This is a genomic window from Reyranella sp. GW821-FHT12G01, from assembly GCF_058806575.1.
This window is the reverse complement of sequence record NZ_JBXAPV010000002.1, coordinates 616,984-672,014: the sequence shown is the minus strand read 5'-3', so window position 1 is coordinate 672,014 and position 55,031 is coordinate 616,984. Positions and strand designations below refer to the sequence as shown.

The window sequence follows — 55,031 nt, the reverse complement described above, 5'->3', positions numbered from 1 at the left end:
TGCCGACTACGGCGCTGATCGCGCCCCACAGCCGCTCCTCCTGGAACTGCTGCATCTGGTAGACGAAGCCCATGCCTTCCTGGCCAATCAGGTTGGCGACCGGCACTTTCACTTCGTCGAGGAAAATCTGCGCGGTATCGGACGAGCGCATGCCGAGCTTGTCGAGCTGCTTCACGACCTCGACGCCCCTGGTCTTCATCGGCAGGCAGATCAGCGACTTGTTCTTGTGGATCGGGCCCTCGCCGGTGCTGGCCAGCAGGCACATCCAGTCGGCCTGCGTGCCGTTGGTCGTCCACATCTTGCCGCCGTTGATCACCCAGTCGCCGCCGACCTTGCGGGCCGTCGTCTTGATCGAGGCGACGTCCGAGCCCGCGCCGACCTCGGAGACGCCGAGGCAGGCGACATAGTCGCCGGCAATCGAAGGCGCGAGGAACTCCTTGCGCAGTTCGTCGCTGCCGTGACGGGCGAGCGCCGGCGTCGCCATGTCGGTCTGCACGCCGATCGCCATCGGCACCGAGCCGCAATTGATGTGGCCCAGCTCCTCGGCCATCACCATGGCGTAGGAATAGTCGAGCCCCATGCCGCCGAACTCGGCGGGCTTGTTGATGCCGAGCAGGCCGGCATCGCCCAGCTTCTTGAAGACCTCGTGGGCCGGAAAAATGCCGTCCTCTTCCCACTGGTCGACATGCGGATTGATGTCCCGCTCGATGATCGCTCGCAGGGTACGGCGGATCTCGTCATGCTCTTGAGTGAACTGCACAGGCGTCTCCTAAGTCTTCGGACCGCGGGCCTCCAGGCCCGCATCATGAGCGGGTCTGGAGACCCGCGATCCGCTTTGAGTCTTCATCGATTGCCCAGCCGCGGCAGCGTGCCCATCAGCTTGGAGATGATCTGCAGCATGACCTCGTCGGCGCCGCCGCCGATCGAGCCGAGGCGGCCATCGCGATAGCCGCGGGCCACGGGATTGTCCCAGAGATAGCCGGCACCGCCCCAGTATTGCAGGCAGGAGTCGGAGACCTCGCGGCGCAGGCGGCCGGCCTTCAGCTTGCCCATCGAGGCCAGCATGGTGACGTCCTTGCCGGCGAGATAATCCTCGCAGGCGCGATAGACGATGGAGCGCAGCGCCTCGACCTCGCTCTTGAGCTCGGCCAGGCGGAAGTGGATCACCTGGTTGTCGAGCAGCGGCTTGCCGAAGACCCTGCGCTCGCGCGTGTACTCGATGGTGGCATTGATCAGCCGCTCACAGGTGTTGAGCGAGCCGGCGCCGGCCCACAGCCGCTCCTCCTGGAACTGCTGCATCTGATAGGTGAAGCCCATGCCCGGCTGGCCGATCGTGTAGCGCACCGGCACCTTCACCTCGTCGAAGAAGGTCTGCACCGTGTCCGAGGCGCGCATGCCGAGCTTGTCGAGCTTCTTCACGATCTCGATGCCCTTGGTCTGCATCGGCACGACGATCAGCGACTTGTTCTTGTGCGCGGGCCCGTCGTCGGTGCTGGCGAGCAAGCACATCCAGTCGGCCTGCGCGCCGTTGGTCGTCCACATCTTGCCGCCGTTGATCACCCAGTCGCCGCCGACGCGGCGTGCCGTGGTCTTGATCGAGGCGACGTCGGACCCGGCGCCGGTCTCGGAGACACCAAGGCAGGCCACGTAGTCGCCGGTGATCGACGGGGTGAGGAACTCCTTGCGCAACTCGTCGCTGCCGTAGCGGGCGAGGGCAGGCGTCGCCATGGATATCTGCACGCCGGTCGCCATCGGGATCGAGCCACCGTTCACCCAGCCCAGCGATTCGGCGCAGACCATGGCGTAGGAGAAGTCGAGGCCGGAGCCGCCATACTCGACGGGCTTGTCGACGCCGAGAAGTCCTGCATTGCCCATCTTCTTGAACAGCTCGTGCGCCGGGAACTGTCCCTCTTTTTCCCACTGGTCGACATACGGATTGATCTCGCGATCGATCAGCGTCTTCCAGGTCTGGCGCAGCGCCTCGTGCTCGGGGGTGAACTTCATTGCCTTACATCCTCGCCACGCCGAAGGAGATGGGGTTGAGCGGCCGCACGATCGATTCGCGGGCGATCGACAAGGTGAAGGCAAGGACCCGGCGCGTGTCGCGCGGGTCGATGATGCCGTCGTCCCACAGGTGCGCGGTGCCGTAGAGCGCGGTCGATTCGCGCTCGAACTGGTCGACGATGCCCTTGAACATCTTCTCGATCTGTTCGTGCGGCGGCTCCTTGCCTTCGCGCAGGAATTTCTGCTCGGTCACGGTCTTCATGACACCGGCCGCCTGCTCACCGCCCATCACCGCCGTACGTGTGTTGGGCCAGGCAAAAATGAAGCGCGGGTCGAAAGCGCGGCCGCACATGCCGTAATTGCCGGCGCCGAAGCTGCCGCCGATCACGATGGTGATCTGCGGCACCGTCGCGTTGGCCACCGCCTGGATCATCTTGGAGCCGTGCTTGACGATGCCGCCGCGCTCGCTCTCGGTGCCGACCATGTAGCCGGTCGTGTTCTGCAGGTAGACGATGGGCGTGCCCTGCTGGCAGCAGAGCTGGATGAACTGCGCGGCCTTGACCGCACCCTTGGTGGTGATTGGACCGTTGTTGCCGATCAGCGCGACGGGCTCGCCCTCGATCGCGGCCCAACCGCAGATCGTCTGCTGGTCGAACAGCGCCTTGAACTCGAGGAAGTCCGAACCGTCGACCAGTCGCGCGATAACCTCGCGCACGTCGTAAGGCTCCTTGTGCGAGGGCGGAACGACGCCGCACAGTTCCTCGACGTCGTGGAGGGGGTCCTTGAACGGCCGCTCGGCGCGCGGCGGCAACCGGTCGTTCCAGTGCCACTTGGCGATCACGTCGCGCGCCATGCGGATGCCGTCGGCATCGTTCTCGGCCATCCATTCGGCGACACCCGACACGGTGGCGTGCATCTCGGCGCCACCCAACTCCTCGTCGGTGGCGATCTCGCCGGTCGCGGCCTTGAGCAGCGGCGGACCGGCCAGGAACACCTTGGCCTGGTTGCGCACCATGATGACGTAGTCGGAGAGGCCCGGCAGATACGCGCCGCCCGCAGTGGAGGAGCCATGCACCACCGTGACCTGCGGGATGCCGCGCGCCGACATGCGCGCCTGGTTGGCGAAGCCGCGGCCGCCAGGCACGAAGATCTCGGCCTGGTAGAGGAGGTTGGCGCCGCCGGACTCGACCAGGTTCACGACGGGAAGCTTGTTCTCCATGACGATTTGCTGGACCCGCTGGCCCTTGCGCTGGCCGGAAGGCGCGACGGTGCCGCCCTTGATGGCGCTGTTCGACGCCGTCACGACGCAGCGCACGCCCTCGACATAGCCGATGCCCGCGACCGAGCCACCGCCGGCGCTCGATCCGTCCTTGTCGTCGTGCATGCGGTAGCCGGCGAGCGGCATCAGTTCGAGGAAGGGCGCGCCGCGGTCGAGCAGCAGCGCGATGCGTTCGCGCGGCATGAGCTGCTTGCGCTTTACGAAGCGGGCGCGCGACTTCTCGGTCGCGGCCTGCACGCTCGCCTCGGCGTCACGGAACTCCGCGATGGCTGAGAGCATGCGCTCGCGGTTCTGCTTGAACTCGTCGCTGTTGCGATCGACCTGGCTTTCGAGGATTGGCATGTCTGTCTCAGCCGCCCAGGACCTTGGGCGTCTTGGCGAGATGGAAGCCGTTGAAGGGCTTCGACTTGTCGGTGGCTGGCAGGTCGACCGAGCGGTTGGCGAGCGGCACGCCGCCGTCGATGCGAAGCTCCGTGCCGGTCATGTAGGCCGAGGCGTCGCTCAGCAGGAAGCAGACCGCGGCGGAGATCTCGCTCTCGGTGCCGAGGCGGCCGAGCGGGCAGTAGCCCTTGAGCTTGGGGATCTGTTCCTTGAAGTCGCCGGTGTAGGTGTCCATGCCGGAGGAGGCGATCCAGCCCGGCGCCACCGAATTCACGCGCACGCCCGCGGCCGCCCATTCGTAGGCGAGCGTCATGGTGAGGTTCGCCATGCCGGCGCGCGCGGCGCCGGTGTGCACCATGTTGGGGAAGCCGTTGCGATAGTCGGCGGTCATGTTGACGATCGAGCCGCCGTGGTTCTGCATCGATTGCGTGAACACCTCGCGGCTCACGATGAAGCCGCCCGTCAGGTTGTTGCGCACCACGACGTCGAAGCCCTTGGCGCTGAGATTGGCGGCGGGCGAGGGGAACTGGCCGCCGGCATTGTTGAACAGGCCGTGGATGCGGCCGTTCTTTGCGACGATCGCGGCGACCGCTTCCTTGACCTGGGCTTCCTCGCGAATGTCGAAGATGTGCGTCTCGCAGGTGCCGCCGGCTGCCTCGATCTCGGCCTTCACCGTGTCGAGCTTCTCCTGCTTGCGGCCGGTGATGACCACGTGGGCGCCAAGCGCTGCGATCTCATGCGCAGTGCAGCGGCCGATGCCGCTACCGCCACCGGTCACGACGATGGTCTGGCCTTCAAACAATCCCGGTTTGAAGACCGAGCGATACGTCATGTTTCCTCCGGATTGAACGGCTGTTTACCGGCCTGTATTTGACGTTTACGTAAAGGTCAAGTAAGCCCCCAGACCATTGGCCGACTGGAGGAACTCGCCCATGACCTTGCAGGAAATCACCGCGAAAATGAAGGAAGGCGCTTCGAAGAAGTCGGCCTTTGGAAACAGCGTCAAGTTCGCCACGGATCAGGGCGTCGTCCACATTGACGGCAACCAGACCCCGCCGGCCGTCACCAACGACGACACCGCCGCCGACTGCACCATCAAGATGGACTTCAACGACTTCGCCGACCTGATCGGCGGCAAGCTCGACGGCATGACCGCGTTCATGACCGGCAAGCTGAAGATCGAAGGCGACATGGGCGTCGCCATGAAGCTTCAATCCATTCTCCGCTAAGGCGCGTTCTCACACGCCAGCGACAAGGGCCCCTTCGCGGGGCCCTTTCCATGTCTGCGATCAGTCCGCGCTTTCGATCATGCTGCGGATGCGGTTCGCCAGCTCCTCCATGACGAACGGCTTGGTCAGCAACTGCATGCGCGGCGCGAGCTGCGCGTTGCCGATGATGGCGTTCTCGGCATAGCCGGTGATGAACAGGACCTTCAGGTCCGGCCGGCTGATGCGGGCGATGTCGGCGAGCTGACGGCCGTTCATGCCGCCGGGCAGGCCGACGTCGGTGATCAGCAGATCGATGCGCGCATCGGACTGCAGGATGCGGAGTGCCTCCGGCCCGTCGACGGCCTCGATGGCGGTGTAGCCCTGATCGTGCAGCACGTCGGTCACCAGCATGCGCACGGTGGGTTCGTCGTCGACGATCATCACGGTTTCGCCGACCTGGGCGCGCATCGCCTCGACCGGCTGCAGGGCTTCGGCCCGGTCGGCTTCGCTGGCGTAGTGGCGCGGCAGGTAGAGGCACATCGTCGTGCCCTGGCCGACCTCGGAATAGACGCGGACCTGGCCGCCGGACTGACGCACGAAGCCGTAGATCATCGACAGGCCGAGGCCGGTACCCTGTCCCATCGGCTTGGTGGTGAAGAACGGATCGAAGGCCTTGGCGATGATCTCGGGCGGCATGCCGGTGCCGGTGTCGGTGACGCAGACCGAGAGATACTGCCCCGGCGGCAGGTCCCGCTCGCCGGCCGCACGGTCGTCGAGCCATTTGTTGGCGGTCTCGATCGTGATGCGGCCGCCGTTGGGCATGGCGTCGCGTGCGTTGATGCAGAGGTTCAGCAACGCGTTCTCTAGCTGCGGCGCGTCGATCAGGGCGGGCCAAAGGCCGCCCGCGGTGACGACGTCGACCGCGATCTGCGGACCGACGGTGCGCCGGATCAGCTCCTCCATTCCGACTACCAGGCGATTGACGTCGGTCGGCTTGGGATCGAGCGCCTGGCGGCGCGAGAAGGCGAGGAGCCGGTGGATGAGCGAGGCGGCACGGCGCGAGGAAGCATGGGCCGCCATGATGTAGCGATCGGCATCGTTCAGCCGGCCCTGGCTGACGCGCGTTCGCAGCAGCTCCAGCGAGCCCATGATGCCGGTGAGAAGATTGTTGAAGTCGTGGGCGATGCCGCCAGTGAGCTGGCCGACGGCTTCCATCTTCTGGGACTGGCGCAACGCCTCCTCGGCGGCCTGCAGGCGCTCCTGCTCCTTCAGCCGGTCGGCGATCGCCTCGTTCACCCTCTGCTCGAGTGTCTCGTTGAGGCGACGCAGGGCTTCTTCGGCCCGACGGCGCGGCGTCACGTCCTGGAACAGCACGGCGACCTGGCGGCGGGCGGGCGGTTCGATGCGGAAGGCCGCCAGCTCGAGGTGGCGGCCGGTCGCCACCAGTTCCTGCTCGAAGCGGATCGGCTTGCCGGTGCGCAGCACACCGCCGTAGCGCTCGACCCAGGCATCGGCTTCCGCGCCGACCATTTCGCGCAGTTTCTGGCCGACGACGTTGGGGATGCCGGCATGCTGGGCGTAGGCCGCATTGGCCTCGATGTGAATGTAGTCGCTCAACGGCCCGTGGGGGCCGTCGAAGAACTCGATGATGCAGAAGCCTTCGTCGATCGAGTCGAACAGGGTGCGGTAGCGGTCCTCGCTTTCGGCGAGGGCTTCCTCGGCTTCGCGGAGGCGAGTGTTGTCGCTGTCTCTCGTCCTGAGGCGCGCATTCTCGGCTTCGAGGGTCTGCAGACGGCTCCGGAGCCGTTCGATCTCGTCTGGTGTCACGAACTTCCGCCTAAAGAAACCGCCCGTCGACCGGACCTCTAGCACCGCCGGGAACGACGCAACACAACGACGATGGCCTGCCGGATGTTCCCGCGGCTAGGCCTGTTTGCTCTTGTGATAGTGGCGCTTTGCTTTGGCGCGATTGCCGCAGGACGACATCATGCACCAGCGCCGCTTGCCGGCCCGGCTCTCGTCGAGGAACAGGTAGAGGCACTCCGGATTGGCGCAGCGCCGGACCTTGGCGAGCTTGGCACTGGCCAGCAAGTCGCCCGCCGACCACAGGGCCGGGGCGAGCAGGGCGAGCGCGGTGCCAGACCTCATGTCGAGATCCCAGTCGAAGCCGTCCTTGCCGCGCTTCAGCACGGTGCGGGCCGGCGCGGCCGCGAGGGCCGCGTTCAGGGCGTCGAAATCCCGGGGCGCCGGCGTCTTGCCCTGGGCCACGGCATCGAACAGGCGATGGACGGTCTCGCGCAGTTCCAGCGCCCGCTCGAATTCCTTCTGCCCGGGCGGCTTCGGCGCCTTTGCCCAGCTCGCCAGATCCTCCGGCGCGTTCAGGGTCTCCGTCGGCGTGTCCTGGCCGCGCCAATACCGCGTATTGGCGAACTCCAGACAGAGATCGGGGGAAATCATCGACGGGACTTACTAACCGGTTGTCGGGTTGACAAGGCGGGCTCTGCGTCTTAACCACATAACCAGTTATATAGTTATGAAGGAGGGAATTGCCATGTTCGACCACGTTTCCATCGGTGTTGCCGACGTCGCCCGCTCGAAGAAGTTCTACGACGCTGCCCTGACACCGCTTGGCTACACGCTGCTGAGCGAGGGTGAGACTTCACTGGGATATGGCGAGAAAGGCGTCGGCCTGTGGGTCGGCAAGGCCGCACGGCCGGTGAAGGCGGACAAGGAGTCCTATCTGCACTTCTGTTTCGTGGCGAAGGACCGCAAGGCGGTCGACGCCTTCCATGCCGGCGCCCTCAAGGCCGGCGGCACGGACAACGGCAAGCCGGGCGTGCGCGCCGACTACGACCCAAAATACTATGCAGCCTTCGTGATCGATCCCGACGGCTATCGTCTCGAGGCCTATTGCGGGAAGTGACGCAACGCCTTCAGGATCGCCGCCGTTCCCGATGGCAGCGATCCTGAGAGGCTGCGATGACGACGAACATGGTCCGGGCCGCAACCGCGGCGGACGAGACGGCGGCGATCGCCACGCTGACCTTGGCGTTCGGCGCCGATCCGGCGACGCGCTGGACCTGGCCGGAGCCGCGAGCCTACCTCGATGCCTTCCCGGACTTCGCCAAGGCATTCGGCGGTGTGGGTTTCGGGATCGGCAGCGCCCATATCGTCGGCGATCATGCCGGCACGGCGCTGTGGTTGCCGCCCGGCGTCGAGCCCGACGGCGCGGCGCTCGGGGCGTTGATGCGGGCGACAGCGTCGCCGCAGTCGATGGTCGACGGCGTGCAGCTCATGCAGCAGATGGCGAGTTACCATCCGCGCGAGCCGCACTGGTATCTGCCGCTGATCGGCATCGATCCGAAGCATCAGGGGAGAGGCCTCGGCAGCGCGCTGCTCGCTCATGCGCTCGACATCTGCGACCGCGACGGCACGCCCGCCTATCTCGAATCGTCGAACCCGCGCAACGTGCCGCTCTACCAGCGCCATGGCTTCGAGATCATGGGAAGCCTCCAGTTCGGCAGTTCGCCGACCCTGGTGCCGATGCTGCGCAAGCCGCGGCCGCGCGGCTGAAAGCTCAGGCGGCTTTCTTGCCGTGATGGCTGTGCAGCTTGGCGCTCATCACGCGGCGGATGTCGTTGAACTCGGGGCTGGCCACGTCGCGCGGCCGCGGGAGGTCGAGCGTGTTGTCGCTCTCGATGCGGCCGGGACCGGGCGTCATCACGACGACGCGGTTGGCCAGCAGGATCGCTTCCTCGACCGCGTGGGTCACGAACACGACGGTGAGCTTGGTGCGCTCCCAGATCTCCAGCAGCTCGTCCTGGAGGCGTTCGCGCGTCATGGCGTCGAGCGCGCCGAACGGCTCGTCCATCAGCACCAGTTCGGCGTCGTTCGCGAGCACACGGGCGATCGCCACGCGCTGCTTCATGCCGCCGGAGAGCTGGTGCGGATAGGCGTTGGCGAATTTGCCGAGGCCCACGAGGTCGATGAACTTGTCGACGATCTGCTTCACCTCGGCGCCGCCCAGGCCGCGCGAGGCGGGGCCGAAGCCGATATTGTCGCGCACGCTCAGCCACGGAAACAGCGCGTAGTCCTGGAAGACCATGCCGCGCGACGGATCGGGACCGGCGATCGGGCGCCCCCACATCAGCGCGTCGCCGGACGAGGGCTGGTCGAAGCCCGCCATGATGCGCAGCAGGGTGGACTTGCCGCAGCCCGACGCGCCGATCAGGCAGATGAACTCGCCCTTGGCGATGGTGAGGTTGGCGTCGGAAAGGGCGTTGATCGTCTGGTCCTGCAGCCGGAAGACCTTGGACACGCCCTTGATCTCGATGATCGGTGTCGCGGTGTCAGGCATGGTGGTTGGGGCTCCAGCGCAGCAGGCGGTTGCCGATGATCACGACGACACGGTCGGAGAGATAGCCCGCGAGGCCGATCACGATCATGCCGCAGATCACCAGCTCGGTACGCGACAGGGTGCGGCCGTCCATGATCACGGCGCCCAGTCCCTGCGGCACACCGGTCATCTCGCCGACCACGATGACGAACCAGGCGAGGCCGAGGCCGAGCCGCAGGCCGGTGAAGATCGACGGCGTCGCCGCCGGCAGCACCACCTTGTAGAACTGCGCGTTGCCGCGGCAGCCCAGCATCGAGGCCGCTTCAAAGAGTTTGGGATCGACCGAGCGCACGCCGAAGATCGTGTTGAGCAGGATCGGATAGAAGGCGCCGAGGCAGACCAGCGCGAAGGCCGACTTGGCGCCGAGGCCGAACAGGATCATCGACAGCGGCAGCCAGGCGGTCACCGGGATCGGCCGCATCACCTGCAGGAACGGATCGAGCAGCATGCGCGCGGTCGGCACGCGGCCGATCAGGATGCCGATCGGCAGCGCGAACAGGGCGGCCAGCGCGAAGCCGCCATAGACGCGGCTCATCGAGGCCAGCAGATGAGTGGTCAGCGTCGCGGAGTAGGCGTCGTCGTAGATGCCGCCCACCGCGAAATCGATCATGTATTCGCCGACCTGATAAGGCGTCGGGATCAGGCGGGTCCATTGCTGCGTCGTCGCGACCTGCCAGAAGGCCAGAAGGATCAGCGGCACGATCAGCGCCAGCACTGTCGGCCTGAAGCGCGCCCAGGCCGAGCGTGACGCTTTGCGGGAAGCGACGGCAGGAACTGCCGCCACCGGAGCCGAACCCGTTTCGACGATCGCCATGTCGCGCTCCGCCGTTGTTCGCCGCCGCCTAGCTGGCGATCTCGTTGGAGAACTTCGGATTGAGGAAGGTCTCGTACTTCGGCAGCGCACGGATCTGCTTCAGTTCGAGCATGTGCTGGGCGTAGGTCTTCACCTGACCCTGCACCTTGTCATCGAGCTTCCAGACATATTCGACGTTGTCGGCGCCGAGTGCCTGCTCGACCGCGGCGCGGTTGGCGCCGAGCTTCTGCACCGTCATGTCGACCACGGCCGGCTTGTTGGCCGACATGAACTCGACGGCCTGGCGATGCGTCTTCAGCATCGCGCGGATCATGTCGGGGTTCTTGGTGACCGTCTCTTCGTTGGTGCCGATGATCATGTTGAGGCCGCCCATAGCCGTGCCATAGGGATATTCGACGAGCTGGCCGACGCCGGACGTGATCGAGAGGCCGGGGCCCGGCTCGGCGCCGACATAGGCGTCGATGTCGCCGCGCGACAGCATCGCCGGCATCTCGCCGAACGGCACACGGACCGACGTGATGTCCTTCAGGGCGAGGCCTTCCATGCGCATGCGCTCAAGGATGAAGACCTCCTGCGTGGAGCCCGGCCAGATGCCGACCTTCTTGCCCTTCAGGTCCTTGATCGTCTTCACGTCGGAGCCGGCTTTGGAGATCACCCCCATGCCCTTGTTCGACATCGCGCCCACGACGGCGACCGGCTCACCGGCGGCGCCGCCCAGGATGCCGGCGGCGATGCCGAATGTGCCGAGGTCGACCGACTTGGTGACGACGGCGTTCTTGCAGTCGGTCGGGCTGTCGAAGGTGATGATCTCGATCTTGAGACCGGCCGGCGCAAACTTCTCGTAGAAGTGCGGCGGCATGGAATGGACGAGCCGCAGCGCGCCCATCTTGACCGTCTGACCGCCCTGCGCCCGCAGGATCGACGGAGCCGCGAGCGTGCCGGCAGCGGCGAAGCCTGCCCCGGCGAGAAGACGACGACGATTGATCATGAAAATGCCTCCCAAGCAGTTTCCTTGGGAGGCAACAAGCGTGCCAATCTTCATCCACAGTGAGGTGAAGTCGGCGTCATGTTCCTCTCCGCCCGCGTAGCGGGGGAGAGGACATATGAGAGCAGTCGAACCTTAGAAGCCGACCGCCGCGCCGTCGCGGCGGCTTTCGGAGGCGCCGAGATAGGGGACGCCGTCGGGAAAGCGCCAGATGATCTGGCTCGATCCGAAGGCGAAGCTTGGCCAGCCCGTGCGGGTGATCTTGTGGCCGCGCGATTCGAGGCCGGTCGCGGTGGCCTCGGGGAAGTGATCCTCGGTCCAGACCGTGCCGTCGGTCTCGTGCACGCGCCAGCGGGCGGCGTCGATGGCGGCCTGCGGATTCTGGCCGTAGTCGACGATGCGCGAGAAGACCTGCATGTGGCCCTGGGGCTGCATGGCGCCGCCCATAAGGCCGAAGGTCGCGACCGGCTGGCCGTCCTTGGTGATGAAGGCCGGAATGATCGTGTGGAACGGCCGCTTCTTGGGGCCGACCTCGTTGGGATGGCCCTTCGTGGTGACGAAGCCGGTGGCGCGGTTCTGGAGCGCGATGCCGGTGCCGGGAACCACGACGCCCGAGCCGAAACCCGTGTAGTTCGACTGGATCAGCGAGATCATCATGCCCGACTCGTCGGCGGCACCGAGATAGATCGTGCCGCTCTCCTTGGGCGTGCCGGGACCGAAATCCTGCGCCTTCTTCGGATCGATCAGCTTGGCGCGGCTCTTCAGGTAGCCCTTGTCGAGCATCTGCGCCGGCGTCACTTCCATGAAGCGCGGGTCGGCGACGTAGCGATAGATGTCGGCGAAGGCGAGCTTCATCGCCTCGATGCGCAGATGCGCCACTTCGGGACCGTCCGGATCGCGGCCGGCCAGCTCGAAGTTCTCGAGGATGCCCAGCGCCATGCAGGCGGCGATGCCCTGGCCCGACGGCGGGATCTCGTGCAGCGTCGTGCCGCGATAGGTGAGGCCGATCGGATCGACCCAGTCGGGCTTGTGTTCGGCCAGGTCGGACTTGCGCAGCGCGCCGCCGGTTTCCTTAGCGTACTTCTCCATCATCTCGGCGAGTTCGCCGTGATAGAAGGCCTCGCCCTTGCTCTCGGCGATCTTGGTCAGCGTCTTGGCCTGGTCGGGGAACTTCCAGAGCTCGCCCGGCTTGGGCGCGCGGCCGTTCGGCAGGAACGACTTCACCCAGCTCTCCTGGCCCTTCAGCCGGTCGATGGCGCTCTCCCATTGGCGCGACACCATGTAGGAGACGCGGAAGCCGTCGTGGGCGTACTTGATGCCTGGCTCGAACAGGTCGGCGAAGGGCAGCTTGCCGTAGCGCTTGTGCAACTCCATCCAGAGCGACACCGCGCCCGGGGTGGTGACGCTGCCCCAGCCGACATGGGGCATGTTGGCCTGGCCCTCGTATTGGTCGGGCGTCATCAGCGCCGGCGAATGGCCCGAGGCGTTGAGGCCGACCAGCTTCTTGCCGTCCCACAGGATGCAGAAAGCGTCCGCGCCGATGCCGTTCATCGTCGGCTCGACGATCGTGATGGCGATGGCGGCCGCGATCGCGGCGTCGACGGCATTGCCGCCCTTGGCCAGCATGCGCAGGCCCGCGGTGGACGCGAGGTGCTGCGAGGAAGCCACCATGTTCGAGGCGAAGACCGGCAGCTTCTTGGACGCGTAGGGAAACTCATAAGAAAAAGACGGCACCTCGAAATCCTTTCTACTTCTTCGAAGCCTGGAGGGCCTCGATGCGCGCCACGAAGCGCGGCGTCTGCAGGAACTGGCGATGCTCCGCGGCGCTCTTGCCGAACAGGCGGGAGAGATCGAACACGCCGGAGCCCGCGATCTCGCCCATCCGCCCGGAGAGCGTCACGCGTTCGCCAAGCCGCAGGGTTTTTAGCGCCGCAACGGCCGGTTCGGAAAGGCCCGGCGGGGGCGTGGCACGCGATCGTGTGGAGAAAAAGTCAGTCACCGTGCCTGCAAAAGCGAGCGCCCAGTCGTTGAACGCGTACAGCGAAACCTGCCGGCCAATATCAATCGTGACCGCCACGGTCTGGGCATTGCCCTCGATCTTGGTCAGCGTGCCGCACCAGTCGTTGAAGGCGCCGACCTTGTCGGCAAGGGCCACGCTCTGGCGGGCGGCTTCCTCGACCCGGAGCGGGTTGTTGGAGGCGAGCGCCGGCTTGGCCAGTTCCTGCAGCCCGTCGAGGAACGCCTTCTGCGCCGGATTGCGCTCGTGGCACGGCCGGTCGAAGCAGCCGGTCAGCGCGAGGCCTGCACCGCCCAGCAGGACGGAGCGGCGAAAGGTGAGGGGAGACATCCTCTGCATCATCCCCTCACCTTACCTCAATATGAGGATCAAGCCGCCTTCGACTGCGCCTTGGCTCGCTCTTCTTCCTTGAGTTCCTTCTTGGAGAGCTTGCCGACCGGGGTCTTGGGCAGCTCGGGGCGGATCTCCAGGGCGACCGGCATCTCGTGTTTGCCGATCTTGCCCTCGAGATGCTTCTTCAGCTCCTCGAAGGTGAGTGAGGCGCCGGGCTTCAGCTTGGCGAACACCTTGGGCGCTTCCTGACGATAGGGATCGGGGATGCCGATCACGATCACTTCGTCGACCGCGGGATGCTCGTAGACGGCTTCCTCGATCATGCGCGGATAGACGTTGTAGCCCGACGAGATGATGAGGTCCTTCGAGCGGTCGACCAGGTAGAGCCAGCCGTCCTCGTCCATGTAGCCCATGTCGCCAGTGCGCAGGCCCATCCAGTTGCTCGACGGATGGCGGAACAGGACCTTGTCGGTCTCCTCCTGCTTCTTCCAGTAACCCTTCATGACCTGCGGGCCGATGATGCAGACCTCGCCGACATGCTCCTTGCCGGGCGGCAGCACCTTGTCGCCGTTCTCCATGTCGCGGATCTCGATCACGGTGCCCGGCATCGGCACGCCGCACGAGCCGACGCGGCGCACGCTCTTGTCGACCGGGCAGATCGCGCCGGTGGGAGAGGTTTCCGTGAGGCCATAGCCCTCGATCAGGGTGGCGCCCGTCAGCTTCTCGAAGCTCTGCTGCACTTCGACCGGCAGCGGCGCGCCGCCCGACATGCAGATCTTGAGCGAGCTGAGGTCGAGACCCTGCGCCTTGGGATGCTTGTTGATCGCGGTGTAGAGCGTCGGCACGCCGGGCAGGAAGGTCGGCTTCTTCTTCGCCAGATCCGTGACGATCATGTCGATGTCGGGCCGCGGGTAGAGGATGAGCTGGTTGCCGTTGCGCACCGCGCCCAGCATGATTCCCGACAGCGCGTAGATGTGGAACAGCGGCAGCACGCACACGACCTTCTCGGTGCCGGGGTTCGTGTAGGGCGTCGTCCAGGCCTGGCCCTGGCTCATCGCCGCCATCACGCAGCCATGCGTCAGCATCGCGGCTTTCGGCAGGCCCGTGGTGCCGCCTGTGTATTGCAGCAGCGCCACCTCGTCCCACAGGTTCTCGCTCGAGGGCGAGTAGGCCATGTACCTGCCGTCGTTGGACAGCAGGTCCTTGAACGACATGTGCCAGTCGTCGCGCGGCCAGGCCGACAGCTCCTTCTTCTTGGCGATCGGGTAGAGCCAGCTCTTGGGCCACGGCAGGTAGTCGGCGATCGATCCGACGATCAGCTTCTTCAGCCGCGTCTTGCCGCGCATCGCGGCCATCTTCGGATAGAGCGCGGCGACGTCGAGCGTCACCAGTATGTCGGTCTCGGAATCGCCGATCTTGAATTCGAGTTCGCGCGCGGCGTCGAGCGGCGAGTAGTTCACCACCCGGCCGCCGGCCTTCAGCACGCCGAAGAAGGCGATGATGTAGTGCGGCGTGTTGGGCAGATAGAGGCCGACATTGACGCCGGGCTTCACGCCCAGCTTCTGGAAGCCGGCGGCGGCCCGGTCGGAGGCCTCCTTGTAGTCCCGGAACGTCATCACCTTGTCGAGGAAGTCGGTGAAGGGCCGGTCGCCGTACTTGGCGCAGCTCTCCTCGAAGCTCTGGTGAATCGTCATCTGCGGGACGTCGAGTTCCCACTTCACGCCCGGCGGATAGCTCTTCTCCCACGCATGGTTCGACATTTTTGTGTTCCTCCCTGCATCGACTATGCGAGGGCGGACGCACGAGGGTCAAGAAGTCGGCGGGATCCAGTACTCGTAGGCGTAGACCGTGCGGAAACCCTGCGCCTCGTAAAGCGGCATCGCCGCGGCGTTGGACGCCACCACCTGCAGATAGGCAAAGCGCGCGCCCTGCTGCCACGCCCAGGCATAGAGGCTTTCGGTGACTCGCCGCGCGAGGCCCTGCCGTCTCGCCTCGGGCATTACCAGCACGTCGAACAGCCCCATGTGATCGCCTTCGACCGCGCCGATCGCCATGGCCATCGGCCGCCCCGCGTGCTCGACGAACGCGAAGCCCACCGGCTGGGCGATCCTGTGCAGCATTTGCTGCATGGTCTCGCGATGCTCGGGGCGCACCGGGCTGTACTGGACGAAGGCTTCGATCCAGGCGGCGCTGGGCGTCGGGGAAATGACGACGGCGGGATCGGCGTGGAAGCGGTCATGCAGGGGGCAGACCTGGATGAAGCTGCGCTCGATCGCCTTGTAGCCCCGGTCTGCCAGCAGGCCCGGGATCGCAGGCGGAGCGAGTGGCGTCAGGCGCCAGACCGGCGGCCTACCACGCTTCCGATAGGGCGCTTCGACAGCTTCCGTATCGGTTGAGGGTTCTGCCCCTATCGCATTGATAGAATTGGCTCTTTTTGTGTAGCCGCCGGAGAAGCGCAGGCGCCAACCCTGGACGTCCTCGCTCTCCAGCGCGGGCCATCCGCGATAGGTGAGGCATTCAAGCCGGCGAACTTCATCCAGAATCTGAGGTGATGACATTGGTCGTTGTCCGTGATAATTTATACTCAATTATAACAATCGTTTATTTTAAAGACTGCAAGTTACACATGAAGTCCGACCCCCTCGATGTCGACTTTCGTGTTTGCTGGCAGCCGCCCCATATCCCGGTTTCCTCCTTGATCGGTGTGCGGCTGCCAGCAACCCTTCTGCTTGTCTTCGTGCTGGCGCTCGCCCTGGCGGCTTGTGGCGGCTCCAGCTCGGGGCCCTCCGACAATCCGCCCAGCGACAAGGTCGCTTACACGGCCTGGAAGGAGTGGTCCAAGTTCGGCCGTGCCACCGTCGTCTATGGCGGCCAGGCCAACGGCTACACCAATCGCGCCGGCATGACTGAGCGCAGCGAACCGCTGAACAGCCGGGTCGGTGACTACTGGGGTTCCTGCGGCCGGCCGCAATGGAACGGCAGCTCGGACAAGCCCTGGTCGGGCGCCTTCGTCACGTGGGTGATGGTCCAGTCGGGCTACAGCGCCTTGCAGTTCCCGCGCGACGGCCGCCACGGCAGCTATCTCTCGGCGCTCTACGACCGCGAGCGCGCCTCGCGCAGCGCCCCGTTCCTGCTGCATGCGCCGAGCGAGTATTCGCCCAAGCCCGGCGACCTGGTCTGCTCCGGCACCGCCGGGCCGACCTGGCGCTACGCCGACCCGCGCACCGCGCACCGACGGATCGACAATACGGCCGCCCATTGCGACATCGTCACCGACGTTCGTGGTGGCTACGTCCACGCGATCGGCGGCAACGTGAAGGACAGCGTGGCGATGAGCCTCTTCCCCGTCGATTCACGGGGCCGCCTGATGAACGTCTCGGGCCGGCCCTGGCTGCTCGTCGTGGAGAAGCGCGGCTAGGGCCGGCGAGGCCGACTCAGTTCGTCATTCCCGCCGCGTGCATGATCGCGGCGGTGCGCTCGGCCAGCATCATGCTGGGCGCGTTGGTGTTGCCGCCGATCAGCGTCGGCATCACCGAGGCGTCGACCACGCGCAGGCCCTCGACGCCGTGCACCAGCAGCTTGTCGTCGACCACCGCCATCGGATCGCTGGCCGGGCCCATCTTGCAGGTGCCGACCGGGTGATAGATCGTCTCGCACTTGGCGCGGATCCACTGCTCGAGCTCGGCATCGGTCTTGGCCGCCGGCCCCGGCGCCAGCTCGTCGGCGCGATAGGGATCGAGGCCCGACTGGGCAAGGATGTCGCGACCCATCTTCACGCCGGCGATCAGCGTCTCGAGATCCTGCCGCTCGCTGAGATAGTTCGGGTCGATCAGCGGATGTTCCTTGGGGTCCTTGCTGCGCAGGCGGATCGTGCCCTTGCTCTCGGGACGCAGCGCGCAGACGTGCAGGCTGTAGCCGTCCTTGTTCAGGCGCGTGCGGCCATGGTCGATGACCAGGGCCGGCAGGAAGTGGAGCTGGACGTCGGGCGCGGTGAGGCCCGGCCGCGTACGCAGGAAGCCGCCGGACTCGGCGATCGGCGAGGTGCCGGGGCCCTTCTTGTTCACGACGTACTGGTAGAGCGACAGCAGCTTGTTGGCGCGATCGTAGGTGTCCCGCGTCTTGCAGAACTGCAGCAGCGACGCGTCGAGATGGTCCTGCAGGTTGCCGCCGACGCCGGGCAGGTCGTGGATCGGGCGGATGCCCATCGAGCTCAGGTGATCGGCGGGGCCGACACCCGACAGCATCATGAGCTGCGGCGTGTTCACGGCGCCGCCGCACAGGATGATCTCGCGGGTGACGCGGGCGACCTCGTCGCGGCCGTTCAGCGTGTAGCGCACGCCCATGGCGCGGTTCTCGTCGAAGATGATGCGCTCGACCAGCGCGCCGGTGACGACGATGAGATGGGCGCCGCTGTTGGCGACCGCCGGACGTAGATAGGCGCTCGCTGCGCTCCAGCGTTCCTTGTTCTTCTGCGTCACCTGGTAGAGGCCGACGCCTTCCTGTTCGGCGCCGTTGAAATCCTTGATGCGCTTGTGGCCGGCCTGCTCGGCGGCCTTGAGGAAAGCCTCGTTGATCTTGAGGGGATCGACCTGGTCGGCGACGTTCAGCGGACCGCCGGTGCCGTGGAAAGCGTCGGCGCCGCGCTCGTTGTTCTCGGCCTTCTTGAAGTAGGGGAGCACGTCCTCGTAGGACCAGCCCTCGTTGCCGAGCTGGCGCCAGTGGTCGTAGTCCGAGGCATGACCGCGGATGTAGAGCATCGCGTTGATCGCCGAGGAGCCGCCCAGCGTCTTGCCGCGCGGCCAATACATGGCGCGGTCGTTGCAATGCTTCTGCGGCGTCGTCTGGTAGTTCCAGTTATAGGGCGAGTTCTCACCCAGGGCTGCGAAGCCGGCGGGCATCTTCAGCATGAACGACTTGTCGGGACCGCCGGCCTCGAGGACCAGGATGCGCAGCTTCGGCCGCTCCCAGGCGAGGCGCGCGGCGAGCGCGCAACCGGCCGAGCCGGCACCGACGATGATGTAGTCGTAAAGCGAAGACATGGTCCTTCCTTCAGGGCAGCCTGTTCTCGATGACGGCGAAGAATGGTCGGCCGGATAAGGGCGACAAAATCCCGTTCGCGTCCAGTGGAAAGACGCTCCGGGTGACAGAGTCGCCCACATTGCCGCCGATGGCAAAAACCTGACCGGGGCGCACTTCGACCACGATGTCGCAATGTCCCGCTCCGCGATTCAGGTTTTGCAGCGTCGTGCCGCTGCCCTCACGCGACGCGCAGATCAGGTCGCCGACCTGCGGGGCGCGTTCGAACGGCGGGTGCGGGATGAAGACGGCGCCGGGACTCTTCGCGCGCTCGACCATCCTTTCCACATAGATCGTGTGGGTAGGGTTCGGACAGAACAGGTCGCGCGGCACGCCGGCGCTCGCGATGTCCCACGAGATGAAGGCTGCCGACCAGGGGATGTCGTTGAGGCCGGTGCGGCCCGGCACGTCGACCGCCTTCCAGTAGTCGCCGATGCGCTGCGGCGCCTCGCGTTCCTTGATGCCGAGTTGCTCGGTCCGGGCAGGCGCATTGTCGGAGTAGATGATGACCTGCTTGCCGAAGCGGCCCCATTCGCCGACCGCCAGCAGCACCATCGAGGTCTTCGGGCTCGACGACGGCGGCGCCTCGGGCTTCCAGAAGGTAACGGGGCAGGGACCGAGCGGCTGCAGATCCTTGGCCTGCACGACCGGCTTCGACGTTGGGGCCTGCGTGCAGGCGGCGGCGAGGACGAGGAGCAGGAGAGCGAGAAGGATGCGCATGTCTTAGCCTACCTGTTGCTCCTCACCAGCGTCCGACTCCGCCGATCAGGATCGTCGGCACGCCTGCGGTGCCATTCTTCACGGAGCAGACCTGACTGCCGGGACGGCGGCCGTCACGCGGCTCGGTGACATCGAGCCCGGCCGCTTTCAATCGCGCGGTGGCGGCGGCGATGTCCGGTACGCGCCACGAAAGCCCCCAGAGATGGTCGGGTTCGTCGGACACGCCCTTCTTCAGGTCGTGCGCGATCTCGACCACGAGGTCGCCGCAGCGGAAGAAGAGCAGTCGCGCGCCCCATTTGGGATTGCTGCGGTCGAGCCGGAGGTCGAGGCCGAGCCGGCCGGCATAGAAGGCGATGGCGCGCTCAGGGTTGGGCGTGCGCACCACGACGTGGTCGAGGTTGGTAACGGCAGCGGCCTCATCGACCGTGAGCGGAGAGGGGGCGTCGTTCGCTTGCGCGCAGAGTCCGATCTCGACGCCGTGACCGACGAGCGTCAGTTCACCGTCCTTGCGCGTCGTCGCGACGGCGCGTCGTTCGAGCAGAGTCGCGGCCTTGTCGAGGTCGGCCGTCGCAAACGCCATCGAATGGAGTCCGGGTACGCCGTCCTCGAAGCGCAGCCCGACATTGCCGGTGCGCAGGCGACCGTCCTGCGCACGGCGTCCCAGCAAGGTCTCGTAGACGGCGACCGAGCCGCCGACGACGAGATGGTCGAGGGCCGCGATCATCGTGCTAGCCGATGCGCTTCAGGTTCGCCTTGTAGTTCTGGCCGCGCTTCACGTAGCTCTCCGCGCTCATGGCGAGTCGCGCGGCGTTCTCCTCGCTCAGCTCGCGCACGACCTTGGCCGGCGAGCCCAGGATCATCGAGCGGTCGGGGAAGGTCTTGCCCTCGGTCACGACCGAGCCGGCGCCGACCAGGCAGTCCTTGCCGATCACCGAGCGGTTGAGCACGACCGACTGGATGCCGATCAGCGAGCCGTCGCCGATCGTGCAGCCGTGCAGCATCACCTGATGGCCGACCGTCACGTTCTTGCCGATGGTCAGTGGCGCGCCGGGATCGGTGTGCAGGACGCTCAACTCCTGGATGTTGCTGTCGTCGCCGATCACGATCGGCTCGTTGTCGCCACGCAGCACGGCGCCGAACCAGATGTTCACCCGCTCGCCCAGGACGACGGACCCGATGATCGTGACGCCCTCCGCGATGTAGCAGGAGGCCGGAATCACCGGCACGCGGTCGTTGAGCTGATAGATCGCCATCTTGGTTCCTTCTGATTGCGCGGAGCGTTGGCTTTATGCCATCCGGCATGCCACCTTGACCGGGCCAATTCAATAGCCCGCCAGAACGGCGACGGCAGACACGGGGCAGCGAATTTTCATGAGCAACAAAGACAAGAGCAAGGGCAAGGCCGGCGCGACGGTGACCGACGTCGAAGCAACGACCTCACCGGCTCCGCCTTCTGCGACTGCGCCCGCGGAATCCGCCGAAAAGGAAAAGCCCGCCTTCGTGATCACCTCGTCGCGGCAGTTCCCGAGCTGGCTGGCCGAGACCGGCAGCAGCCTCGCGATCTCGACCTACCAGAGCAGCAAGGTCATCCTGATCGGCACCAACAAGGAAGCAGGCCGGCTCTCGGTGTTCGAGCGTACGCTGGAGCGGCCGATGGGCATGACGTTCCACAATTCGCAGCTGTCCGTCGCGTCGATGATCCAGATCACGAACTTCGTCGATGCCGCCCGCGGCACGCCGGGTGCTGCTGGCTACGATGCGCTGTTCGTGCCGCAGTCGGCATCCTACACGGCCGATCTCGATATCCATGACATCGCCGTCGGCGCCGACGGCGAACTGGTCTTCGTCAACACGCTGTTCTCCTGCCTGGCGACGACAAGTGCCACGCACAGCTTCAAGCCAATCTGGAAGCCATCCTTCGTGTCGCGTCTCGCGCCGGAGGATCGCTGTCACCTGAACGGCATGGCGATGCGCGACGGCAAGCCGGCCTATGTGACCTGCGTGTCGGAGACCGATGTCGCCGATGGATGGCGCGAGCATCGCAGCGGCGGTGGCGTCGTGATCGATGTTGCGTCCGGCGAGGTCGTCTGCCGCGGCCTGTCGATGCCGCACTCGCCGCGCCTGCACGAGGGCAAGCTGTGGGTGCTGAACTCGGGCGCCGGCGAAGTGGGGACGGTCGACCTCGCCACCGGCCGCTTCGAGCCACTGGCCTTCTGCCCCGGCTATCTCCGGGGCCTCGACTTCGTCGGCCCCTATGCCCTGGTGGGCCTCTCGGAGCCGCGCGAGAACCGTACCTTCGCAGGGCTCCCGCTGCAGGAGCGGCTGGCCGCCGCCAAGGTCGGCCCGCGCTGCGGCGTCTTCGTGATCGACACGCGCACCGGCGACGTCGCGCACTGGCTGCGCCTCGAAGGCATCGTCAACGAGCTCTATGACGTGATCTCGCTGCCCGGCCTCAAGCGGCCGATGATGATCGGCTTCAAGAACGAGGAAATCCGCCGGACGGTTTCGATCGAGTAGCCAGGAGGAGGCGGTCTTTACGTAAGGCGAATTCTACGTAAAGGTGGTTTGACGTTTACGTAAACGTCAACTACACCGTCTCCCATCATGCCCGTTGCCGCCACCCCTTCGGCCAGCACGCTCTCCTCGCGCGATGCCCAGCGCATCTACAGCATCGCCGAATTGTCGCGCGAGTTCGCGATCACGCCGCGCACGATTCGCTTCTACGAGGACGAGGGGCTGATCAAGCCGCGGCGGCAGGGCACGACGCGTCTCTACACGGCGGGCGACCGCACGCGGCTGAGCTGGATCCTGCGCGGCAAGCGGCTGGGCTTCTCGCTCGCCGAGATCCGCGAGCTGCTCGATCTCTACCAGGTCGACCGCACCGGCGTTCAGCAACTGCGCGAGCTGCTGCGCCGCAGCCAGCTCCACATCGCCGATCTCGAGCGCAAGCGCGCCGACCTCGACCAGCACATCGGCGAGTTCAGGGAAGTGGAATCACAGGTCAGTGCCGAGCTAAAGCAGCGCGGCGTCGATCCCGAAAGCGACTAAAGAAACTTCGACGGAGGAGGCAGCCATGGCCGTCTACAAGGCCCCGATCAAGGACATCCAGTTCGTTCTCAACGAAGTGCTCGACGTGTCGAGCCTGGCCAAGCTGCCGGGCTACGATGACGCGACGCCGGACACGATCCACGCCATCGTCGAGGAAGCCGCCAAGCTCTGCGAGAACGTGCTGTTCCCGCTGAACCGCACCGGCGACGAGGAAGGCTGCCACTACGAGAACGGCGTCGTGCGTACGCCCAAGGGCTTCAAGGAAGCCTACAAGCAGTTCGCCGAGGGCGGCTGGACGGCCGTGACCTGCGATCCCGAGTTCGGCGGTCAGGGCCTGCCGGCGACGGTGGGCTTCGCGCTGCAGGAGATGTTCACCGCGTCGAACCAGGCCTTCGCGATGTATCCGGGCCTCAGCCATGGCGCCTACGAGGCGCTGTCGCGCCACGGCTCGGACGAGCTCAAGAAGAAGTACCTGCCCAAGCTCACCGACGGGACGTGGACCGGCACGATGTGCCTGACCGAGCCCCATTGCGGCACCGACCTCGGCATGCTGCGCACCAAGGCCGAGCCGCAGGCCGACGGCAGCTACTCGATCACCGGCACCAAGATCTTCATCTCGGCCGGCGAGCACGATCTCGCCGAGAACATCCTGCACCTCGTGCTGGCGCGCCTGCCGGACGCGCCCGGCGGCACCAAGGGCATCTCGCTCTTCCTCGTGCCGAAGTTCCTGCCCAAGGAAGACAACAGCATCGGCGAGCGCAACGGCATCCGCTGCGGCGCGGTCGAGCACAAGATGGGCATCAAGGCCAACGCGACCTGCGTCATGAACCTCGACGGCGCCAAGGGCTGGCTGGTCGGCGAGTTGAACCGCGGCATGCCCGCGATGTTCGTGATGATGAACGCGGCCCGCCTTGGCGTCGGCATGCAGGGCCTCGGCATCGCCGAGACTTCGTTCCAGAGCGCCGTCGCCTATGCGCGCGACCGCCTGCAGGGCCGCTCGCTGACGGGGCCGAAGAACGCCAATGGCCCGGCCGATCCGATCATCGTGCACCCCGACGTGCGGCGCATGCTGATGATCCAGAAGTCGTTCACGGAGGGCGCCCGCGCGCTGTCGCTGTGGGTCGGCATGCTGATCGACGAGGCCCATTCGCACCCCGACGCCGACACGCGCGCGGCGGCCGACGACCTCATCCAGATGCTGACGCCGATCATCAAGGCCTACTTCACCGACATGGGCAGCGAATGCGCCAACCTTGCGGTGCAGACCTATGGCGGTCACGGCTACATTCGCGAGAACGGCGTCGAGCAGCTCGTGCGCGACGCGCGCATCACCCAGCTCTACGAAGGCACCAACGGCATCCAGGCGCTCGACCTGGTCGGCCGCAAGCTGCCGATGAAGGGCGGCGCGGCCGCGCAGCGCCTGCTGGGCGAGATCTCCTCGTTCGTCGCCAAGAACAAGGGCGACGAGAAGATGAAGGAGTTCGTCGAGCCGCTCGAGAAGGCGCTGGGCCGCGTGCAGGACTCCGCACTGTTCCTGCTGCAGAACGCGATGAAGAACCCGGACGAGGCGGGCGGTGCGGCCAGCGACCTGCTGCGCCTGATGGCGCTCACCGCCATGGCCTTCATGTGGAACCGCATCGTCGTCGCCGCGCACAAGGGACTGGCGGCCGGCAACGACAACGCCTTCTATGAAACCAAGCTCGCGACCGCGCGCTTCTTCATGGCGCGGGTGCTGCCGCAGACCGTGTCGCTCAACCATCAGATCAAGGCCGGCGCCTCGACCCTGATGGCGCTGCCGGCCGACGCCTTCTGAAGTCGGTCCTCGCCTACACCGCAGCGGCGTTCCTCGAGATCGCCGGCTGCTTCGCCTTCTGGGCGTGGCTGCGGCTCGGGGCTTCGGTCTGGTGGACCGTGCCCGGAGCCGTGGCGCTTCTGCTCTTTGCCTGGGCGCTGACCTTCATCGACTCCGATGCCGCGGGCCGCGCCTATGCCGCCTACGGCGGCGTCTACATCGCCGCGACTCTCGTATGGCTGTGGGCGGTCGAAGGCACGCGTCCCGATCGCTGGGACATCACCGGCGTTATCGTCTGCCTGATCGGCGCGGGCATCATTCTTTTCGCGCCGCATCGCGCGGCGGGTTAACAATAGGCATCATTCAATAAACGCCTGAGGAAACCGCCCATGTCCGCACCGCACGTTCTCGCCGAGGTCAAAGACGGCATCGGCTGGATGACGCTCAATCGGCCTGAGTCGCTGAACGCGCTGTCGATGGAGATGCGCGACCTGCTGATCGAGCACAGCGCGAAATTCGAGAAGGATCCCGCGGTGCGCTGCGTCGTGATCCGCGGCGCCGGCACGCATTTCATGGCGGGCGGCGACATCCGCGGCTTCCACAAGTCGCTGACCGAGGACAAGGAGGCCCATCTCGCGGGCTTTGAGATGAGGGTCGTGAAGGCGCACCAGGCGATCTACCAGATCCGCCGTATGAACAAGCCAGTGCTGGCCTCGGTGCAGGGAGCCGCCGCCGGGTTCGGCCTGTCGCTGATCCTGAACTGCGACCTGGCCATTGCCTCCGACGATTCGTTCTTCACCCTGGCCTATCGCCATATCGGCCTCAGCGCCGACGGCGGCGCGACCTATTTTCTGCCGAGGGTCGTGGGCGAGCGAAAGGCGCTGGAGATCGCGCTGCTGGGCGAACGCTTCACCGCGCAGGAAGCCAAGGACAACAACATCCTCAATTGGGTCGTGCCGAAGGACAGCCTTGCGGCCGAGACCGAGAAGATGGCGCGCAAGCTGGCCGACGGTCCCACCTATGCGCTGGGCGTCGCCAAGAAGCTGATCCGCAACTCATTCGACAACAGCTGGGACGAGCACTCGCACCGCGAGGCCGAGGGCCTGGCCGCCTGCGCCGCGACCGAGGACCATTTCGAGGGCCTGAGCGCCTTCCTCGAAAAGCGGAAGGCGAAGTTCAAGGGCCAGTAGGGGAGAATTGAAGAAGGCGGGTGAGGGGCGTCCGATCGAGGACGCCCCGTCGAATCGCCTTAGCGGCCCTTCCAGTTGGGCTTGCGCTTCTCGGCGAAGGCCTTCGGACCCTCGACCGTGTCCTCGCTGGTCGCCATGGCGACGAAGGCGGGATAGGTCTGGTTGCGCATGCCGATCTCGAGCGACGGCTGGTCGAGCGAGCGCATCACGACCTGCTTGGTCGCGCGCACCGACATCGGCGAGCATTCGAGGATCTGGGCGGCCCACTTCTTGGCCGACGCCATCAGCTCGGCGTGCGGCACCACCTCGGTGATGAAGCCCAGCTCGTAGCCTTCCTTGGCCGGCACGTGACGGCCGGTCAGCATCATGCCCATTGCCCTCTTGAGAGGGATCATGCGGCTGAGGCGCTGCATGCCGCCGGCGCCGGCGGCGAGGCCGACGCGCGGCTCGGGGAGGGCGAACTTGGCCTGCTCCGAGGCAATGATGATGTCGCAGGCCAGCGCGATCTCGAAACCGCCGCCCATGGCGATGCCGTTCACCGCGGCGATCACCGGCTTGTCGAGGTCGAAGCGGTTGGCGAGGCCGCCGAAGCCCTTGGCCGGATGGACCGGGCGCTTGCCGGTCTTGGCCTGGATCTCGGCGTGATACTTGAGGTCGTTGCCGGCGCAGAAGGCCTTGTCACCGGCGCCGGTGATGATGGCGACCCACAGTTCCGGGTTGGTCTGGAACTCGTCGAAGGCGTCGACCAGCTCCTGGTTCGCCATGGGGTGGCAGGCGTTGTAGACCTCCGGCCGGTTGATCGTGACGATCATCAGGCGGCCGTCTGTCTCGACTTTGCTGTACTGGCCCATGGCAATTCCCTCCAAACTTTCGTGAAGGGCGATTTACCTTCCAAAATGCCGCGGTGAAAAGCCGGACGATGCTGACTATCTGCATCGTGAAATGACAAATTCAGTCTTCCGATACGCAGCCGGCGGGTTCGCCGGGGCGCTGGCCGTGCTGTTGGCCGGTTCCGCTTATGCCGCGACCTTAAACCAGAATCTCCAGATCGCACCGGCGGCGCCACAATTGCTGGTGGCTGCTCCGGAGGCGGTTTTGCCGGCTCCCCAGCCGCGCCCCGTGCTGCTTGCCGAAGCCCGGAAGCCGCTACCAGGAGTGAAGGCCGCCGAGCCGGCGCCCACCGCGGCCGAGATCGTGGGCAAGCTGCTGGCGCCCGGAGCGTCCAATCCGGACGTGCCTTTGCCGCATCCCGACCTGTCGGAGAAGTTCGCGGACAAGTCCGAAGTCCCCACGCCCCTGACGGGACCGACCCCCTACGGCCGGAGCGAGACCGGTGGCGGGGTGCTGGGCTTCCGGATGCCGATCCCGGTGGAGCGCAGCCGGGGAGGTGCTACTACTACATCTAGTTCCGGTAACCCCCTGCCGGAAGCGCCCCTCGGAGGCGTCTCGAGGTCCCGATAGGCCTCACTGTTGCGTCCGTGTCACAGGTCTCGGACGAGTCGGCTGAGGACCGGGGCGGCTGGTTGCACCGCACCAGTGGTGGTGTGTATATTCCGCGCGGTTGGCGATCTGACAAAGCCCCGCCGACAAGACTATTCAGTTTCAGTCCGACAAGTATCAAGAACGAGGGGAAGATCTCATGAAGAAGGCTCTTCTGGCGGCCGCCGCCATCGTAGCGCTGCCGCTGGCCGCGCAGGCGCAGTCGCCGCAGCCGGGTCTGTACATTGGTGCCGAAGGCGGCATCAACTGGCTGACGAACTTCACGGCGAACACGAACATCCCGGCGTTCCCGACGGTGAGCGTGACCCCGCAGCTCGGCTGGATGGCCGGCGGCGTGATCGGCTACGACTTTGTCGGTCCGCGCGTTGAGTTGGAAGGCATCTATCGCTGGAACCCGACGAACGTCGGCGTCCCGGGCACCGCGGTGAACAACCAGGTCGGTCAGCTCGGCATCATGGCGAACCTGCTGTATGACTTCATGCCGGGTTCTGTGATCACCCCGTACATCGGCGCTGGCGCCGGTCTGGGCCTGGTCGACGGCAACTCGTCGCTGTCGAGCACGGTGTTCGCCTATCAGGGCATCATCGGTCTCGGCTGGAACGCGGACACGAACTTCCGCGTGAACCTGGACGGCCGTTACTACGGCACGTCGAACCCGACCGTGAACGGCGTGGGTTGGACGAACAACAACTTCAGCGTGATGCTGGGCCTGCAGTTCAAGTTCGGCTCGTCGCCGGCTGCTCCGCCGCCGCCGGCTCCGATGGTTGCCCCGCCGTCGTTCATGGTGTTCTTCGACTGGGATCGCTCGAACCTGTCGGCTCAGGCTCTGAACACGATCAAGCAGGCTGCCGCCGCCTTCAAGGCGAAGGGCAATGCCCGCGTGACGGCGACCGGCCACACGGACACCTCGGGCACCGAGGCCTACAACATGGCGCTGTCGCTGCGTCGTGCGAACGCGGTCAAGGATGCGCTGGTGCGTGAAGGCGTGCCGGCGACGGCGATCGCGGTGGTTGGCCGTGGCGAGCAGGGTCTGCTGGTGCAGACCGGCCCGAACGTCCGCGAGCCGCAGAACCGCCGCGTCGAGATCGTCATCCAGTAAGACGACTCGAAGCTCTGGCTTCAGGAACGGCCGGGGGCGACCCCGGCCGTTTCCATTTTCAGATATGCGCTTTTCAGGTTGGCGAGGCCGGGGCCGGGCTCTATATCCGGGCGCAGGAGAGTGAATTCATGTCGCAAGTGTTGATGCCCAAGGCGACCGCCGTCTGGCTGGTCGAAAACACGACCCTGACTTTCGACCAGATTTCCGCCTTCACCGGCCTGCATCCGCTCGAGATCCAGGCGATCGCCGATGGCGAAGTCGCAGGCGGCATGACGGGATACGACCCCACGACCAACGGCCAGCTCACCAAGGAAGAGATCAAGCGCGCCGAGGCCGACACCAACGCCCGGTTGAAGCTCAGCCCGCGCGACGTGCCGATGCCGCAGGCCCGCTCCAAGGGCCCGCGCTATACGCCGGTGGCCAAGCGCCAGGACCGTCCCGACGCTATTGCCTGGCTGCTCAAGACCCATCCCGAGCTGCAGGACAGCCAGGTCGCCAAGCTCGTCGGCTCGACCAAGAGCACCGTGCAGTCGGTCAAGGATCGCTCGCACTGGAACATGCAGAACGTCCGCCAGCGCGATCCGGTGACGCTCGGCCTGTGCTCGCTGAAGGACCTGAACGACGCCGTCGATCGCGCCCGCCGCAAGGCCGCGCGTGAGGACGCCGCCCGCAAGAAGGACTCGGCGAAGTCGGGCGTGGTTGAAGAAGTCGTCGAGGCTGACGTCGATCTGGCCGAAGCCGACCAGCCCGACGTCAACGAGGAATAGACCTCAGACGGTCATCATCACCTTGCCGACATGGTCGGCGCGCTCCAGTTCGGCATGCGCGCCGGCGGCGTCCCGCAGCGGGAACGTCTTGTAGATGATCGGCTTGATCGTGCCCGCTTCGAGCAGCGGCCAGACCTTCTCCTTCAGACCGCGCGCCATGCGCCCCTTGCTCTCGATGCTCTGAGGCCGGAGCGTCGAGCCGGTGAGCGTGAGTCGATTGACCATCACGATGCCGGCGCTGATCGTCGCCGTCGCGCCGCCCTGAACGGCAATCACCACGCAGCGTCCATCGAGCTTCAGCAGCGACAGGTTCTTCGGCAGGTAATCGCCGGCCACCATGTCGAGCACGACATCGACGCCGCCCGACAGCTTCTTGGCTTCGGCCGCCCAGTCGTTGTCCTTGTAGAGGATCGCGTGGTCGGCCCCGAGTTCCTTAACCGCCTTGGCCTTTTCTGGCGTGCGCACGGTGGTGAGCACGGTCGCGCCGAACGACTTGGCGAGCTGGATCGCCGTCGTGCCGATGCCGCTCGCGCCGCCATGGATCAGCACCGTCTCGCCGGCCTTGAGCTGGCCGCGCTCGAACAGGTTGTGCCACACGGTGAAGTAGTTCTCGGGCAGCGCCGCGGCGTGCAGCAGGTCGAAGCCCTTGGGCAGCGGCAGGCATTGCGGCGCCGGCACGATGCAATACTCCGCATAGGAGCCACCCGGCGTCAGCGCGCAGATCTCGTCGCCCAGCTTCCAGCCGGTCACGCCGTCGCCCAGGGCGGCCACGGTACCGGCGGCTTCGAGGCCCGGCAGGTCCGAGGCGCCCGGCGGCGGAGCGTAATTGCCCATGCGCTGGGCGATGTCGGGGCGGTTCACCGCGGTGGCGGCGACCTTGATCAGGATCTCGCCGGCCCGCGGCTGCGGCACCGGCCGCGTCGCGGGCACCAGAACTTCCGGTCCGCCATACTTCGTGATTTCGATGCAGGTCATCGTGGCGGGAATCGCGCTCATGGTCGGCCTTTCGAAGCTGGGAGAGCAGTGCTAGTCCTGCCTTAGCCGCTTCCGTGGAGCCGCGCCATGGCCTTTGACCTCGACGATCTCGACCCCAAGCAGAAGAAGTCGCAACCCAGGAATCTCGATGTCATGAACATCGACGACCTGAAGGAATACGTCGTCGTGCTCAAGGCCGAGCTCGAAAGGGTCGAGGCCAAGATCAAGGCGAAGCAAAGCCACGCCTCGGCCGCGGCCTCCCTTTTCAAGAAATAGGATCCCATGTCTCTGAAGGGCAAAGTCGCGCTGGTCACCGGGTCGACCAGCGGCATCGGTCTCGCCATCGCGCAGGCCTTCGCGGCCGAAGGCTGCCACCTCATGCTGAACGGGTTCGGCGATGCTGGCGCAATCGAGAATATCCGCAGCGGCATCGAAGCGACTCATGGCGTGAAGGCGGCCTATCATCCCGCCGACATGAGCAAGCCCGCCGAGATCGCCGATCTCGTGGCCACTGCCGCCAAGACGTTCGGCAGCGTCGACATCCTGGTGAACAATGCCGGCATCCAGCATGTCGCGCCGGTCGAGGATTTTCCGCCGGAGAAGTGGGACGCCATCATCGCGATCAATCTCAGCTCGTCGTTCCACACGATCCACGCCGCGCTGCCGCTCATGAAGAAGGCGGGGTGGGGCCGCATCATCAACATCGCCAGCACGCACGGCCTCGTCGCCTCGAGCCAGAAGATCGCCTATGTCGCGGCCAAGCACGGCATCATCGGCCTCACCAAGGTGATGGGCATCGAATGCGCCGACACCGGCGTCACCTGCAACGCGATCTGCCCAGGCTGGGTGCTGACGCCGCTGGTGCAGATGCAGATCGATGCGCGCGCGAAGGAGCAGGGCATTCCGCCCGAGCAGGCGGCGAAGAACCTGATCTCCGAGAAGCAGCCGCAGCTCCAGTTCACCAAGCCCGAGCAGATCGCGGCGCTTGCCCTGTTCCTGGCGTCCGACGCCGCCTCCAACATGCAGGGCACGCAGCTCGTGTCCGACGGCGGCTGGACCGCCCAATAAGGGGAAACCAAACGTGGTCGAAGCTAAGTTCCTGAAGCCCGACACGCTGGCACTGCATGCGGGCCAGCATCCCGATCCGGTGACCGGCGCGCGCGCCGTGCCGATCTACCAGACGACGTCGTTCGTGTTCCGCGACGTCGATCATGCGGCGAGCCTGTTCAACCTCGAGGTCGGCGGCCACATCTACAGCCGTATCTCCAACCCGACTGTGTCGGTGTTCGAGGAGAGGGTCGCCGCGCTCGAAGAGGGCTCGGGCGCGCTGGCGGTGTCGAGCGGCCAGGCCGCGTTGCACATCGCCATCGCGACGCTGATGGGCGCGGGCAGCCACATCGTTGCCTCGACCTCGCTCTACGGCGGCACGCGCAACATGCTGGCGCTGACGATGCCGCGTTTCGGCATCGAGACGACTTTCGTCAATCCGCGCGACCATGAGGGTTTCCGCAAGGCCATCCGATCCAATACGCGGCTGGTGCTGGGCGAGACGATCGGCAATCCGGGCGGCGAGGTGCTCGACATCCCGGCCATCGCCGCGATCGCCCATGAGGCGAAGATCCCGCTGATGATCGACAACACCTTCGCCTCGCCGATCCTGTGCAAGCCCCTGACCCTGGGCGCGGACATCGTCTTCCATTCGGCGACCAAATTCATCGGTGGCCACGGCGTGGCGATCGGCGGCGTGATCGTCGAGTCCGGTCGCTTCGACTGGGAAGCATCCGGCAAGTTCCCGACGCTCACCGAACCCTATGCCGGCTATCACGGCATCGACTTCGCGGAGGAGTTCGGCCCGCATGCCTTCGTGATGCGTGCCCGCACCGAGGGCGTGCGCGACTTCGGGTGCTGCCTGTCGCCTCAGAATGCCTTCTATCTGATCCAGGGCCTGGAAACCTTGCCGCTGCGGGTCGCGCGCCATGTCGAGAATGCCCGCAAGGTGATGGCGTTCCTGAAGGCCAATCCGGCGGTCGAGCGCATTGCGTCGCCCGACATGCCGGAGCATCCCGACCATGCACTGGCGCAGAAGCTGCTGCCCAAGGGCACGGGCTCGATCTTCAGCTTCGACATCAAGGGCGGCCGCGAGGCCGGTCGCCGCTTCATCGAGCGGCTGAAGCTCTTCTCGCATCTCGCCAATGTTGGCGATGCGAAGTCGCTGGTGATCCATCCGGCCTCGACGACGCATGCGCAGCTCGATGCGGCGGCGCTCAAGGAGGCGGGGATCGGCGAAGGCATGATCCGTCTCTCGGTCGGCCTGGAAGATCCGGAGGACCTGATCGACGATCTTGGACCGGCGCTGCGCGCCGCGCAGAAGGGCTGACCATGAAGCTCACCGTCGATGGCCGGACCGTCTTCGCGACGACCGGCGGCGCCGAGTTTGACGCGGCCAAGCCTACGATCATCTTCCTCCATGGCGCGGGTTTCGACCGCACGGCCTGGCGCCTGCAGACGCGCTGGTTCGCTCATCATGGCCGCAGCGTGCTGGCCGTGGATTTTCCCGCGCATGGCTGGTCCGACGGGCCGGCGCTCGACAGTATCGGCGCGATGGCCGACTGGACGGCGCGCCTGATCGAGGCGGCCGGTCTCAAGCAGGCAGCCCTCGTCGGCCATTCGATGGGTGCGCTGGTTGCCCTCGATTGCGCGGCACGCCACGGCGACAGGGTGAGGGCGCTCGGCCTCTGCGGCGTCGCCTCCGAGATGCCGGTGCATCCCGAGATGCTCGAATCGGCCAAGGCCAACACGACCAAGGTGCAGGAGCTCATGACCTTCTGGGGCATGGGCAATGCGCTGCACAAGGGCGGCATGGTCTCGCCTGGCTTGTGGCTGCGGCGCGAATCGCTGGCGGTGCTGGCGAGCAACCAGGCGGATGTGATCCACACCGATCTCGCCGCCTGCAATGCCTACAAGGATGCGCCGGCACGGGCTTCGGCCGTGACGTGTCCCACCGTGTTCGTGCTGGGCGACGGCGATCTCATGACGCCGGCCGCCAAGGCGAAAGCTCTCGTCGCCGCCATCTCTGGTTCCAAGTCGGTGACCATCGCGAACTGCGGGCACTTCATGATGGTCGAGCGTCCCGATGAAACGCTGGAGGCGTTGAAGTCCTGTGTCTGATCGCGTCGCTCTCGTCACCGGCTCGACCTCGGGCATCGGTGCCGCCATCGCCCGCCGCCTGTCACGCGACGGCTATGTCGTGGCTTTGCATTCGCGCAGCTCGGCCGATGTCGGCCGCGAGATGGCCAAGGAGCTCGGCAAGGCCAGCTATCATCAGGCCGATCTCGGCGACGAGACGGCGGCGCGCGGCCTCGTCGCCTCTGTGCTCGAGGCGCATGGCCGTCTCGACGTGCTGGTGAACAATGCCGGCCTGTCGATCCGCATCCCGCACACCGACCTCAAGGCCGCGACGCCGGCGCTGTGGCGGCAGATGCTCGACGTGAATCTGATCGGGCCGTTCGTGCTGGTCGCCGAGACCGAAGCCGCGTTGCGCAAATCGGCCGAGAGCGGCCGCTCGGCCAGCATCGTCAACATCGGCACCCATGCCGGCTCGCGGCCCAAGGGCTCGTCGATTCCCTATGCGGCGTCGAAGGCGGCGCTGCATCACGTGACGAAGCTGCTGGCGCTATCGCTGGGGCCGGACATCAGGGTCAACGCCGTGGCGCCCGGTCTGGTCGAGACGCCGATGACGGCGAGCTGGCCCGACATGCTCGAACTGTGGAAGGCGAAGTCGCCGATGAAGCGTCCTGCGAAACCGGAGGACATCGCCGATCTGGTGGCAGCGCTCTGCGCCAACGACTACGTTACGGGAGAGATTGTCATCGCCGACGGTGGGCTGAACCTCACCTAGCCAGACACGGAGGAAACAACAATGAACGTCCAGACGCTGCCGCCGGGCTACAAGACCGCCCCTTGGACGCCGCCGGAAACCATCACCGGCGCCATGCTGGCCGAAGCCAGCAACAAGCTGATCGAGCTTCTGCGCATCCGCACCCAGCCGATTGGCATGCGCCTGTTCGAAGACCCGGCCGAGATGGACAAGATCAAGGGCGTGCGCAAGCCGACCGAGGGCTTCAAGTTCACCATGTGCCAGATGGTGACGCAGTCGCGCTGGTATGGATTCACGCTCGGCATCACCGTCGACAATACGCGCGGCGGCAATTGCGGCGGCGTCGTCGGCCTCAACCATCCCGGCGAGGGGTTCCTCTCCGGCGATCACATGAACGGCGTCTGGTTCGGCAACAAGGAAGCCTCGGCCGCCCATCAGGCGCAGATGCCGCGCGTGCCCGACGGCAAGTACAACGGCCTCGTCGTGTCGCCGCTGCGTTCCGCGCGCCTCGACCCGCCGGATATCTGCCTGTTCTACGGCACGCCGGGTCAGATGATCTATTTCATCAACGGCCTGCAGTATCACCGCTACCGCCGCTACGACTTCACGGTGACGGGCGAAAGCGCCTGCGCCGATTCGTGGGGCCGGGCGCTCGCGACACGCCAGACCTCGCTGTCGCTGCCGTGCTTTGCCGAGCGTCGCTACGGCGGCGTGGCCGACGACGAGCTGCTGATGGCTTGCCCGCCGGACGAGCTGCTGCGCGCGGTCGAGGGCATGGGCCATCTCGGCAAGAACGGCCTGCGCTATCCATTCCCGCCCTACGGCGCGGTGATGGACCCGGCGCTGGGCATGGCCAAGAGCTACAGCTGAGATGCTCTATGTCGTGGCCTGGCCGGTGTTGGGCGAGGCCGACGACACCGCACTGCGTCGTCTCAGGGCACAGTATCATCCGCGCGAGGCCGAGCTGATCGGCCCGCACTTCACCCTCGTGTTCGGCGCCGCTGTCGAACGCGAGGGCGAGTTGCGCACGGCTCTTGAAGGCGTAACGCAGCGGCCGTTCTGGTTCCAGATCGAGCGCATCGTGCGCTCGGACCTCTACCTCTATGCCGAACCGTCGGATGGCGCGCCGGAACTGACGGCGCTGCATGAGACGTTGAACCCGGTGCCCGGCCGCGAGACCTTCGAGCCGCACATAACGCTCGGCCTGTTCCGCAGCACCGTCGAGGCCGAGCAGGTGGCGCGCATCGTCGGACGCCAGAACCTGCCGATGATGGGGCGGGTCGAGGAGCTGGCGCTGCTGCGCCGGAGCGGCGACGCGCTGGAGACACTGGCCAGTGTCCGGCTGGGCGCATGAAGATCCTGCGCCGGACCCTGCTCGCGCTTTTCGTGGGCCTGCTGCTGGTGCTGTTCTTCGGACGCCCGATGGTGTGGACCGAAGCCAGCCTGCTGATGTGGGACGTGGCAGCCGGCGGCCAGCGGACATGGTGGCAGGACGTGACCGCACCGCCGCAGGAATCCCAGATGCGCTGGGAGAATGGCGAGGGCGATCTCTACCTGCCGGCCAGCCAGGCGCGCGCGGCGATGGTCCTCGTTCCGGGCGCTGCCGTGCTGGGTCGCGACGAGCCGCGCCTGCAGGCCTTTGCGCGCAGCCTGTCGCGCGCCGGGTTCGCGGTGCTGGTGCCGGAGCTGCCCGAGGTTCGCCAACTCGTCCTGTCGCGCGCCGACGGCGACCGGGTGGCCGAGGCCCTGCGCCAACTGAACAAGCGCTTTCCCGATCTGCCGCTGGGCGTGGCCGCGATTTCCTATGCCGCCGCACCGGCGATCATCGCCGCGATCCAGGACGATCTCGCATCGAAGGTCGCCTTCGTCGTCGCCATCGGCGGCTATCGCGACGCCCATGCCGCGATCCGCTTCGTCACCACCGGCGCCTTCCGGCCGCGGGGCGACAGCCGCGAGTTTCGCGTCGAGCCGAATGCCTATGGCCGCTGGGCAATCCTGCGCGCCAACGCGGGCCGCCTCGACGATCCGCGCGATGCCCGCATCCTCGAAGAGATCGCGTCGCTGCGTTTCCGCGATCGCAACGCCGACATCTCCCGCGAGGTCTCGATGATGGGGCCGCAGGGCCGCGCGGTGCTGGCCCTCGTCGACAACCGCGATCCCGACGCGGTCGAGCGCCTGATCGGGGACCTGCCGGAGAGCGTGCGCCGCGAGATCGATGGGTTGAACCTCGCCTTCTACGATCTGTCGAAGCTGCGGGGGCATCTGATCCTGGTGCACGGTCGCACCGATCCGATGGTGCCCTACAGCGAGAGCCAGGATCTCGCCGTCGCGGCGTCGAAGGCCCGCGTGTCGCTGTTCCTGATCGACGATATCGGCCATGTCGAGTTCACGGCCGTCAACGTCGCCAACGCCTGGACGATGTGGAAGGCGATCGTGGAACTGCTCGAGGAGCGGCGTTAGCGCCAGAGCGGCGGCAGAGGCGGCAGGCGGACGTTGCCCGGCCGGGGCGCCACGCCGAACCTGGCCAGCGTCTCGCGGACCTCGCGCGGCATGCCCATGCTGGGGGCGTTCGTCGCGCCGACCAGCTTGAACAGGCGATCGAAGACCCGCTGCCAGCGGTCGTTGTCGTCGGGGTAGCGGCGGATCTCGACGCGCTTGGTCTCCTCGATGCCGGCCTTGGCCTTGGCGATGTTGAGCGCGAGCTGCAACCCGCCCAGTTCGTCCACCAGGCCGGCCCGCTTGGCGTCGATGCCGCTGAACACGCGGCCGCGGGCGGCGGCGTCGATGCGGTTGGCGTCGAGGTTGCGCGACTCGGCGACCTGGGCGGTGAAGGCGGTGTAGATGACGTCGAGCTCGCGATTGACGGCGGCGCGCTGCGCCGGAGTCGGCGGCTGGAAGGTCGAGTGCATGCCGGCGTTGCGGCCGACCGAGACGCGCTCGACGTTGACGCCGAGCGTGGTCAGCAGCTCCTGCGCCATCGGCCAGATGCTGAACACGCCGATCGAGGCGGTGATGGTCGTCGGCTGGGCCACGATCACGTCGCCGCGCACGGCGGCGAGATAGCCGCCCGAGGCCGCCACGTCGCCCATCGAGACGATGACGGGCTTGCCTGCGGCACGGGCGCGGCCGACCGCGTCGGCGATGGCGTCGGCGGCGGGGTAAGTGCCGCCGGGCGAATCGATGCGCAGCACGATGGCGCGCACTTCCTTGGTCTGCGACGCGGTTTCGAGCGCCTCGACCACGTCCTCGGCATTGGCCGACACTTCGTCTTCGAGCGGGCCGCCACCGCCGCCGCCCGAACTGATGGCGCCGCTGGCGCGCACCAGGGCGATGATCTCGCCGCGGGTCTTGGGCCGCGCCTCGTCGCCGGCATATTCCGCCAGGGTCACGAGATCACGCTTGCCGTTGGCGCGCTGGTACACTTCCTCGAGCGCGTCGGCGCGATAGCCGATCTTGTCGACCAGCCCGTCACGCCGTGCCTGCTCGGACTCGTGCGGTGCCGTGTCGATCAGCCGGCGAAGCTGGGTCGCCTCGATCTTGCGATCGCGCGCCACGTCGGCCAAGAACTGGCCGAACAGGCTGTCGATGAGCTGCTGCAGGTTCTCGCGCGCCGGGCGGGTGTAGGCGGTCTCGGTGAAGGAGTCGGGCGCGCTCTTGTATTCGTAGCGCTTGCCGCCCTCGACCTTGACGCCGAGCTTGTCGAGGCCGCCCTTCATGAACGGCGTCTCGACGGCGATGCCGGTGACGCCGAAGCCGCCGCTCGGCTGCAGCCAGATCTGTTCGAGTGCCGCGGCGAGATAATAATCGGCAACGTGATTGCCGCCGCTGCCCAGCGACTCGGCGAAGCCGATCGCGAATTTGCCCTTGCCGCGGAAGTGGGCGATCGCCTGGCGAAGCTCCTGCACGCGGGCCATGCCGCCATCCTCGTCGCCGATCTCGACATAGAGGCCGGTGACGCGCGGATCGTCGGCCGCCTGCCAGAGAAGCTGCACCACCTCGACGATGTCGCGCGAGCCGCCGAACAGGCCGCCGTTCAGCAGGCCGGCCGACGTAGTCTCCGGCGGCAGCGAGCGCAGGTCGAGCGACAGCACCATCTGCTGCGGCAATGGCTTGGCGTTGAACGGCCCGGAGGCGAAGAAGGCGGCGCCGGCGACGATCGCGAGCAGGACGAGGGTGCCGATGGTCGCTAGAAAGCCGACGATGAAACGCCGCATGCGAAGTTCCCCTGAACGGACGGAGTGTGCTGACTAGGACTGGACGAGATTCGGCCGGAACGCCTGCACGGCGTCAAGCATGGCCGCGGCTTTTGTATCGAGACCGTTGTCGCGCACCAGGATTGCCGTCGGCATGCCGCGGATCGGCCGCAGGCTGTCGTCGAGATTGAGCAGGGACAGGCGCAGGTCGGCCGCGATGAAGGCCTGCGGTTCCACGCCGATCTGGAGCTGGGGCCGCATCGCGAGGCGGCGCAGGCGGACCCACTGGATGTCCTGCCAGGCGATGCGCTTGTTGCGGCCGAACCCCAGCAGGATGCCGTCATGGTCGACCACGATCTGCGGCGTGCGGTCGAGATAGCGGCTGATGCCGACATAGACGTAATAGGTCATCGCCAGGGCGAGGACACCGAACAGCACGAAGCGCGGGTCGTTCAGCGACAGGGTGGGGGCGTGGGCGGACTCGCCCGAGGCGAAGTGCGTGATCGCCGTGCCGATCATCAGCAGCGAGACGACGGCCATGCCGGCATTGTGGATCCTGGCGTAGCGCGCCTGCAGGGCTTGCCGGGCGGCCACCGAAGGTGCGCTAGCCGCACTGCGCGCGGTGGCGCAGCAAATGGTCGGCCAGCACGCAGGCCATCATGGCCTCGGCGACCGGCGTGCCGCGGATGCCGACGCACGGGTCGTGGCGACCCTTGGTGCGCAGCTCGATCTCGCGGCCGTTGCGGTCGACGCTGCGGACCGGCGTCAGGATCGAGCTGGTCGGCTTCACCGCGAGGCGGCAGACGATGTCCTGGCCGGTCGAGATGCCGCCCAGAATGCCGCCGGCATGATTGCTGAGGAAACCGGGCTGGCCGTCGACCATGCGCATCTCGTCGGCGTTCTCCTCGCCGCTCTTCGCGGCGGCGTCGAAGCCATCGCCGATCTCCACGCCCTTCACGGCGTTGATGCTCATCATCGCCTTGGCGAGATCGGCATCGAGCTTGTCGTAGACCGGATCGCCGAGACCCACGGGCACGCCCGAGGCCACGACCTCGATCACCGCGCCGCACGAGCTGCCGCGCTTGCGCACGTCGTCGAGATAGCCCTCCCAGCCCTGCGCGGCCTGTCGATCAGGGCACCAGAAGGGATTGTCGCCTGTGGCGTCCCAGTCCCAGTTGGCGCGGTCGATCTTCTGCGTGCCGATCTGGACCACGGCGCCGCGGATGGTGACGCCGTCACCCAGGATCTTGCGGGCGATGGCGCCGGCGGCGACGCGGACCGCGGTCTCGCGCGCCGACTGGCGGCCGCCGCCACGATAGTCACGGACGCCGTATTTCCGGTGATAGGTGTAATCGGCGTGAGAGGGGCGGAACTGGTCCTTGATCTCGCCGTAGTCGCGGCTGCGCTGGTCGACATTGTCGATGTGCAGCCCGATCGGCGTGCCGGTGGTGACGCCCTCGAACACGCCGGACAGGATCTTCACCGTGTCCGGTTCCTGGCGCTGGGTCACGAACCGCGACTGGCCGGGGCGGCGCTTGTCCATCCAGACCTGGATGTCGGCCTCGGTGAGGGTGATGCGCGGCGGCGTGCCGTCGACCACGCAGCCGATCGCCGGCCCGTGGCTTTCGCCCCAGCTCGTGAACTTGAAGAGGGTACCAAAACTGCTGCCGGCCATGGCCTGCCGGCCTCCGATCTACTCGCCTTCGAAGTTGCCGAGCAATTCGGCGATCTGCTTCGCGGACGAGGTATTGATCATGCCAACGACGTGGTAGCCGCCATCGACGTGCATCACTTCACCGGTGACGCCGGTGCCGAGGTCGGACAGCAGGTAGAGGCCGGCGTTGCCGACCTCTTCCGTCGTGATGTTGCGCTTCAGCGGCGAGTTGAGCTCGTTCCACTTCAGTATATAGCGGCCGTCGTTGATGCCGGCGAAGGCCAGCGTCTTGATCGGGCCGGCCGAGATCGCGTTGACGCGGATCTTCTGCTCGCCGAGGTCGGCCGCCAGGTAGCGCACGCTCGCCTCGAGGGCGGCCTTGGCCACGCCCATGACGTTGTAGTGCGGGATGACGCGCTCGGCGCCGTAGTAGGTGAGGGTGAGGAGGCTGCCGCCGTCCTTCATCATCGGCACGGCGCGCTGCGACACGGCGGTGAAGGAGTAGCAGCTCACATTCATCGTGAGATTGAAGTTGTCCGACGAGGTGTCGATGTAGCGACCCCGCAGTTCGTCCTTGTTGGAGAAGGCGATGGCGTGGACCACGAAGTCCAGCTTGCCCCATTCCTTTTCCAGCTTGGCGAAGACGGCATCGATGCTGGCGGCGTTGGTCACGTCGCACGGCTCGATGATCTTGGCGCCGATCGAGTTGGCCAGCGGCCGGACCCGCTTCTCGAGGGCCTCGCCCTGGAAGGTGAAGGCCACCTCGGCCCCCTGGTCGTGGCACGCCTTGGCGATACCCCAGGCGATCGAGCGTTCGTTGGCGACGCCCATGACGAGGCCTTTTTTACCGGCCATCAATTGTGCAGCAGAGGTCATGCTCCGGTTCTAGCGGGGGATGGCTGTTGGGACAAGATGCCGGTGGTGGAACGCTTCGGACCCCCTCATATTGTGGTCATGATCAGGGAAACCACCGATCCTCTGGAGCTTTTCGGCGCCTGGTACGCCGAAGCGGCCACTTCCGAGCCCAACGACCCCTCGGCCATGACCCTGGCCACGGTCGGTCCCGACGGCACGCCCTCGGCCCGCATGGTCCTATTAAAGGACTATGACGCCGCCGGCTTCGTCTTCTACACCAACTACGAAAGCCGCAAGGGCAACCACCTGCTGGCCCATCCCAAGGCGGCGCTGCTGTTCCACTGGAAGTCGCTGCGCCGCCAGGTCCGCCTGGAAGGACCCGTTACCCAGACCACCGCGGCCGAGGCCGACGCTTATTTCGCGAGCCGTGCGCGCGGCAGCCAGATCGGCGCCTGGGCCTCGGAACAGTCGCGGCCGCTGGAAAGCCGGTTCGCCCTGGAAAAGCGCGTGGCGGAGTATGGCGCCAAGCACCTGGTCGGCACCGTGCCGCGGCCGCCGCATTGGTCGGGCTTCCGGCTGCAGCCGAACCTGATCGAGTTCTGGCACGATGGTGCCTTCCGCCTTCACGACCGGCTGGAATACCGGCGCGGCTCCGCGGCCGAGCCGTGGACCACGCGCACGCTCTATCCCTGAGCGCCCCATGGCGATGGATCCCCAGCGGCTGATGCGACTGGCGACCGTCGCATCCATGTCGACGGCGCTGGTCCTGATCGTCGCCAAGCTCGTGGCGTGGCGGGTCACCGATTCGGTGAGCATGCTGTCGTCGCTGGTCGATACCTCGCTCGATCTCGTGGGCTCGGTGGTGACTTTCTTCGCCGTGCGGCAGGCGCTGATCCCGGCCGATGCCGATCACCGTTTCGGCCACGGCAAGGCCGAGGGACTGGCGGGCCTTATCCAGGCGGGCTTCATCGCCGCCTCAGGTTGCGCTCTGCTGGTCGCGGTCGTCGAGCGCCTCAACGATCCCAAGCAGGTTCGCGAGGAGGAGGTCGGCCTCGCCATCAGTGCGCTGGCAATCGTCCTCACGCTCTGCCTCGTCTCCTTCCAGAAGTATGTCGTTGCCAGGAGCGGCTCGCTCGCCATCGGCGCCGACATGGCGCATTACGGCACCGACCTCATCGCAACCCTGGCCACCGGCGGAGGCCTCTTCCTGTCGGGCCTGCTGAACCAACCGCTGATCGACAGCGGCGTTGCCGGTCTGGTGGCGCTCTACCTGCTGCACGGTGGCTGGAAGGTCGGTCGCCAATCGCTCGACGTGTTGATGGACCACGAACTGCCGGTCGAGGACACGAAGCGCATCGAGGAGATCGCGCGTGCCCATCCCGGGGTGAAGGACGTCCACGAACTGCGCACCCGTTCGGGCGGCCTCACCAAGTTCATCCAGCTCCATATCGAGGTCGCGCGCGACCTCTCGCTGGTGCAGGGCCACGCGATCGGCCGCGAGGTCCAGGCCGCGATCGCCACGGCCTATCCCGATGCCGAGATCATCCTCCACGTCGATCCGGCGCCCGCTGCATGAATACGCGTCCGTCCTTCATCGTCGAAGACCAGTCCGAGACCGTTGCCTTCCTCGAAGCCGAGCTGAAACCGGAGCGGAAGATCGACACGCATGGCGCCGTCGTCTTCCTGTGCCGCGAGCGCGCCTACAAGCTGAAGCGCGCGGTGAAATTCCCCTACATGGATTTCTCGACCGAGCCGCGGCGTGCCGCCATGTGCGCGGCCGAGATCGACGTCAATCGGCGGTCGGCCCCCGAAATCTATCTCGGCATCGCGCCGGTCCTGCGCCGCGACGGCAAGCTGGTGCTGGGCGAGATCGGTGAGGCAGGGGAAGGCGTCATCGACTGGCTGGTCGTGATGCGCCGCTTCGATGAGGAGGGACTGCTCGACCGTATGGCAGGGCGCGGCGCACTCACGCCCCAGGTGATGACGGCACTGGGCACACGCGTGGCGCGGTTCCACGATGGACTGCCTGCGATCGCCTCGGGCTTCTGCGCGCCCGACGACTATCGCCATTCGGTCGCGGCCGACGTGCGGCAGATGCGCGAAGCGGGCGAGCGGCTCGATCCGGCCACCAGCGAGGCGCTGGCCGAGGCGATGCCGCGCTCCCTCGAACCGTTCGTTGGGCTGGTGGCGCGCCGTCTGGCGTCGGGCGCGATCCGCCGCTGTCACGGCGACCTGCACCTGCGCAACATCGTGACGTTGAACGGCCAGCCGGTGCCGTTCGACGCGATCGAGTTCTCCGACAAGATCGCCAACATCGACGTGCTCTACGATCTCGCCTTCGCGCTGATGGACCTGGCGCGGCAGGGGCTGGGGGCGCTGGCCAACCGGCTGCTGAACGAATGGCTGTGGCGGGTCGGCGAGGTCGAGGGCGCCTCGCACGAGGAGGCGCTGGCGCTGCTGCCGATGTTCCTGGCGCGACGCGCCTCGATCCGCGCTTACGTTGATTCCGCGATTACCGCCGTGAGCGGCGCCGACAATGCGCCGGCGCGCGCCTATCAGAGGGCCGCGCTGGAATTCCTGCAGCTCGCGCCGCCGCGGCTGGTCGCCATCGGCGGCCTGTCGGGCAGTGGCAAGACCACGCTGGCGCTGAAGCTTGCGCCGGAGATTGGTCGCACGCCGGGCGCCGTCGTGGTGCGCACCGATGTCGAGCGCAAGCGGCAGGCAGGCATCGCGCTGGAGGAGCGCATGCCCGCCGGTAGCTACTCGCCGGAAGCGTCGGCACGCGTCTATGCGGCGTGCATCGAACGCGCCGAGCGCGTGCTGCGCGCAGGCCACAGCGTCGTGCTCGATGCGGTATTCGCTCGTCCCGACGAGCGTGCGGCCGCGGAGGAACTGGCGCGCAAGGTCGGCGTGCCGTTCCAGGGCATCTGGCTCGATGTCGGCAAGGACGTTGCGCAGGAGCGGGTGGCGGCGCGCACGGGCGACGCCTCCGATGCGACGCCCGCCGTGGTCGAGCGACAGTTCGACTACGATCTCGGTCGCATCGACTGGGAACGCCGCTAAACTCTCCTCAAAAGGAGAGAAGAATGTCCGGAGGAAACGTCTCGCGCCGCACGGCGCTGCTTGCCATTAGCTCGACCCTGGCGGCACCCGCGATCGCGCAATCGAAATATCCGTCGCGGCCGGTGAAGCTGATCGTGAACTTCGGCGCGGGTGGCGCGGCCGATACGGTGGCGCGGCTGATGCAGGCGAAGTTCCAGGAGTCGCTCGGCCAGCCGCTGGTGATCGAGAACCGACCGGGCGCGGGCGGCACGATCGGCGCCATCTCCGTCGCGCGCTCCGATCCCGACGGCTACACGGTGCTGTTCGACAGTCCGGGCCACATCATCGGGCCGCTGCTGCAGCCGGGCATCACCATCAATTACGAGACGGCGTTCAGCTACATCTCGGGCTGCACCATCCAGCCCTGGGTGTGGATGGTGTCGGAGAAGTTCCCGGCCAACGACCTGCAAGGCTTCATCGCCGAGTCCAAGAAGCGCGGCAAGCCGGTGATCTTCGGCTCGTCCGGCATCGGCAGCGCCGGTCACCTGACGGGCGAGCTGCTGGGCCAGCGCACGGGGCTCGTCGTCGAGCACCTGCCGTATCGCAGCGGCGCCGAGGCGGGCAACGACGTGGCCGCCGGCAATCTGGAGACCGCCTGCATCACCGTGTCGTCGGCCGCGCCGGCGGTGAAGCTCGGCAAGGGCAAGTACCTCGCCAGCACCGGCGCCAAGCGGTCGGTCGCGCTGCCCGACCTGCCGACCTTCGCCGAAAGCGGCCTGCCGGATTTCGACGTGACGAGCTGGGTCGGCTTGTTCGGTCCGGCCGGCCTGCCGCCGGACGTCGTGGCCCGTCTCAACGCGGCCGCCGCCTTTGCGCTGGCCGACACCGAGGTGAGGGAACGCCTGATGGCCGCCGGCTTCGAGCCCGCGCCCACGACGCCCCAGCAGTTCGCCGAAAAGATCGCCCATGAGCGCGCGACCCTGACCCCGATGGTCAAGAGCTGGCAGGCCAAGGAGAAGCGCTGACGCTTGACGGGCTGTCTGTGAGTGAGTAATCACTCACTTATGAAGCCTGTCCCGCTGATCGAAGATATGGAAGGCACCCCGACGGATGCCGTACGGCGCCGGGAAGCCGAGGCGCTGGCGGTGCGCGAGGCCTGCCTCGGCTGGCTGCCGCTGGGCGGACTGCTGGCCCGCATGGCCGATCCGATCGTGCGAGCGTGGATGAAGCGGGCGGGGACGCCTTATGCGGCTGACATTGACGCCGTCGCCCGCACGCTGAAGCGGCCGGGCATCTGGCTGCTGCACGGTGCCTACCTCTTCGGCTGCACGGCCCTGGCTGACGACATGGCTCAGGGCCCGCGCCTGCGCCGCACGCTCGACTGGCCGTTCCCCGGTCTCGGCCGCCTCGTCGAGGTGAGGCGCCAGCGTGGGCCGGCCGGCGAGTTCCTGAACGTCACCTGGCCGGGCTTCGTCGGCGTGCTGACCGCCGTGGCGCCGCAACGCTTCGCCGCCTCGATCAACCAGGCCCCGATGCGCCGCCGCTGGCGCACGCCGATGCTGCTCTGGCTCGACTATGTGTTGAACGCGCTCGACGGCCTGTGCAGCAGCGGACGCCTGCCGCCCGAGCACTTGCTGCGCCATGTCTTCGAAACGTGCGCGAGCTTCGACGATGCGCGGCATCTTCTCGAAAGCGTGCCGGTCGCGCGACCCGTCCTGTTCCTGCTCGTCGGCACGAAGCCCGGCGAGCGCATCGTGATCGAGCGTGAGGAAACGAGCGCGCGCACCTATCGCGACGAGACGGTGTTCGCCAACGACTGGCGCGGCCGCAATAGTCACTGGCGCCCACGCGCCTGCGGCGAGGGAGCTCCGGTCGAGAACAACATCCGCCGCCGCAGCGCGCTCGCCGCGTGGACGGGACGCGACGCGAACGATTTCGGATGGGTGACAGCTCCCGTCCTCAACGCCTGCACGCGTCTCTCGGTCGATATGTGTCCGGCAACGGGCTCTCTATCGGTTGCCGGTTGGGAAGCCGACGGACGCGGCAGCGCCGAGCTCGTTACCGCGATCTCGGCTTTCCAGCTTCCGTAGGATCGCTTTCCTCCCCATTCAAATGGGGAGGTGGCGGCGTCTTACGCCGTCGGAGGGGTCATAGGTTTGCGACCGCCCATGACCCCATCGCCCCGTATGACGGGGCACTTCCCCATCCGAATGGGGAAGCAATTGATTGCCTCAATCTTCTAAGCCCGCTTCTTCGCCGTGGCGCTGCGCGGGAGCAGGCGGGCGAGGTACTGGCCCGTATAGCTCTCCGGCACCTTAACGATCGCCTCGGGCGGGCCTTCCGCCACCAGACGACCGCCGCCCGATCCGCCGTCGGGGCCCATGTCCAGGACCCAGTCGGCGGTCTTGATGACCTCGAGATTGTGCTCGATCACCAGCACCGTGTTGCCGGTCTCGACCAGGCGATGCAGCACTTCCAGAAGCTTGCGCACATCCTCGAAGTGGAGGCCGGTGGTCGGCTCGTCGAGGATGTAGAGCGTGCGGCCGGTGGCGCGGCGCGACAGTTCCTTGGCGAGCTTCACGCGCTGGGCCTCGCCGCCCGACAGGGTCGTCGCCTGCTGGCCGATATGGATGTAGCCGAGACCGACCTGCTGGAGGGTCAGCAGCTTGTCGCGGATGATCGGCACCGCCTTGAAGAACTCGCAGCCCTCGTCGACCGTCATGTCTAGAACGTCGGCGATCGACTTGCCGCGGAACTGGATCTCCAGCGTCTCGCGATTGTAGCGCTTGCCCTTGCAGACATCGCACTCGACGTAGACGTCGGGCAGGAAGTGCATCTCGATCTTGATGACACCGTCGCCCTGGCAGGCCTCGCAGCGGCCGCCCTTCACGTTGAAGGAGAAGCGGCCGGGCTTGTAGCCGCGCTCGGTCGATTCCGGGAGCTGGGAGAACCAGTCGCGGATCGGCGAGAAGGCGCCGGTATAGGTCGCGGGATTCGAACGCGGCGTGCGGCCGATCGGCGACTGATCGATGTCGACGATCTTGTCGAGATGATTGACGCCTTCGAGCGTGGCGTGCGCGCCGGCATGCTCGCGCGCGTTGTTGAGCTTCTTGGCCAGCGCTTTGTAGAGCGTCTCGACGATCAGCGTGCTCTTGCCGCTGCCCGACACGCCGGTGACGCAGGTGAAGGTGCCGAGCGGGATGCTGGCCGTGACGTTCTGGAGATTGTTCTCCTTCGCGCCCTTGAGCGTGAGCCAGCGGCCGTTCTTGGGCGGCGGCTCGCGCCGTACCTTGGGAATCGGAACCTGGCGGAAGCCCGAGAGATACTGGCCGGTGAGGCTCGCGCTGTTGCGCATCACCTCCTCGGGCGTGCCCTGGGCGATCACGTTGCCGCCATGCGCGCCGGCGCCGGGACCCATGTCGACCAGATAGTCGGCCGAGCGGATGGCATCCTCGTCATGCTCGACCACCAGCACCGTGTTGCCGAGATCGCGCAGGCGCGTGAGCGTCTTCAGCAAGCGGTCATTGTCGCGCTGGTGCAGGCCGATCGACGGTTCGTCGAGCACGTAGAGCACGCCGGTCAGGCCGGAGCCGATCTGCGAAGCCAAACGAATGCGCTGGCTCTCGCCACCGGACAAGGTGCCGGAGGTGCGGTTCAGGGTCAGGTAGGACAGGCCGACATTGTCGAGGAAGCCCAGTCGCTCGTTGATCTCCTTGAGGATGCGGGCGGCAATCTCGCGCTGCTTGGCCGTGAGCTTGGGATCGAGTGCCAGAAACCACTTCACCGCCTCGCCGATCGAGAACTCGGTCGTCTGGCTGATGTTGAGGCCGGCGATCTTCACGGCCAGCGCCTCGGGCTTGAGGCGGGCACCGTTGCAGGTCTCGCACTTGCTCTCGTGCTGGAAGCGCTCCAGCTCCTCGCGCACCCAGGAGGAGTCGGTCTCCTTCCAGCGGCGGTCGAGATTGGGGATCACGCCCTCGAACGGCTTGGTCGTCTGGTACTGGCGGATGCCGTCGTCGTAGCGCATCGCGACGGACTCGCTGCCGCTGCCGTAGAGGATCGTGTCGCGGACCTTCTTCGGCAGGTCGCGCCACGGCATCGAGGTCTTCACCTTGAAGTGCTTGGCGATGCTCTCGAGCGTCTGCATGTAATACTGGCCCGACGAATCGGCCCAGGGTGCGACGGCGCCTTCCGAGAGCGAGAGACGGTCGTCCGGCACCACCATCTCGGGATCGAAGAACATCTTTACGCCCAGACCATCGCAGGAAGGGCAGGCGCCCTGCGGCGCATTGAAGGAGAAGAGGCGCGGCTCGATCTCCTCGATGGTGAAACCAGAGACCGGGCAGGCGAAGCGCGCGGAGAAGACCGTGCGCTCGCCATTGTCGGCGTTCTCCGCGATCGCCAGGCCCTCGGCCAGCGTGAGAGCGGTCTCCAGCGAATCGGCGAGGCGATTGCCGAGGTCGGGCTTCACGACGATGCGGTCCACGACCACGTCGATGTCGTGCTTGTACTTCTTGTCGAGCGAAGGCGCTTCGGCGATCTCATAGAGCTTGCCGTCGATCTTCACGCGCTGGAAGCCCTTGCGCTGAAGCTCCTGCAGCTCCTTGCGATACTCGCCCTTACGGCCGCGCACGATCGGCGCCATCAGATAGAGGCGCGTGCCGTCCGGCATCGTCTTGATGCGGTCGACCATCTGGGAAACGGTCTGGCTCTCGATCGGGAGACCGGTGGCCGGTGAGTAGGGAATGCCGACGCGCGCGAACAGCAGGCGCAGATAGTCGTAGATCTCGGTGACGGTGCCGACGGTCGAGCGCGGATTGCGCGAGGTCGTCTTCTGCTCGATCGAGATCGCGGGCGAGAGGCCTTCGATCGAATCGACGTCGGGCTTCTGCATCAGTTCGAGGAACTGGCGCGCATAGGCCGAGAGACTCTCGACGTAGCGGCGCTGGCCCTCGGCGTAGATCGTATCGAAGGCGAGCGACGACTTGCCCGAGCCCGAGAGGCCGGTGATCACCACCAGCCGGTCGCGCGGCAGATCGACCTCGACGTTCTTCAGATTGTGCTCGCGCGCTCCCCGTACGGAGATGAAGCGATGCGGTTCGGCAGCGGGTAAGCGTGACTTGGCCATCAGGACCGGAACAATAAGGGATGCGGAGGATCACCGCATATGGCGATTAACCCCCAGATCCGCCAGTCCTGTGCGTCATGCCGGAGATGCTTGCGCTGCCAGCACCCGGGCCGTCGGCCGGTCGTTCATGAGAAGCTGCGCGGTGCCCGCGATCAGGCCGATCAGGACGCCGATCTTCCAGGCGAGGTCATAGGACCCCATCATGTCGAACAGGTAGCCGCCGCCCCAGGCGCCGAGGAACGACCCGGCCTGGTGGCTGAGGAAGGCGATGCCCGTCAGGGTCGACAGGAAACGCAGGCCAAAGATCTGCACCACCAGCCCGTTCACCAGCGGAATGACCCCCAGCCAGAGCGTGCCCATGGCAGCGCCGAACAGCACGACCGAGAGCGGCGTCGGCGGAAACAGGAAGAACAGCGCCACTGCAAGCGAACGCAGCAGGTAGATCGCGCCCAGCAGCAGGCGCTTGGGGTATTTGTCACCCAGCCAACCGAACAACCACGAACTCAGGATGTTGAATCCGCCGATCAGCATCAGCGCCACGGCGCTGTAGGACGGGTCCATCCCGCACTGGGCGAGATAGGTCGGCAGGTGGGTGGTGATGAAGACGAGCTGCAGGCCGCAGACGAAGAAGGCCAGCGCCATCACGACGTAGCCGGTGTGGCGCCGCGCCTCGTCGAGCGCGCCCGCGAGGGTGAGGTTGCGGTCGGTCGACAGCGTGTTGGGCAGCTTGTCGGCGCGGCTGCCGATCCAGGCGGCCGGCAGCATGGCGAGGGCCAGAATCACGAAGGCCCAGACGGCGGCGCGCCAGCCGTCGCTATTTAGAAGGTAGGCCGCGATCGGCGCCGTCAGCATGGTGCCGACCGAGCCGGCAGCCGAGACGATGCCGAAAGCGAGTGTCCGGCGGCCCGGTTCGACGACGCGGGCGGCGATGTTGGCGGTGATGCCCGAGGTCGTGCAGGCCAGCGCCACGCCGATCAGCACGCCGGCACCGATGACGATGGGCAGGACGCTCTGCGCGGTGGCGGTGAGCCAGATCCCCAGGATGTAAAGAGCGCTGCCGATCAGGGCGACCCAGCGCGTGCCGTACTTGTCGGCGAAGATGCCGGCGATCGGCTGGCTGACGCCCCAGGCGACCTGCTGGACCGAGATCGCCAGCGCGAAGTCGGAGATGGCGATGCCCAGTTCCTTGGAGGCCGGCGCCTGGAAGAGTCCGAGGTTCTGCCGGATGCCCATGGCGAGGGTCATCATCAGCGCCGCGCCGCCCAGCATGGCGTAGGCTTGGCCGGTCGAGACCTGGGGAACGTGAAAAGGTTTGCTCATAGCCGGGGAAGATACGGGAGAGTTTGCCGCCGCAACCAATGAATTGTCGGAGGGACGGCATGAGCGAAGCTCACGTCACAACCGTAATTTGGTGGCTGCCCACAGGCGGCCGGGTCTAGGTTGCCCGCCGTGAGGTAGGTGCCGCATCCCCGTGGCACCGGGAAAGCCAAGGAGGCCCCCATGGCGGGCAGCGTCAACAAAGTCATTCTCGTCGGAAATCTCGGCCGCGACCCCGAAGTGAAGTCCATGCAGGACGGACGTTCGCTGGTGAACATGTCGGTGGCGACTTCCGAAACCTGGCGCGACCGCAACAGCGGCGAGCGCAAGGAGCGCACCGAGTGGCACCGCGTCGTGATCTTCAACGACAAGCTGGCCGAAGTGGCCCAGAAGTTCCTGAAGAAGGGCGCCAAGGTCTATCTCGAAGGCCAGCTCACCACCCGCAAGTGGACCGACCAGTCCGGCCAGGAACGCTACACGACCGAAGTGGTCGTCCCTCGCTTCGGCGGCACGCTCACCATGCTCGACGGCCGCAGCGGCGGTGAGGGCGGCGGCGGCATGGGCGGTGGCGGCATGGACGACGACTACGGCGGCGGTGGCGGCATGTCCAGCGGCGGCGGGGGCGGTGGTTCGAGTGGCGGTGGCCGTCCGGCGCCGCGTGGCAACAAGGCCGACCTCGACGACGACATTCCGTTCTAGGCCATGCGCGCGCTCGTCCTTGGCGGGACGGGCGTCTTTGGCGGCAGGTTATGCCGCCTTCTTGCGAACGATCCTCTCATCGAGCTGACGACCGGCGCGCGTGATGGCGCGAAGGTCGAGGCGATGGCAGCCGAGCTCGGCATTGTCGGCCTCGTGCTCGACTGGCGGCGCGATCTCGATCGCGTGCTCGCGTCGCGGCGGTTCGACGTCCTCGTCCACGTCGCGGGGCCGTTCCAGGGCCAGGACTACGCGGTCGCGGAAACCTGCATCCGTCACGGCGTCCATTATCTCGACCTCGCCGACGACCGCGCTTTCGTCTGCGGCATCGACCGGCTCGACGCGGCGGCGAAAGCGGCGGGCGTGCTGGTTTGCGCGGGCGCAAGCACGGCGCCTGCGCTGACCGGCGCGGTTCTCGAACAGGCGCTCCGGGAAGTCGGCGCGATCGACCGCGTGTCGTTCGGCATCGTGCCCGGCAACGACGCGCCGCGCGGCCGTGCTCTGATGGAGGCGATCCTGTCCGGCGCCGGCAAGCCGATCGCCGACCAGCCGGGCCGCCGCGTGTGGGGCGATCTCAACCGTATCGCCGTGCCGGGATTGGGACGCCGCTGGGTGGCGGCGTGCGACTTGCCCGAGCCGACGCTGTTTCGCGAGCGGTTCGGTGTCGCCGATACCTACGCTGGAGCGGGGCTGGAACTCGGTGTGCTGCATGTCGGTCTGTGGCTGCTCGCCCTGCCGGTCAGGCTCGGCCTCGTGAAGTCGCTGCAGCCGGCGGCGGGGACGCTAGCCGCAGTCGCCGACCGGTTCCGCGCTTTCGGCAGCGACCGGGGTGGCCTGCGGATCGATCTAGAAGGCGCCGGCGGCACCCGTTCCTGGTCGCTGATCGCCGAGGGAGGGGACGGCCCATTCGTGCCGGCAACGCCCGCGGCGGCGCTTGTGCGCAAGCTCGCGCGCGGCGAGGTCACTCAACGCGGCGCGATGCCGTGCCTCGGCTTGCTGTCACTGGCCGAGATCGAGCGCGAATGGCGGCAGGCGCATCTGCGTATCGCGGCGGGCTGGGGCGACGATGGCGCTGCGTTCCGGCCCTCGCTCTATCGTCGCGTGCTGGGCGCGGCCTACCAGGAGATGTCCGACGCCGGCCGGCGGCTGCACGATGGCACGGAGCTTTACTGGAGTGGCCGCTGTTCGGTGGATGGGCCGACGAACCTCGCGGGGCGTGTGCTGGCCAGGCTCTTCGCGCTCCCGCCCGCAGTCGAGGATCAGCCCATCGAGGTCGACTTCGTCGCTCGCGGTGGCCGCGAGACCTGGACCCGGCGGGTCGGCGGTCGCACCATGCGCTCCCGGCAATATATCGGCCTCAGGCGGCCTGAGGGCTGGATCGTCGAACAGTTCGGGCCGTTTGCCTTCGACCTGCGGGTGCCGGTGAAAGACGGCCGGCTCGAACTGGTGATGTCGGGCATGCGCTTCGCCGGCATTCCGTTGCCGCGTTTCTTCTGGCCGCACATCAAGGCCACCGAGACCGAAGAGGAGGGGCGCTTTCGCTTCGACGTCGAGATCGGCCTGCCGGGGATTGGCCGGCTGGTGCGTTATCGCGGCTTCCTCACAGGTCGATGAAGCGATCCCGGGTCTGCGGCGAGGGCACGAGACAGGCATCGAGGCGGCCGAACCAGCGGATGCGGTTGCGGGCCACGAGGTCGTAGGCCGGATCGCGCAGGATCTTCGGCACGAAGATCAGCGGATAGAGCCAGCGTGCCGGCCCCTTCAAATGGCGCAGCGCCCGCAGCACGGCGGTCGAGCGTGTGTAGACCGCGTCGTTTTCCAGCAGGAGGATCGTCCGGTCGAGCGTGTCACCGGGCAGGTCGAGTGCGGCCAGGACCCGTCCGCCGGCTGCCGATTGGGCGCTGGCGAACTTCAGGTGTCCCGTCGGATCGCGCTTCAGGCAGAAGGCCACGAAGCGGCTGCACAGCACGCATTGGCCGTCGAAGAAGTAGAGCGGCTGCGGCAGGTCGCTGAGGCCTGCCGGGATCTTCACGCAGGGAAACCCATCGCGCGCAGCTCGGCGATGGTCTGCTCGGCCGAGCGATGGTGGATGCCGCTCATGCCGATGGCGCGGGCGCCGTCGACGTTGACCATCACGTCGTCGATGAACACCGCGTCCTGCGGACGGAAACCGCCGGTCCGGCAGGTCAGCTCGAAAATCGCCGCATCCGGCTTCCAGCAGCCGACATGCCCGGACACGACATAGTCGCGAAAACATCCGATGAAAGGGTGCGTTGCCTGTGCAGGTCCGCGAAGCCAGGCGTCGAGGAAGCCGGGAGCATTGGACAGCAGATAGAGCGGCACGCCGGCGGCGCCGAGGCGCTCGACCAGCGCGGCCATCGGCGCGAAGGCATGGTCGAGCATCTCATCGAAGCGCTCGTAATAGGCCGCGATCAGGGCTTCCTTGCCGGGGTGGCGTGCCTGCAACTCGCGCGTCGCGGTGGCCGGATCGCCGTCATAGTCCTGCCGGGTGTGCCATTCGCGGGTGGTCACGTTGGCCAGGAAATCCTCCATCTCGGCTTCCTGCGGGATCAGCTTCCGGTAGAGGTGCCGCGGATTGTAGTCGATCAGCACGCCGCCCATGTCGAAGACCACGATGGAGGGGCTGGATGGGGTACTTTTTGGGGGCAAAACGCAGCCTTTTCCTGAGGCAATTTCGAGGGGAATTTAGCTAATAAAATCAAAGCATTAAAGGGGGCTTCCTCGGGCGATTTTAGTTGGTCTTCCGGGGCTTGTTTGCTAGGTTGCGAAATACCCCCGCCGGAGCCTCCGGAAGGGCTGCAAGAACGATAAAATTCCAGGTTTCCGTGAGCGACGATACGACCCTGCCGCCGGCGCCGCCGCCACCCTCCGACGCGCCTCCGCCCCCGTCTTCCCCGCACGATATCGCCCCGATCACCATCGAAGAGGAGATGCGCCGCTCCTACCTCGATTACGCCATGAGCGTGATCGTGGCGCGCGCTCTTCCCGACGCGCGCGATGGCCTGAAGCCCGTGCAACGCCGCATCCTGCACGCGATGAAGGAAAGCGGTTACGACTCGACTCACCCGTTCCGTAAGTCGGCGCGCATCGTCGGCGACGTGATGGGTAAGTATCACCCGCACGGCGACCAATCGATCTACGACGCACTCGTGCGCATGGCGCAGGATTTCTCGATGCGCCTGCCGCTGATCGCGGGGCAGGGCAATTTCGGTTCGATGGACGCCGATCCGCCGGCGGCGATGCGATACACCGAAGCGCGTCTCGCTCGTGTCGCCGAGGCCCTTCTGGCCGACATCGACAAGGACACGGTCGACTTCCAGCCGAACTACGACGAGACCTCGCAGGAACCGACCGTCCTGCCGGCTGCGTTTCCCAACCTGCTGGCCAACGGTGCGGGCGGCATTGCCGTCGGCATGGCGACCAACATCCCGCCGCACAATCTCGGCGAGCTGATCGACGCCTGCTGCGCGCTGATCGACAATCCCGAGCTGACAGTGCCGCAACTCATGGAATACGTGCCGGGGCCGGACTTCCCGACCGGCGCGACCATCCTCGGCCGCAACGGCATCCGCGCGGCCTACGAACTCGGGCGCGGCTCTGTCGTCATGCGCGCCAAGACGCGCATCGAAGAGGGACGTGGCGGCCGCGAGTCGATCATCGTCTCCGAGATTCCCTACCAGGAAAACAAGGCGCGCCTGCACGAACGCATCGCCGAAGTCGTGCGCGACAAGCGGGTCGAGGGCATCTCCGAGATCCGCGACGAGAGCGATCGCGACGGCGTGCGCATGGTGATCGAGCTGAAGCGCGACGCCATGGCCGACGTCGTGCTGAACCAGCTCTACCGCTACACGCCGCTGCAGACGACGTTTGGCGTCAATGCGCTGGCGCTCGACGGCGGACGCCCGAAGCTGATGAGCCTCAAGGAGCTGCTGGAGGCGTTCATCCGCTTCCGTGCCGAGGTCATCACCCGGCGTACCAAGTTCGAGCTGAACCACGCGCGCGATCGCGCCCACGTGTTGGTCGGTCTGGCGATCGCCGTCGCCAACATCGACGAAGTGATCGCGATGATCCGCCGCTCGCCCGACCCGGTCGTGGCGCGTGAGGCCTTGATGGTCAAGGACTGGCCGGCATCCGACGTGGCGCCCCTGATCGCTCTGATCGCCGAGCCCGGCCGAGAGATCTCGGCCGAGGGCACGTACCGGCTTTCCGAAGCGCAGGCCCGCGCCATCCTCGAACTCCGCCTGCAGCGTCTCACGGGATTGGAACGCGACAAGATCGCTGAGGAGCTGACCGAGGTCGCCCGTTTGATCGAGGGCTATCTCGAGCTGCTGGGCGACCGTGGCAAGCTGTTCGCGCTGATGCGCACGGAGTTGCTCGCGATCAAGGAGCAGTTCGCAACGCCGCGCCGGACCGAGATCCTCGACAACGAGTTCGAGCAGGACATCGAGGACCTGATCCAGCGCGAGGACATGGTGGTCACGGTCACGCACGGCGGCTACGTCAAGCGCGTGCCGGTGTCGGCCTATCGTGCGCAGCGTCGCGGCGGCAAGGGCCGCTCGGGCATGGCCACCCGCGATGACGATTTCGTCTCGAGCCTGTTCGTGGCCAACACGCACACGCCGATGCTGTTCTTCTCGAGCCGCGGCATCGTCTACAAGCTCAAG

55 protein-coding genes (2 of these 55 only partly in view) are annotated in these 55,031 nt (G+C 66.6%); 28 read left to right on the top strand and 27 right to left on the bottom strand.

Annotation, left to right across the window (positions count from 1 at the left end):
- From AC1RP5_RS22625 to AC1RP5_RS22610, 4 genes are all read right to left on the bottom strand, one after another.
- Positions 1-760 carry the 5' portion of an acyl-CoA dehydrogenase family protein gene (locus AC1RP5_RS22625; protein WP_493114472.1) on the bottom strand. Its footprint begins 401 nt before the window's first position, so the window shows 760 of its 1,161 coding nt (coding positions 1-760); its start codon is at positions 758-760; the stop codon falls past the left edge of the window.
- An 83-nt stretch (positions 761-843) separates the two neighbouring features.
- Positions 844-2,004: an acyl-CoA dehydrogenase family protein gene (locus AC1RP5_RS22620; protein ID WP_493114470.1), complete on the bottom strand. Its 1,161-nt coding sequence runs from the start codon at positions 2,002-2,004 to the stop codon at positions 844-846.
- Between the two features lie 4 nt (positions 2,005-2,008).
- Positions 2,009-3,625, bottom strand: coding sequence for an acyl-CoA carboxylase subunit beta (locus AC1RP5_RS22615; protein WP_493114468.1), 1,617 nt, complete (start codon positions 3,623-3,625; stop codon positions 2,009-2,011).
- Between the two features lie 7 nt (positions 3,626-3,632).
- Positions 3,633-4,496, bottom strand: coding sequence for an SDR family oxidoreductase (locus AC1RP5_RS22610; RefSeq protein WP_493114467.1), 864 nt, complete (start codon positions 4,494-4,496; stop codon positions 3,633-3,635).
- 100 nt (positions 4,497-4,596) lie between these two features.
- On the opposite strand from AC1RP5_RS22610, the gene AC1RP5_RS22605 reads away from it, so the two are divergent.
- Positions 4,597-4,893: an SCP2 sterol-binding domain-containing protein gene (locus AC1RP5_RS22605; protein WP_493114465.1), complete on the top strand. Its 297-nt coding sequence runs from the start codon at positions 4,597-4,599 to the stop codon at positions 4,891-4,893.
- A 60-nt stretch (positions 4,894-4,953) separates the two neighbouring features.
- Here AC1RP5_RS22605 and AC1RP5_RS22600 read toward each other — a convergent pair whose 3' ends face one another.
- Positions 4,954-6,663, bottom strand: a complete 1,710-nt coding sequence (locus AC1RP5_RS22600; protein WP_493115247.1) for an ATP-binding protein — start codon at positions 6,661-6,663, stop codon at positions 4,954-4,956.
- 132 nt (positions 6,664-6,795) lie between these two features.
- A complete protein-coding gene (locus AC1RP5_RS22595) occupies positions 6,796-7,329 on the bottom strand; it encodes a CGNR zinc finger domain-containing protein (protein WP_493114463.1) in 534 nt (177 codons plus the stop codon).
- 94 nt (positions 7,330-7,423) lie between these two features.
- Between AC1RP5_RS22595 and AC1RP5_RS22590 the strand changes: the two genes are divergently transcribed.
- Positions 7,424-7,795 (top strand): VOC family protein, encoded by a 372-nt coding sequence (locus tag AC1RP5_RS22590; RefSeq protein ID WP_493114462.1) that lies wholly within the window; start codon positions 7,424-7,426, stop codon positions 7,793-7,795.
- Positions 7,796-7,851: 56 nt separating this feature from the next.
- A complete protein-coding gene (locus AC1RP5_RS22585) occupies positions 7,852-8,445 on the top strand; it encodes a GNAT family N-acetyltransferase (protein ID WP_493114460.1) in 594 nt (197 codons plus the stop codon).
- Between the two features lie 4 nt (positions 8,446-8,449).
- On the opposite strand, the gene AC1RP5_RS22580 is transcribed toward AC1RP5_RS22585, so the two are convergent.
- From AC1RP5_RS22580 to AC1RP5_RS22550, 7 genes are all read right to left on the bottom strand, one after another.
- Positions 8,450-9,229, bottom strand: coding sequence for an ABC transporter ATP-binding protein (locus AC1RP5_RS22580; RefSeq protein WP_493114458.1), 780 nt, complete (start codon positions 9,227-9,229; stop codon positions 8,450-8,452).
- Positions 9,222-10,082: an ABC transporter permease gene (locus AC1RP5_RS22575; protein WP_493114456.1), complete on the bottom strand. Its 861-nt coding sequence runs from the start codon at positions 10,080-10,082 to the stop codon at positions 9,222-9,224. Before AC1RP5_RS22575 ends, AC1RP5_RS22580 begins: the two co-directional genes overlap by 8 nt.
- A gap of 28 nt (positions 10,083-10,110) precedes the next feature.
- Positions 10,111-11,070 carry an ABC transporter substrate-binding protein gene (locus tag AC1RP5_RS22570; RefSeq protein ID WP_493114455.1) on the bottom strand — a complete coding sequence of 320 codons (960 nt, stop codon included), beginning with the start codon at positions 11,068-11,070 and terminating at the stop codon, positions 10,111-10,113.
- A gap of 132 nt (positions 11,071-11,202) precedes the next feature.
- Positions 11,203-12,801 (bottom strand): gamma-glutamyltransferase family protein, encoded by a 1,599-nt coding sequence (locus AC1RP5_RS22565; protein WP_493114453.1) that lies wholly within the window; start codon positions 12,799-12,801, stop codon positions 11,203-11,205.
- A 13-nt stretch (positions 12,802-12,814) separates the two neighbouring features.
- The gene (locus AC1RP5_RS22560) at positions 12,815-13,414 is read right to left on the bottom strand and encodes a hypothetical protein (protein WP_493114452.1); all 600 of its coding nucleotides are present in this window, start codon (positions 13,412-13,414) and stop codon (positions 12,815-12,817) included.
- A 38-nt stretch (positions 13,415-13,452) separates the two neighbouring features.
- On the bottom strand, positions 13,453-15,177 hold the full coding sequence (locus tag AC1RP5_RS22555; protein ID WP_493114450.1) for a long-chain-fatty-acid--CoA ligase: 1,725 nt from the start codon (positions 15,175-15,177) through the stop codon (positions 13,453-13,455).
- Between the two features lie 48 nt (positions 15,178-15,225).
- On the bottom strand, positions 15,226-15,975 hold the full coding sequence (locus AC1RP5_RS22550; protein WP_493114448.1) for a GNAT family N-acetyltransferase: 750 nt from the start codon (positions 15,973-15,975) through the stop codon (positions 15,226-15,228).
- A 68-nt stretch (positions 15,976-16,043) separates the two neighbouring features.
- Here AC1RP5_RS22550 and AC1RP5_RS22545 point away from each other — a divergent pair, with 68 nt between their 5' ends.
- Positions 16,044-16,835 (top strand): DUF2272 domain-containing protein, encoded by a 792-nt coding sequence (locus AC1RP5_RS22545; protein ID WP_493114447.1) that lies wholly within the window; start codon positions 16,044-16,046, stop codon positions 16,833-16,835.
- 16 nt (positions 16,836-16,851) lie between these two features.
- On the opposite strand, the gene AC1RP5_RS22540 is transcribed toward AC1RP5_RS22545, so the two are convergent.
- From AC1RP5_RS22540 to AC1RP5_RS22525, 4 genes are read right to left on the bottom strand one after another with little or no spacing between them, the layout of a single operon-like run.
- Positions 16,852-18,456, bottom strand: a complete 1,605-nt coding sequence (locus AC1RP5_RS22540) for a GMC family oxidoreductase (protein ID WP_493114445.1) — start codon at positions 18,454-18,456, stop codon at positions 16,852-16,854.
- 10 nt (positions 18,457-18,466) lie between these two features.
- The gene (locus AC1RP5_RS22535) at positions 18,467-19,213 is read right to left on the bottom strand and encodes a DUF2272 domain-containing protein (RefSeq protein WP_493114443.1); all 747 of its coding nucleotides are present in this window, start codon (positions 19,211-19,213) and stop codon (positions 18,467-18,469) included.
- Between the two features lie 22 nt (positions 19,214-19,235).
- Positions 19,236-19,937, bottom strand: coding sequence for a VOC family protein (locus AC1RP5_RS22530; protein WP_493114442.1), 702 nt, complete (start codon positions 19,935-19,937; stop codon positions 19,236-19,238).
- 4 nt (positions 19,938-19,941) lie between these two features.
- Positions 19,942-20,466: a gamma carbonic anhydrase family protein gene (locus tag AC1RP5_RS22525; RefSeq protein WP_493114440.1), complete on the bottom strand. Its 525-nt coding sequence runs from the start codon at positions 20,464-20,466 to the stop codon at positions 19,942-19,944.
- A gap of 118 nt (positions 20,467-20,584) precedes the next feature.
- On the opposite strand from AC1RP5_RS22525, the gene AC1RP5_RS22520 reads away from it, so the two are divergent.
- From AC1RP5_RS22520 to AC1RP5_RS22500, 5 genes are all read left to right on the top strand, one after another.
- Positions 20,585-21,730, top strand: a complete 1,146-nt coding sequence (locus AC1RP5_RS22520) for a TIGR03032 family protein (protein ID WP_493114438.1) — start codon at positions 20,585-20,587, stop codon at positions 21,728-21,730.
- A gap of 87 nt (positions 21,731-21,817) precedes the next feature.
- A complete protein-coding gene (locus AC1RP5_RS22515) occupies positions 21,818-22,261 on the top strand; it encodes a MerR family transcriptional regulator (protein ID WP_493114436.1) in 444 nt (147 codons plus the stop codon).
- 25 nt (positions 22,262-22,286) lie between these two features.
- Positions 22,287-24,074, top strand: coding sequence for an acyl-CoA dehydrogenase C-terminal domain-containing protein (locus tag AC1RP5_RS22510; protein ID WP_493114434.1), 1,788 nt, complete (start codon positions 22,287-22,289; stop codon positions 24,072-24,074).
- Complete coding sequence (locus AC1RP5_RS22505) at positions 24,071-24,403, top strand: YnfA family protein (RefSeq protein ID WP_493115245.1); 333 nt, start codon at positions 24,071-24,073, stop codon at positions 24,401-24,403. Before AC1RP5_RS22510 ends, AC1RP5_RS22505 begins: the two co-directional genes overlap by 4 nt.
- Before the next feature lie 39 nt (positions 24,404-24,442).
- A complete protein-coding gene (locus tag AC1RP5_RS22500; protein WP_493114433.1) occupies positions 24,443-25,243 on the top strand; it encodes an enoyl-CoA hydratase/isomerase family protein in 801 nt (266 codons plus the stop codon).
- 59 nt (positions 25,244-25,302) lie between these two features.
- Here the strand turns inward: AC1RP5_RS22500 and AC1RP5_RS22495 are convergent, their stop codons facing one another.
- Positions 25,303-26,094 (bottom strand): enoyl-CoA hydratase-related protein, encoded by a 792-nt coding sequence (locus AC1RP5_RS22495; protein ID WP_493114432.1) that lies wholly within the window; start codon positions 26,092-26,094, stop codon positions 25,303-25,305.
- 91 nt (positions 26,095-26,185) lie between these two features.
- On the opposite strand from AC1RP5_RS22495, the gene AC1RP5_RS22490 reads away from it, so the two are divergent.
- From AC1RP5_RS22490 to AC1RP5_RS22480, 3 genes are all read left to right on the top strand, one after another.
- A complete protein-coding gene (locus tag AC1RP5_RS22490; protein WP_493114430.1) occupies positions 26,186-26,704 on the top strand; it encodes a hypothetical protein in 519 nt (172 codons plus the stop codon).
- 178 nt (positions 26,705-26,882) lie between these two features.
- A complete protein-coding gene (locus tag AC1RP5_RS22485; RefSeq protein WP_493112600.1) occupies positions 26,883-27,842 on the top strand; it encodes an OmpA family protein in 960 nt (319 codons plus the stop codon).
- A gap of 128 nt (positions 27,843-27,970) precedes the next feature.
- On the top strand, positions 27,971-28,609 hold the full coding sequence (locus tag AC1RP5_RS22480; protein ID WP_493114428.1) for a DUF1013 domain-containing protein: 639 nt from the start codon (positions 27,971-27,973) through the stop codon (positions 28,607-28,609).
- Between the two features lie 3 nt (positions 28,610-28,612).
- Here AC1RP5_RS22480 and AC1RP5_RS22475 read toward each other — a convergent pair whose 3' ends face one another.
- Positions 28,613-29,605 (bottom strand): NAD(P)H-quinone oxidoreductase, encoded by a 993-nt coding sequence (locus AC1RP5_RS22475; RefSeq protein ID WP_493114427.1) that lies wholly within the window; start codon positions 29,603-29,605, stop codon positions 28,613-28,615.
- A gap of 66 nt (positions 29,606-29,671) precedes the next feature.
- Between AC1RP5_RS22475 and AC1RP5_RS22470 the strand changes: the two genes are divergently transcribed.
- From AC1RP5_RS22470 to AC1RP5_RS22435, 8 genes are all read left to right on the top strand, one after another.
- Positions 29,672-29,860 carry a DUF1192 domain-containing protein gene (locus tag AC1RP5_RS22470; protein ID WP_493114425.1) on the top strand — a complete coding sequence of 63 codons (189 nt, stop codon included), beginning with the start codon at positions 29,672-29,674 and terminating at the stop codon, positions 29,858-29,860.
- A 6-nt stretch (positions 29,861-29,866) separates the two neighbouring features.
- A complete protein-coding gene (locus AC1RP5_RS22465) occupies positions 29,867-30,652 on the top strand; it encodes a 3-hydroxybutyrate dehydrogenase (protein ID WP_493114423.1) in 786 nt (261 codons plus the stop codon).
- 13 nt (positions 30,653-30,665) lie between these two features.
- On the top strand, positions 30,666-31,961 hold the full coding sequence (locus tag AC1RP5_RS22460) for an O-acetylhomoserine aminocarboxypropyltransferase (protein ID WP_493114421.1): 1,296 nt from the start codon (positions 30,666-30,668) through the stop codon (positions 31,959-31,961).
- A 2-nt stretch (positions 31,962-31,963) separates the two neighbouring features.
- Positions 31,964-32,752 (top strand): alpha/beta fold hydrolase, encoded by a 789-nt coding sequence (locus AC1RP5_RS22455; RefSeq protein WP_493114419.1) that lies wholly within the window; start codon positions 31,964-31,966, stop codon positions 32,750-32,752.
- On the top strand, positions 32,745-33,482 hold the full coding sequence (locus AC1RP5_RS22450; RefSeq protein ID WP_493114418.1) for an SDR family NAD(P)-dependent oxidoreductase: 738 nt from the start codon (positions 32,745-32,747) through the stop codon (positions 33,480-33,482). The genes AC1RP5_RS22455 and AC1RP5_RS22450 overlap by 8 nt, the downstream gene beginning before the upstream one ends.
- 93 nt (positions 33,483-33,575) lie before the next feature.
- Complete coding sequence (locus tag AC1RP5_RS22445) at positions 33,576-34,331, top strand: DUF169 domain-containing protein (protein WP_068194881.1); 756 nt, start codon at positions 33,576-33,578, stop codon at positions 34,329-34,331.
- Between the two features lies 1 nt (position 34,332).
- Positions 34,333-34,815: a 2'-5' RNA ligase family protein gene (locus AC1RP5_RS22440; RefSeq protein ID WP_493114416.1), complete on the top strand. Its 483-nt coding sequence runs from the start codon at positions 34,333-34,335 to the stop codon at positions 34,813-34,815.
- A complete protein-coding gene (locus AC1RP5_RS22435) occupies positions 34,812-35,921 on the top strand; it encodes an alpha/beta hydrolase family protein (RefSeq protein ID WP_493114414.1) in 1,110 nt (369 codons plus the stop codon). Before AC1RP5_RS22440 ends, AC1RP5_RS22435 begins: the two co-directional genes overlap by 4 nt.
- Here AC1RP5_RS22435 and sppA read toward each other — a convergent pair.
- The 4 genes from sppA to fabI are packed head-to-tail and all read right to left on the bottom strand — an operon-like array spanning position 35,918 to position 40,184.
- Positions 35,918-37,675 carry a signal peptide peptidase SppA gene (sppA, locus tag AC1RP5_RS22430; protein WP_493114412.1) on the bottom strand — a complete coding sequence of 586 codons (1,758 nt, stop codon included), beginning with the start codon at positions 37,673-37,675 and terminating at the stop codon, positions 35,918-35,920. The genes AC1RP5_RS22435 and sppA overlap by 4 nt on opposite strands.
- A gap of 33 nt (positions 37,676-37,708) precedes the next feature.
- On the bottom strand, positions 37,709-38,248 hold the full coding sequence (locus tag AC1RP5_RS22425) for a hypothetical protein (RefSeq protein WP_493114410.1): 540 nt from the start codon (positions 38,246-38,248) through the stop codon (positions 37,709-37,711).
- A gap of 10 nt (positions 38,249-38,258) precedes the next feature.
- The gene (gene aroC / locus AC1RP5_RS22420; RefSeq protein WP_493114409.1) at positions 38,259-39,329 is read right to left on the bottom strand and encodes a chorismate synthase; all 1,071 of its coding nucleotides are present in this window, start codon (positions 39,327-39,329) and stop codon (positions 38,259-38,261) included.
- A gap of 18 nt (positions 39,330-39,347) precedes the next feature.
- A complete protein-coding gene (gene fabI / locus AC1RP5_RS22415) occupies positions 39,348-40,184 on the bottom strand; it encodes an enoyl-ACP reductase FabI (protein ID WP_493114408.1) in 837 nt (278 codons plus the stop codon).
- 78 nt (positions 40,185-40,262) lie between these two features.
- On the opposite strand from fabI, the gene pdxH reads away from it, so the two are divergent.
- The 5 genes from pdxH to AC1RP5_RS22390 are packed head-to-tail and all read left to right on the top strand — an operon-like array spanning position 40,263 to position 45,295.
- Positions 40,263-40,856, top strand: a complete 594-nt coding sequence (gene pdxH, locus AC1RP5_RS22410; protein WP_493114406.1) for a pyridoxamine 5'-phosphate oxidase — start codon at positions 40,263-40,265, stop codon at positions 40,854-40,856.
- 7 nt (positions 40,857-40,863) lie between these two features.
- The gene (locus tag AC1RP5_RS22405; protein WP_493114404.1) at positions 40,864-41,739 is read left to right on the top strand and encodes a cation diffusion facilitator family transporter; all 876 of its coding nucleotides are present in this window, start codon (positions 40,864-40,866) and stop codon (positions 41,737-41,739) included.
- Positions 41,736-43,226 carry a bifunctional aminoglycoside phosphotransferase/ATP-binding protein gene (locus AC1RP5_RS22400; RefSeq protein ID WP_493114402.1) on the top strand — a complete coding sequence of 497 codons (1,491 nt, stop codon included), beginning with the start codon at positions 41,736-41,738 and terminating at the stop codon, positions 43,224-43,226. Before AC1RP5_RS22405 ends, AC1RP5_RS22400 begins: the two co-directional genes overlap by 4 nt.
- A 23-nt stretch (positions 43,227-43,249) precedes the next feature.
- Positions 43,250-44,230, top strand: a complete 981-nt coding sequence (locus AC1RP5_RS22395) for a Bug family tripartite tricarboxylate transporter substrate binding protein (protein ID WP_493114400.1) — start codon at positions 43,250-43,252, stop codon at positions 44,228-44,230.
- A gap of 39 nt (positions 44,231-44,269) precedes the next feature.
- Positions 44,270-45,295, top strand: coding sequence for an Ntn hydrolase family protein (locus AC1RP5_RS22390; protein ID WP_493114398.1), 1,026 nt, complete (start codon positions 44,270-44,272; stop codon positions 45,293-45,295).
- 149 nt (positions 45,296-45,444) lie between these two features.
- Here the strand turns inward: AC1RP5_RS22390 and uvrA are convergent, their stop codons facing one another.
- The gene (gene uvrA, locus AC1RP5_RS22385; RefSeq protein WP_493114397.1) at positions 45,445-48,333 is read right to left on the bottom strand and encodes an excinuclease ABC subunit UvrA; all 2,889 of its coding nucleotides are present in this window, start codon (positions 48,331-48,333) and stop codon (positions 45,445-45,447) included.
- Between the two features lie 75 nt (positions 48,334-48,408).
- A complete protein-coding gene (locus AC1RP5_RS22380; protein ID WP_493114395.1) occupies positions 48,409-49,653 on the bottom strand; it encodes an MFS transporter in 1,245 nt (414 codons plus the stop codon).
- A gap of 180 nt (positions 49,654-49,833) precedes the next feature.
- Here AC1RP5_RS22380 and ssb point away from each other — a divergent pair, with 180 nt between their 5' ends.
- Positions 49,834-50,349 (top strand): single-stranded DNA-binding protein, encoded by a 516-nt coding sequence (ssb, locus tag AC1RP5_RS22375; protein ID WP_493114393.1) that lies wholly within the window; start codon positions 49,834-49,836, stop codon positions 50,347-50,349.
- A 3-nt stretch (positions 50,350-50,352) separates the two neighbouring features.
- On the top strand, positions 50,353-51,960 hold the full coding sequence (locus AC1RP5_RS22370; RefSeq protein WP_493114391.1) for a saccharopine dehydrogenase family protein: 1,608 nt from the start codon (positions 50,353-50,355) through the stop codon (positions 51,958-51,960).
- Here AC1RP5_RS22370 and AC1RP5_RS22365 read toward each other — a convergent pair.
- Together AC1RP5_RS22365 and AC1RP5_RS22360 are read right to left on the bottom strand one after the other, a co-directional pair.
- Positions 51,947-52,378: a thiol-disulfide oxidoreductase DCC family protein gene (locus tag AC1RP5_RS22365; RefSeq protein WP_493114389.1), complete on the bottom strand. Its 432-nt coding sequence runs from the start codon at positions 52,376-52,378 to the stop codon at positions 51,947-51,949. The genes AC1RP5_RS22370 and AC1RP5_RS22365 overlap by 14 nt on opposite strands.
- Complete coding sequence (locus AC1RP5_RS22360; protein WP_493114387.1) at positions 52,375-52,980, bottom strand: HAD family hydrolase; 606 nt, start codon at positions 52,978-52,980, stop codon at positions 52,375-52,377. Before AC1RP5_RS22360 ends, AC1RP5_RS22365 begins: the two co-directional genes overlap by 4 nt.
- Positions 52,981-53,192: 212 nt before the next feature.
- On the opposite strand from AC1RP5_RS22360, the gene gyrA reads away from it, so the two are divergent.
- Positions 53,193-55,031 carry the 5' portion of a DNA gyrase subunit A gene (gene gyrA / locus AC1RP5_RS22355; RefSeq protein ID WP_493114385.1) on the top strand. The gene runs 1,044 nt beyond the window's last position, so only the first 1,839 of its 2,883 coding nucleotides appear in the window; it begins with the start codon at positions 53,193-53,195; its stop codon lies off the right edge, out of view.

Bases quoted from the DNA above. Each gene is read 5' to 3' on its own strand.
- AC1RP5_RS22520 (WP_493114438.1), top strand. From the start codon at position 20,585: ATGAGCAACAAAGACAAGAGCAAGGGCAAGGCCGGCGCGACGGTGACC.
- AC1RP5_RS22495 (WP_493114432.1), bottom strand. From the start codon at position 26,094: ATGGGCCAGTACAGCAAAGTCGAGACAGACGGCCGCCTGATGATCGTC.
- AC1RP5_RS22470 (WP_493114425.1), top strand. From the start codon at position 29,672: ATGGCCTTTGACCTCGACGATCTCGACCCCAAGCAGAAGAAGTCGCAA.
- AC1RP5_RS22485 (WP_493112600.1), top strand. From the start codon at position 26,883: ATGAAGAAGGCTCTTCTGGCGGCCGCCGCCATCGTAGCGCTGCCGCTG.
- uvrA (WP_493114397.1), bottom strand. From the start codon at position 48,333: ATGGCCAAGTCACGCTTACCCGCTGCCGAACCGCATCGCTTCATCTCC.
- AC1RP5_RS22550 (WP_493114448.1), bottom strand. From the start codon at position 15,975: ATGTCATCACCTCAGATTCTGGATGAAGTTCGCCGGCTTGAATGCCTC.
- AC1RP5_RS22605 (WP_493114465.1), top strand. From the start codon at position 4,597: ATGACCTTGCAGGAAATCACCGCGAAAATGAAGGAAGGCGCTTCGAAG.
- AC1RP5_RS22570 (WP_493114455.1), bottom strand. From the start codon at position 11,070: ATGATCAATCGTCGTCGTCTTCTCGCCGGGGCAGGCTTCGCCGCTGCC.
- AC1RP5_RS22560 (WP_493114452.1), bottom strand. From the start codon at position 13,414: ATGTCTCCCCTCACCTTTCGCCGCTCCGTCCTGCTGGGCGGTGCAGGC.
- AC1RP5_RS22510 (WP_493114434.1), top strand. From the start codon at position 22,287: ATGGCCGTCTACAAGGCCCCGATCAAGGACATCCAGTTCGTTCTCAAC.
- AC1RP5_RS22530 (WP_493114442.1), bottom strand. From the start codon at position 19,937: ATGATCGCGGCCCTCGACCATCTCGTCGTCGGCGGCTCGGTCGCCGTC.
- aroC (WP_493114409.1), bottom strand. From the start codon at position 39,329: ATGGCCGGCAGCAGTTTTGGTACCCTCTTCAAGTTCACGAGCTGGGGC.
- AC1RP5_RS22575 (WP_493114456.1), bottom strand. From the start codon at position 10,082: ATGGCGATCGTCGAAACGGGTTCGGCTCCGGTGGCGGCAGTTCCTGCC.
- AC1RP5_RS22515 (WP_493114436.1), top strand. From the start codon at position 21,818: ATGCCCGTTGCCGCCACCCCTTCGGCCAGCACGCTCTCCTCGCGCGAT.
- AC1RP5_RS22500 (WP_493114433.1), top strand. From the start codon at position 24,443: ATGTCCGCACCGCACGTTCTCGCCGAGGTCAAAGACGGCATCGGCTGG.
- AC1RP5_RS22545 (WP_493114447.1), top strand. From the start codon at position 16,044: ATGAAGTCCGACCCCCTCGATGTCGACTTTCGTGTTTGCTGGCAGCCG.
- AC1RP5_RS22490 (WP_493114430.1), top strand. From the start codon at position 26,186: ATGACAAATTCAGTCTTCCGATACGCAGCCGGCGGGTTCGCCGGGGCG.
- fabI (WP_493114408.1), bottom strand. From the start codon at position 40,184: ATGACCTCTGCTGCACAATTGATGGCCGGTAAAAAAGGCCTCGTCATG.
- AC1RP5_RS22475 (WP_493114427.1), bottom strand. From the start codon at position 29,605: ATGAGCGCGATTCCCGCCACGATGACCTGCATCGAAATCACGAAGTAT.
- AC1RP5_RS22590 (WP_493114462.1), top strand. From the start codon at position 7,424: ATGTTCGACCACGTTTCCATCGGTGTTGCCGACGTCGCCCGCTCGAAG.
- AC1RP5_RS22540 (WP_493114445.1), bottom strand. From the start codon at position 18,456: ATGTCTTCGCTTTACGACTACATCATCGTCGGTGCCGGCTCGGCCGGT.
- AC1RP5_RS22370 (WP_493114391.1), top strand. From the start codon at position 50,353: ATGCGCGCGCTCGTCCTTGGCGGGACGGGCGTCTTTGGCGGCAGGTTA.
- AC1RP5_RS22610 (WP_493114467.1), bottom strand. From the start codon at position 4,496: ATGACGTATCGCTCGGTCTTCAAACCGGGATTGTTTGAAGGCCAGACC.
- sppA (WP_493114412.1), bottom strand. From the start codon at position 37,675: ATGCGGCGTTTCATCGTCGGCTTTCTAGCGACCATCGGCACCCTCGTC.
- AC1RP5_RS22440 (WP_493114416.1), top strand. From the start codon at position 34,333: ATGCTCTATGTCGTGGCCTGGCCGGTGTTGGGCGAGGCCGACGACACC.
- AC1RP5_RS22390 (WP_493114398.1), top strand. From the start codon at position 44,270: ATGAAGCCTGTCCCGCTGATCGAAGATATGGAAGGCACCCCGACGGAT.
- pdxH (WP_493114406.1), top strand. From the start codon at position 40,263: ATGATCAGGGAAACCACCGATCCTCTGGAGCTTTTCGGCGCCTGGTAC.
- AC1RP5_RS22465 (WP_493114423.1), top strand. From the start codon at position 29,867: ATGTCTCTGAAGGGCAAAGTCGCGCTGGTCACCGGGTCGACCAGCGGC.
- AC1RP5_RS22400 (WP_493114402.1), top strand. From the start codon at position 41,736: ATGAATACGCGTCCGTCCTTCATCGTCGAAGACCAGTCCGAGACCGTT.
- AC1RP5_RS22380 (WP_493114395.1), bottom strand. From the start codon at position 49,653: ATGAGCAAACCTTTTCACGTTCCCCAGGTCTCGACCGGCCAAGCCTAC.
- AC1RP5_RS22435 (WP_493114414.1), top strand. From the start codon at position 34,812: ATGAAGATCCTGCGCCGGACCCTGCTCGCGCTTTTCGTGGGCCTGCTG.
- AC1RP5_RS22615 (WP_493114468.1), bottom strand. From the start codon at position 3,625: ATGCCAATCCTCGAAAGCCAGGTCGATCGCAACAGCGACGAGTTCAAG.
- AC1RP5_RS22395 (WP_493114400.1), top strand. From the start codon at position 43,250: ATGTCCGGAGGAAACGTCTCGCGCCGCACGGCGCTGCTTGCCATTAGC.
- AC1RP5_RS22555 (WP_493114450.1), bottom strand. From the start codon at position 15,177: ATGTCGAACCATGCGTGGGAGAAGAGCTATCCGCCGGGCGTGAAGTGG.
- AC1RP5_RS22525 (WP_493114440.1), bottom strand. From the start codon at position 20,466: ATGGCGATCTATCAGCTCAACGACCGCGTGCCGGTGATTCCGGCCTCC.
- AC1RP5_RS22535 (WP_493114443.1), bottom strand. From the start codon at position 19,213: ATGCGCATCCTTCTCGCTCTCCTGCTCCTCGTCCTCGCCGCCGCCTGC.
- AC1RP5_RS22455 (WP_493114419.1), top strand. From the start codon at position 31,964: ATGAAGCTCACCGTCGATGGCCGGACCGTCTTCGCGACGACCGGCGGC.
- AC1RP5_RS22445 (WP_068194881.1), top strand. From the start codon at position 33,576: ATGCTGGCCGAAGCCAGCAACAAGCTGATCGAGCTTCTGCGCATCCGC.
- AC1RP5_RS22580 (WP_493114458.1), bottom strand. From the start codon at position 9,229: ATGCCTGACACCGCGACACCGATCATCGAGATCAAGGGCGTGTCCAAG.
- AC1RP5_RS22595 (WP_493114463.1), bottom strand. From the start codon at position 7,329: ATGATTTCCCCCGATCTCTGTCTGGAGTTCGCCAATACGCGGTATTGG.
- AC1RP5_RS22480 (WP_493114428.1), top strand. From the start codon at position 27,971: ATGTCGCAAGTGTTGATGCCCAAGGCGACCGCCGTCTGGCTGGTCGAA.
- ssb (WP_493114393.1), top strand. From the start codon at position 49,834: ATGGCGGGCAGCGTCAACAAAGTCATTCTCGTCGGAAATCTCGGCCGC.
- AC1RP5_RS22620 (WP_493114470.1), bottom strand. From the start codon at position 2,004: ATGAAGTTCACCCCCGAGCACGAGGCGCTGCGCCAGACCTGGAAGACG.
- AC1RP5_RS22585 (WP_493114460.1), top strand. From the start codon at position 7,852: ATGACGACGAACATGGTCCGGGCCGCAACCGCGGCGGACGAGACGGCG.
- AC1RP5_RS22405 (WP_493114404.1), top strand. From the start codon at position 40,864: ATGGCGATGGATCCCCAGCGGCTGATGCGACTGGCGACCGTCGCATCC.